We start from the raw sequence: 57,038 nt of genomic DNA, 5'->3' as shown, positions 1-57,038 counted from the left end.
GGCTGGCCGAGGGCGCCGAGAAGTACCCGGCGCAGCTGTCGGGGGGTATGCAGCAACGCGTCGCGCTGGCACGGGCGTTGGCCGCGCGGCCGGAGGTGCTGCTGATGGACGAGCCGTTCGGGGCGCTGGACTCGTTGACGCGGACGCGGATGCAGGTGCTGCTGCGGGAGCTGTGGGAACGCGGCGGGACCACGGTGCTGTTCGTGACGCACGACCTCGACGAGGCGCTTGCCCTGGCCGGGCGGGTGGTGGTGCTGGGCGGCTCCCCGGCCCGCGTCCTGGCCGACCACCCGGTCCCCCGGGGCCCCCGTCCCCCGTCCCTCAGACCCCGACTCGAAGCCCACCTCTCCGCCCCCTGACCCCCGTCCCCGTCCCTGCCCCCCTCCCCGTCCCTGAAAGGACTCCCCCGTGCCCCGACCAAGACCGCGCCCCCGGGCCGCCGCCGGGATCGTGCTGCTCGCGCTGCTCTCGTTGCTCGGTGCCACCGCCTGTGGCGCCCCGGCCAGGGGTGGCGACGGACGTCGGGCGGTGACGCTGGCCGGCAGTGACCAGCTGGCCGCCGCGCCCCTGTCCCTCGCGCAGCAGCGTTCGCTCTGGTCCGAAGAGGGCCTCGACGTCTCCGTGACCACCCTCCCCACCGGGCGCGACGCCCTCAACGCCGTGCTCGGCAGCCAGGCCCGGTTCGGCGTCGTGGGCGACCTGCCCGCCGTCACGGCGGTGCTGGGCGGACGCGACGTACGGATCCTCGCCGACCTCTCCCGCTTCTCGGACTGGCGCCTGCTCACCCGCACCGACCGCGCGATCACCGGCTTCGGCGCGCTCAGGGGCCGCAAGGTCGGGGTCCCGCAGGGCACGAACGCCGAGTACGCGCTCTCCCGGATGCTCGCCTCCGTCCAAGCGGCCCCGGCCGACGTGACGGTGGTCAACCTGGCGCCGAACCAGGTCGCCCCGGCCCTCGCCCGCGGCGACATCGACGCCGGAGTCACCTTCCCGAGCTTCTACGACGCCGCCCGCACCGCCCTCGGCGCCCACTACGCCGAACTCCACTTCACCGGCTACACCGCCCACACCCTGCTCGTCGCGGGCCCCTCGGCGGGAGCCGGCCCGGGCGACGAGGCGGGCGACGAGGCGGCCACCGCCCTCCTGCGTACGGTCGTGCACGCGCAGCGGGCAGCGGCGGCCGATCCCGCCGCCGCGCGGGCGGCCGTCGTGGCCCAGTCCAAGGGCGCCCTCCAGGCCGGGTACGTCGACGCGTTCCACCCCCGCTACGCGTACGGCGCGGCCCTGTCCCCCGAGCTCCTCGACGACCTGGCGCGGGAGGCCGCCTGGGCCAAGGCCGCCCAGTCCCTGCCGGGCCCCGCCGACGCGGCCGCCCTGCGTGCCCGCCTGTACCCGGCCCCGCTCCGCGCGGCCGACCCCACCGCCGTCACCGTCGGCTGACCCCGACCGGCGAACGATCCCCAGGAGGAACCCCATGACCGTCGACCAGAACACCCTGCGCCGCCGCGGCACCGGTCTGCGCGCCCACGACCCCGGGCGGAGCTTCGGCGGCTACACCCTCTACACGCCCATCGCGGGCGGCGGCCGGATCCACCTCGTCGGCATCGACGGCCGGCCCGCCCACACCTGGCACTCCCCGCACCCGCCCGGCCGTCAGGCCCAGCTGCTCCCCGGCGGCACCCTCTTCTACGCGGCCAAGGACACCGGCGGCCCGAGCCTCTTCCCGATCTGGGACGTCTACCACGGCGGCATCTTCCAGGAGCTGGCCCCGGACTCCACCGTCCTGCGCGAGGCCCGCCACCCCTTCCACCACCACGACGCCTCGGTCCTGCGCAACGGCAACCTGCTGATCTGCGCCGTGGAACCGCTGGACCCGGCGGACGCGGCCCGGATCCGCGGCGGCATCCCCGGCTCGGAGGCGGCCGGCGGGGTGATCTACGGGGACGTGGTGTACGAGATGACCTGGGAGGGCGAGGTGGTCTGGCGCTGGGCGGCCATCGAGCACCTGGACCCGGCCGAGGTGCCGCTGAACCCGCACTTCGCGCGCGAGCACTGGCCGATGGCCAATACCGTCAACGAACTCGCGGACGGCGGGATCGTGGTGGGCTTCCGCAGCGCCTCGACGACGGTCGCGGTGGACCGCGCGGACGGCTCCGTGCGCTGGCGGATCGGTCCGGACGTCCTCGCCCAGCAGCACCACCCGCACGAACTGCCGGGTGGCACGATCCTGGTGTTCGACAACGGGACGTACCGCGACACGACGTCCGTGCCGTACTCGCGGGTGCTGGAGCTCGACCCGGTGACGGGCGAGCGCGTGTGGTCATACGAGGACAATCCGCCGCAGAACTTCTACAGCCCCTACATGTCGAGCGCGCAGCGCCTGCCGAACGGGAACACCTTCGTCGCGGAGGGTTCCTTCGGGCGGCTCTTCGAGGTGACGCCCGAGGGCGACGTGGTGTGGGAGTTCGTGGTGCCGGAGTTCGGGGCGTTCGAGCGGGGCACGGGCCTGGAGTCCTCGCGCGGCGCGCAGAACGCGGTGTTCCGCGCCTACCGGTACGGGGCGGACCAGATCCCCTGGCTCTGAGCCGCACGGACCGGGAGCGCGAGCCCGGGGCGGCCCGTGGTCCGGCACGGTCCGCCCCCGCGGCTACCGCGGGGGCGGACCGGCCGGTGATGCGGTACGACGTCAGTTGTTCGAGCCGACGGTGTTGTTGTGACCGGCGTTGAAGACGTCGTCGGCGGCGAACTGCGACCAGTCACCGAAGACGAAGGTGTAGCTCGGGCCTTCCGGGACGGTCACGTTCACGTCGGCGCTCGCGGCGCCGGCACCACCGAGCACGATGGCGGCGGTGGCGAGGGCGGCGAACGCGGAGCGGACAGATCGCATGGATGCACCTTTCGGGAGGGACGGGAACAGTCCCCGAAGGTAGGGCGGCGCGCTCCGGCTGTCCCGGCGGCGTTCCGCGTCGCTCCGAGTCCTATCCGAATGGCCGACACCCCCGTTTCCGGCCGTCACCCGTACGCCGCGTGCGGGGGGTGGCCGGAAGCCGTCGGCGGAAGGTGAACGAGCGGCTACGGGCTGGTAACTTGCGCGAGTTGATCACGGCCGGGGGGGCCCGGCTCGCGGTGCCGCCCGGCCGGAGCCACCCCCATCCAAGGAACCACATTGGCACGCACCGTCCGCACGACGGCCCTCACGTTCGCGCTGTCCCTCGCCCTGCTGCCGGCCGCCCCGGCGTTCGCCGACTCCCCCACCCCGCACCTGGACGCGGTGGAGCAGAGCCTGCGCCAGGTCTCCCCCGGCCTGGAGGGCTCCGTCTGGGAGCGCACCGCCGGCAACCGCCTCGGCGCCTCCGCCCCCGGCGGCGCCGACTGGCTGCTCCAGAGCCCCGGCTGCTGGGGCGACCCCTCCTGCGCCGAGCGCCCCGGCTCGGCCCGGCTGCTCGACACGATGCGCGAGGACATCGGCCGGGCCCGGGAGAGCGTGGACATATCCACCCTGGCCCCCTTCCCCAACGGCGGCTTCCAGGACGCGATCGTGGCGGGCCTGAAGGAGGCGGCGCAGAAGGGCAACCGGCTCCAGGTGCGCATCATGGTCGGCGCCGCGCCGATCTACCACGCCAACGTGATCCCGTCCTCGTACCGCGACGAGATGGTGGCCAAGCTGGGGCCGGCGGCGGCGAACGTCACCCTCAACGTGGCGTCGATGACCACCTCGAAGACCGGCTTCTCCTGGAACCACTCCAAGCTGGTCGTGGTGGACGGCGGTTCGGTGATCACGGGCGGCATCAACAGCTGGAAGGACGACTACCTCGACACCGCGCACCCGGTCAACGACGTCGACCTGGCGCTGTCCGGGCCGGCGGCGGGCTCCGCCGGACGCTACCTGGACACGCTGTGGGACTGGACCTGCCGCAACAAGAGCAGCTGGACCAGCGTCTGGTTCGCCGCCTCGAACGGCGCGGGCTGCCTGCCCACCCTGCCCCGGCCGGCCGCGCCGGCGGGCGGCGGCGGCGACGTCCCGGTGGTGGCGGTGGGCGGGCTCGGCGTCGGCATCCGGCAGAGCGATCCGACGTCCGCGTTCCGGCCCGTCCTGCCGACGGCCTCCGACACCAAGTGCGGCGTCGGCGTGCACGACAACACCAACGCCGACCGGGACTACGACACCGTCAACCCGGAGGAGAGCGCCCTGCGCGCGCTGGTCGCGAGCGCGACCGGGCACATCGAGATCTCCCAGCAGGACCTGAACGCGACCTGCCCGCCGCTGCCCCGCTACGACATCCGGCTCTACGACACCCTCGCCGCCAAGCTGGCGGCCGGGGTCAAGGTCCGCATCGTCGTCAGCGACCCGGCGAACCGGGGCGCGGTCGGCAGCGACGGCTACTCCCAGATCAAGTCGCTCTCCGAGGTCAGCGACGTCCTGCGGGGCCGGCTGACGGCGCTGACCGGCGACGCGGGCAAGGCGAAGGCCGCGATGTGCTCGGGGCTCCAGCTGGCCACGTTCCGCGCCTCCGACCGGGCCACCTGGGCGGACGGCAAGCCGTACGCCCTGCACCACAAGCTGGTCTCGGTGGACGACTCGGCCTTCTACATCGGCTCGAAGAACCTCTACCCGTCCTGGCTCCAGGACTTCGGCTACGTCGTCGAGAGCCCGGCGGCCGCCCGCCAGCTGACGACCGGCCTGCTGGACCGGGAATGGCGCTACTCGCAGGCGACCGCCACGTACGACTACGCGCGCGGCGTCTGCCAGGGCTGACGGCCCTGCGGCGGGACGTCCGGCAGGGCGCCCCGGGTCAGCGCTTGCGCTGGCCCGGGGTGCCGGCCAGGAGCGCCTCGGAGACCAGGCGGACGCCCCTGGCGAGCCGGCCGAGCTGATCGAGCTCGATGGCGTACATCCGGATCGTGTTCTCGATGACCGGCTCGGCGACGCCCAGCATCGGGAGTTCGGCCCGGCTGGTGTGCAGGGCCACCCGCACCGCGCGCATCTCGTGCTGGAGCTGGAGCCCCGCGTGCCGGACGAGCAGGGCGTGGTGACGGGTCAGCGTCAGATAGCCGCCGTAACGGGCCGGGAGCAGGTCCCGCAGCCAGCGGGTCGCGGTGCGTTCCCAGTCGTGCGTGCCGGGGGCCTTCACCTGGAGGGGCCAGTCCGGGCTGCGCGTGAGGGTGGCCGTCTGGGACATTCTCGTCACTTCCGCAGGGTGTCGAAGCTCTGATCGAGAGGTGGCAGGGGGGCGGCCTCGGCCCAGGGGTTGACCGAGGCCGCCGGGGGCGCTCCTGCGGGGATCCGAAAGCCCTGAGCTGTCACCCGGTCCCGCCGTGAGGAGGAGCGGCGTACCAGGTGTCCGTTCAAGAGGACGTGGGGACGTCCTCCCTGGCGTCTGCTGGATCCGGAGCGCCGCCGTCAGTAAACATATATACCGTCCAGTACGCAAGCGTATGGAAACTTTCATACATGGCCGGGCAGTGAATATCCGGTTGCGGAAGCAGCGTGGAGCGGCCCGCCCGCAGGCGCCCGTACTGTGTCCTAGAGGAAGAATCCGTGCTGGTCAGCGGCCTGCTCGTACTGTTCGAGGCGCGCCTGGGTCCGCTCGGGATCGGCGTCGGCCATCGCCTGGAGCAGGGCGGCGGAGAGCATTCCGGGAGCCGCGTACGAGTCGAAGACCAGCCGGGACCCGGTGCCGGCGGTCAGCACCACGTCGGCCTCCGCCACCAGCGGACCCACGGTCGGATCGGTGATCAGCACCACCCGCAGCCCGGTACTGCGGGCCGCGCGCAGGGCGGCCAGGGTCTCGTTGGCGTGCCGGGGCATCGCGAAGGCCAGGACCCAGCCGCCGCCGGCCGCCCGGGACTGGAGCAGGGCGTCGTACGCCACGCTGCCGCCCCGGGTCACCAGGCGGACGTCGGGGTGGATGCGGCGGGCGGCGTAGGCGAAGTACTCGGCGAGGGAGACCGAGATCCGCAGGCCGAGGACGGTCAGCGGGACGGAGCGGGCCAGGTCCCGGCCGATCTCCAGCACCCGGTTGGTGTCGGCGAGGAGCCTGCGGACGTTCTCCAGGTTGTCGATCTCGGCGTCGACGGCGGCCTGGAGCTCGTTGTGGCGGATCTGCTCACGGCTGTCGGGGGTGCCGGCCACCGCGCTCAGCGCGATGGGCTGGAGCACGTCGCGCAGCGCGGGATAGCCGCTGAAGCCGAGGGAGGCCGCGAACCGGGTGACGGAGGGCTGGCTGACGCCGACGCGTTCGGCCAGCTCGGTGATGGAGAGGAAGGCGGCCTCGGTGAGGTGGTCGATCAGGTACTGGGCGATCCGCCGCTGGCCCGGGGAGAGCCGGTGGCCGTCGAAGAGCGCGAGCAGCCGGTCGGCCGGCGGCTTGCCCTGCTCCGGTGCGGCCGTGCCCGGCGTGATCGCGGCCGCCTGTGCGCGTGCCTGCTGCCCGGATGACACCGGCGGCCCTCCTTCTCACGTCACTCGTCTACCAACATAGCCCACGCTCCGTGGTCGGATGATCATTGTGCCGTGCGGGGCCGCCGCTCCCGCCGGAGCGGCGGCCCCGTGCCGCCGTGGGCCGGTCAGGCCTCGGAGCGCGGCCGTCCGGGACGGCCCCGGCCGCGGGTCAGGGTGTATCCGTAGATCCCCGCGAGGGCGCCGAGCACCCCGCCCGCGGCGGTCCACAGCCAGCGGTCGGACCACCAGCCGCCGGACCAGCCGTCCTCGGGGGCGCGGGCCGCGCGCTGTTCCTCCGAGGCTCCCGCGATGCCGGGGACGAGGGGTTCGGCGAGGACCGCGTCGACCGCCTGGGCGCCGCCCGTCTCCTTCACGTCGGCCTCCACCTGTGCCTTTACCGGCAGGCCGAGGTCCTCCTCGGGGGAGCCGGCGAGCGTGAGGCGTACGTAGTAGCTGCCCGGGAGCGGGTCGTTGGACCAGGCCTCGGCGCCGGAGCGGACCGTGCGCAGGACGCAGGCCAGTTCCACGGTGGCGTCCTCCTTGGCGGCCGCCGCGCTCTGGGTGCCGTACGTGCAGGCCTGGCGGCGGCGGAGCCCGTCGTAGACGTCGAGCCGCCAGGTGGAGGCGCCGTGCCGGGCGGCGGACTCCGGGAGGGTCACCGAGGCCCGTACGGTGACCCGTTGGCCCGCGTCGACGGGCAGGACCCAGTACAGGTAGTCGCCGCTGGACGCGGAGGCCGTGGCCTTCTGGCCCGGCCGGAAGGGGGTCGCGGTGCGGAAGCCGGTGCCCGCCTCGGTCGGGCCGGCGGCCTTCCCGCCCGCGCTCGGCGTCGGGCTCGGGGCGGCGGTGGCCGCGCCCGCGGGGACGAGGAGGGCGGCTCCCGCGAGCAGGGCGGCCGTCAGGGTGCGTACGGTGCGCATCAGTTGCTCCTCCAGACGGAGACGCGCCAGCGCGAGATCCAGCCCCAGACCAGTCCCGCGATCAGGCCGGTGAGGACGAGCAGGCCGATCAGCCACCAGCCCCGGCCGAGGCCGAAGGAGGCCACGTCGGAGGGTTCGTCGGGGCCGTCGACCAGGTCGATGGTGAGCTCGACGGGCATGCCGGGCGCGGTCTTGACGGCCGGGCCGGCCGAGAAGGAGTTGCTGACCTGGAGGCAGACCGTCTCGGGCACCTCGGCGGCGTCCCCGTCCAGGGCCGCCTTCGGGTAGCGCAGGCCGGTCGAGACGACGTCGGTACGGCCGTCACCGGCCTCGGAGCCGCGGACGATCTCCCGCCCGTGGACGGTGGAGGCGCGCAGCAGCACCCCGTAGTCGTTGTTCACGGCCCGGTCGGCGCCGATGCTGACCGAGGCGCGCAGCTCCTGGCCGGGGCGGACGTCGACGCGGTACCAGCGGTGCTCGCCGAAGGTCTCGCGGTCGCTGTAGAGCCCGGCCTTCAACTGCGGTGCGCCTTCGCACTGCTTGGCGCCCTCGGTGGCCACCGGGGTGGCCACGGGGTCGGCGGCCCGGTCGACGAGTTGTCTGACGCGGCCGGAGAGTTCGGCCGTGTGCGCCACCGAGGTGTACGTGCCTCCTGTGGCCTCGGCGATGCAGGTCAGCTGGGCGCGGGTCTTGGCGTCGGGGACGAGGCCGAGGGTGTCGACGACGAGGTGGATGCCCTTGGCCGCGATGTCGCGGGCCACTTCGCAGGGGTCGAGCGGGGCACAGGTGTCCTCGCCGTCGGTGATGAGCACGATCCGGCGGGTGGCGTTGCCGCCGTCGAGGTCCTGGGCGGCGGCCTGGAGGGCGGGGCCGATGGGCGTCCAGCCGGTGGGCGCGAGGGTGGCGACGGCGGTCTTCGCCTCGGTGCGGTCGACCGTGCCGACGGGGTAGAGCTGCTTGGTGTCCTTGCAGCCGAGCGCCCGGTCCTCGCCGGGGTAGGTGGCGCCCAGGGTCCTTATGCCGAGCCGGACTTCCCCGGGGACGGCGTCCAGGACCTCGTTGAAGGCCTGCTTCGCGGCGGCCATCCGGGACTGCCCGTCGATGTCGGCCGCGCGCATCGACCCGCTGACGTCGAGCACCAGCTCGACCTTGGGCGGCTCTTTGGCGGGCCCGTCTGCGGCGACGGCGTACGACGGGAGGAGCCCCGCGGTCAAGGCGACGAGCAGGCCGCAGGCCCGGGCCGCCAGCCGTTTTCTTGTGATCATCGCCGGATCGTATTGAGGATCCGACGGCAAACCAAAACGCCTTCCCCCGGCGGCGATCCGGTTCCGGACCGGGTACGGGGCCCGGCCCGGAGCCGCGTACGGGACCCCGCGCATGGGGTCTCGTACCCGGCGCCCGCGCCCCGCCCCGCCCCCGCCTGGCGGGCCGTCAGCCGGCGAGGCCCTCGGGGAGGCGGCCGGTGTGCAGGACGCCGAGGTGCTGCGTGGCGCGGGTGAGCGCCACGTACAGGTCGCTCGGCTGGAACTGCGCGGGTTCGACGACGATCACGGTGTCGAACTCCAGCCCCTTGGCCTGGCGCGGGTCCAGCAGGACGGCGCTCCGGGTGAGGTCCGGCTCCTCCCCGGCCCGCACCCCGGGCAGGGCGGCGGCCAGGGCCGGGTGCAGGGGGCGCGGGGCGATCACGGCGAGGCGTCCCCCGGCGGGGGCGCCGGTGCGGACGGCCTCGGCGAGGGCGCCGGGGAGGTCGGCGCTCTGCCGCACCCAGGGACCTACGCCGGTGGAGCGCACCGAGCCGGGCGGTTCGAAGCCGGGGTGGTGGACCCGCAGCACGGCGGCCGCGACCTCCATGATCTCGGCGGGCGTACGGTAGTTGACGCCGAGCCGCACCCGCTCCCAGCGCTCGCCCACGTACGGCTCCAGGATCCGCCGCCACGAGCCGCAGCCCGCCTCGTCGCCGGTCTGGGCCGGGTCGCCGACCAGGGTCATGGACCGGGTCGGGCAGCGGCGCATCAGCAGGCGCCAGGCCATCTCGGAGAGCTCCTGCGCCTCGTCGACGATGACGTGTCCGAAGCTCCAGGTGCGGTCCGCGGCGGCGCGTTCGGCGGTCGTGCGGTGGTCGGTCTCCTCCTGCCGCTCCGCCATGCGTTCCGCGTCGATGAGGTCGTGGGCGGCGAGGTACTCGTTCTCCATGTCCTCGAACTCGTAGGACTCGGAGCCCTGGGAGAGGTCGAGGACGCCCTGCGCGTAGGCGACGCGTTCCAGCCGGTCGCGTTCGGCGGCGGCCCGTTCGGCGCTGTCGTCGACGCCGAGGAGTTCCGCGGCCTCGTCCAGCAGCGGGACGTCGGCGGGAGTCCACTCGCCGGAGGCGCGGCGGATCAGCGCGGCGTCGGCCTCGGGGAGGTGGGAGGGGTCGGCGAGGAACTCGGCGACGAGCCGCTCGGGGGTGAGGTGCGGCCACAGCGTGTCGATGGCGGCATGCACCTCGGCGCTGGTGGCGATCTCCTTGCCGAGCTGGGCGACGTCGTCGGGGCCGAGCAGGTTGGGGCCGCCGTAGGGGTCGGCGCCGATCCGGTCGGCGAGTTGCCCGGTCAGGGCGTCGATGACGGCGAACGCGAAGTAGGGACGGGCCAGGTTGTGGGGCAGGGCGGTGGCGCGGGCCCGGTCGCGGGCGGCGTGGGCCATGGTCCGGTCGAGCAGGAGCGTCCCGTACTCCTCGTGGTCGATCTCCAGGGCCGCCTCGGGGACCACGTCGCTCTCCTCGCCGCTGCCGGCGGGCACGGTCTCGGGGAGGGTCTGCCGGTCGGCGACGGCGCGGGCGAGGACCCCCGCCATGGCGGCGCGTCCCTTGACGGCCGCGGCGCCGGGGCGGTCGGTGCCGGTGGCGCGGACGCCGGGGAACAGGTCCCCCGGGGAGGCCAGCAGCACCCCGGTCTCGCCGAGGGAGGGCAGCACCTCGCCGATGTAGCCGAGGAAGGCCGGGTTGGGGCCGACGATCAGTACGCCGCGCTTGGCGAGGAGCTCGCGGTGGGCGTAGAGCAGGTAGGCGGCGCGGTGCAGGGCGACGGCCGTCTTGCCGGTGCCGGGGCCGCCCTCCACGACGAGGACGCCGCGGTGGGGCGAGCGGATGACGCGGTCCTGCTCGGCCTGGATGGTCCGCACGATGTCGTGCATGCGGCCGGTGCGGGCGGCGTCGAGGGCGGCGAGCAGGACGGCGTCCGCGTCGGAGCCCTCGAACCCGGTGCGTTCGGTGTCGGCGAGGTCGAGGATCTCGTCGTGCAGGGCGGTGACCTCCCGCCCGCGCGTGGTGATGTGCCGGCGGCGGCGCAGGCCCATCGGGACGTGTCCGGTCGCGAGGTAGAACGGGCGTGCCATTTCGGCGCGCCAGTCGAGGACGAGCGGGGTGCGTTCGGCGTCGTCCCGGCGGATTCCGATGCGGCCGATGTGGTGGTCGCGGCCGTCGGAGAACTCCAGCCGGCCGAAACAGAGACCGTGTTCGGCGGCGTTCAGCGCGGCGAACAGGCCGGACTGCTCGGCGACCATCACCTCCCGCTCCAGCCGCTCCTGGTAGCCGTTCCCCCCTTGGCGCAGCGCGGCCCGCATACCGCGTTCGGCCCGGTCCCGGAGGTCTTCGAGCCGGGCGTAGAGCTCCGTGAGGAATTGCTGCTCACTCTGAAATTCGACGTTTGACAATTCCACTCCCGGCGCGATACGATGCCTCTGTAAATCTTCTTCACGCCTGCAATAAAATAAGGCGTGAACTGTTAAATATACGCGAATGCACGCCCCGGACGCCAATTCGTCCGGGGCGTTTTTGTGTGCCGGGGGCGCGTGGGAGCCGTACGAGCCGTACGGGGAACACCCCTCGCGCCGCACGAGGGGTTTGGGGTGGTTTCTCCTAGCATGGGCGTCCCGCCCCGTGCCCCCGAGGAGACGCATGTCCCGAACCCGCCGCTCCGCCGCCCTCTCGGCGGGCGCCCTCCTCTGCGCGGGCCTGCTCCTCTCCTCCCCCGGCGTCGCCGCGGCCGCGGCCCGGCCCGGGCACGACGGCGACCACGGGGCGGCCGGCGGCGAGGCGGCCCTGATCGGCGCGGAGCACGCGCGGGCCCACGCGCAACGGCGCGCCGCCGCCCGGGACGCCGGGGGCTACGCGCAGGCCACCCGTACCGCCTCGCTCGCCCACCTGGCCGACTCCCAGGCCCGGACCAACGCGGGCTTCACCGCCTCCGCGTCGGGCCGCTTCGCGGAGTTCTTCCCCTCCCCCGACTTCGGGGTGCACCTCGCCCAGCTGCCGACCGGGAAGGTACTGCTGTTCTCCTTCGAGCGGGTGGAGACCGACCCCACCAAGGAGACCGGCCCGACGGACCGGATCGGCGCGACCAACGCCGGGCGCGCCTACCTGTGGGACCCGGCGCGGGGGACGGGGGCGCGGGCCTTCAAGGAGGTCCGGCCGCCGACGGTGCTGATGCCCGACGGGACGCACGTCCCGCGCCCGGCGCCGTTCTTCTGCGCCGGCCACGCCTTCCTGCCGAACGGGATGGTGGCCGTCTTCGGCGGCAACACCGGCGGCAAGGGCGGCAGCGGGGCCCGGCTGTCCTTCGTGTTCGACCCCTGGACGGAGACCTGGTACCGCAACCGGGACATGTCGGTGGGCCGCTGGTACCCGTCGGTGGTCACCGGCGCGGACGGCCGCCAGATCATCGTCTCGGGCCAGTCCGAGCGCGGTACGGGCACCCCCACCCCGGTGGTGGAGCGGTTCCCGGCGAAGCGGCTGCCCGTGCCCTGGCGGCCGTACGACATCCCGCTGGACATCGCCTCCGAACGGTTCGGCTCGGACGCGCCGTTCCGCAACGACTACCCCCACCTGTTCTCACTGCGGGACGGCATGATTTACGGGCTGGGCCGCGACGCCGACCAGCAGTGGCGGTTCGATCCGGCCACCGAGACCCGTACCGACCTGCCCCGGCGCCCCGCCGACTTCCGCGGTTACGGGTCCGCCGTGCCGCTCCCGGCCGGTCTGCGCGGCCCGGACTCCGTCCTGGTGCTCGGCGGCGACCCGCACGACCCGAACACGTACGAACTCTCCGGCGACGCCTGGCACACCCGCGAGCCCCGGGCCTTCGGCCGCACCCAGGACGACACGCTCATCCTGCCGGACGCCACGCTGCTCACCGTCAACGGCGCCCTCGACACCCGGGACTACGGCAACGGCCCCTTCAACCCGAAGGCCGACCTCAAGTACCGGCAGATCGAGCTGCGGGACGCGGCCGGGCACTGGCGGCTGGGCCCGGCCCAGCGGCTGCCGCGCGGCTACCACTCCAACGCCCTGGTGATGCCGGACGGCCGGGTCCTGGTGACCGGCGACGAACTCCAGCAGATCGCCAACGACCCCGACATCGGCGACGCGATGGACGGCAGCATCGAACTGTACGAGCCGGCGTACCTGCACCGGGGCCCGCGGCCCGCCCTCGACCGGGTGCCGGGCGCCGAACTCGCCCACGACACGGGCTTCGAGGTGCGCAGCTCGACGGCGTCCGCCGTGCGGCGGGCGGTCCTGCTGGCCCCGACGACGGTGACCCACGCCGTGAACACCAGCCAGCGCCACCTGGAACTGCGGATCACGGCCACCCGCGGCGACACGCTCACCCTGCGCACCCCGCCGTCGGCGGCCGACGCCCCGCCCGGCTACTACATGCTCTTCCTCCTCGACGCGGACGGCGTCCCGAGCCGGGCCCGCTGGATCAAACTCGGCACCCGCCCGGCCGGCCGGCGGTAGTCCGGACACCGTTCCCGGCCGCTCGCGCCGGGCGGCACGTACGCCGCCGCCAGCCCTCGGAGCGGACGAGCGGCCCGCCCGCGCGGGTCACACGGATGGCTGTGGACGAGGGGTTCCGGCACGACAGGGAGACCGGCGGATCGTAGCGTCGGCAGCGCCGGGCCCGACGGCCCGGCGAGGTGAACTCTCCTGATGAGAGGCCGTGCCGATGCGAAGCGACGCCGCCATATCGAGCCTGCTCCGGGTCCACCGGGGAAGCGCCGCACCCGAGGAACTGGCCGCGATCACCGTGGTCGTCGCCTGCCTCGCGGGCCGGGCCGCGGCGTGTGCCGCCGCCCCGCCCGCGCGGGCCGCGCACCACCGCCCGCGGCCGCGGCCCGCGGGCCACGGCTGCTGGGCGGGGTGCTGGGCCTGCCGCTAGCGCGGGGACCCTCAGGGGCGTCGCAGCAGCCGGCGCATCGCGTCCAGCAGGTCGGCCCCCGGGTCGTCGGCGGCGCCCTCCGAGCGCCAGGCGACGAACCCGTCCGGGCGTACGAGGACCGCTCCGTCGGCCGGCAGCGCGTGCGCCCGCGCCCAGTCGGCGTCGTCCGGCTGGACCAGGTCGGCGCCCGGCCCGGAGCCGATGGCGTACGCCTCCAGGCGCGCACCCGTCTGCCGCGCCACCTCGGCCGCCGCCTGCTTCCAGGGCGTGCCCTCGCCGCTGAGCAGCACGAACGAGCGCTCGTAGAGGTCGATCGTGGAGATCCGCTCGGCCGCCCGGGTCAGCCACAGGTGCGGGGCGCGGGTGCCGACGTCGCCCTTGAGGTCCATCTCCTCGGGGATGACCGGCCGGGACGGGTCGCCGCCGAGGACCGCGCCGCGCCCGTACGCGTAACCCATCGCGGTGGTGAGGACCCCGCTGCCCGGACCGCCGCCCATGGTGGGGGGCGGCACGTACCCGGGGTGGCTGTGTTCGGCCGAACGGGCGGACGCGCGCTCGCTGGTGGCGCGGGCCACCGGGAGCCGCTCCTCCTCGTAGGTCTCCAGCAGTTCCGGGCCGGCCGTGCCGCCGAGGACCGCCGCCACCTTCCAGGCCAGGTTGTGCGCGTCCTGGATGCCGGTGTTGGAGCCGAAGGCACCGGTCGGGCACATCTCGTGGGCGGCGTCGCCGACCACGAAGACCCGGCCGACCCGGTACTGCTCCGCGACCCGTTCGGCGGCGTGCCACGGGGCTTTGCCGCCGATCTCCACGTCCAGGTCCGGCACCCCGATGGCCGCGCGGATCTGCGCCACGCAGCGCTCGTCGGTGAAGTCCTCCAGGGTCTCGCCCGTCTCGGGGTGCCAGGGGGCGTGGAAGACCCACTGGGTGTCGTTGTCCACCGGCAGCAGGGCCCCGTCGGCGCCCGGCTTGAGCAGGTAGCAGACGATGAAGCGCAGGTCGCCCAGGACGCCGGCCAGCCGCTCGGAGCGGAAGACGATGCTCACGTTGTGGAACAGCTCGCCGTTGCCCGTCTGGCGGATGCGCAGCGCCTCGCGGACGGGGCTGCGCGGGCCGTCGGCGGCGATGAGGTAGTCGGCGCGGACGGTGAGGTGCTCGCCGGTCTCGCGGTTCTTCACGACGGCGCTGACGCCGGTGTCGTCCTGGTCGAAACTCATCAGTTCGGTGGAGAAGCGGATGTCGGCGCCCTGCGCGCGGCTCCGCTCGGCCAGCACCGGCTCGATGTTGTTCTGGCTGCACAGGCACCAGCCGGTGGGGCTGAACCGCTTCAGCGCGCCGGTCGGGTCGACGGCCTTGATCAGCCACTTGTGCTCCCCGCCGACGAGCGAGGACTCGCTCTGCAGGATGCCCTGATTGGCCTCCAGGGCGGAGGCTTCCTCGCGGATGGCGGGCTCGACCCCCGCCGTGCGGAACAGTTCCATCGTCCGGGCGTTGATGCCGCGGCCGCGGGGGTGAACGGACGTACCGGCGTGCTTCTCGACCAGCAGGTGCCTGATGCCGTGGCGGCTCAGGAACAGCGAGGTGGACAGGCCCACGAGGGAGCCGCCCACGACGAGGACCGGTACGCGAACATCGGCATGCTCTTCCATCAGCTGCGGGCTCCTGATTCGGCTGGGGGTGCGGTGGACGGTTTATGCCCCCGATCGGGGTTCACGTCCGGGCGAGTCGTGTCTTGTCACCCGCTTGATCCGGAGATGTAGCGATCCGTACCCGGCCGGATGACGATGAGCGACAGCGGCGGACCCTCCGAGCCATGCCGCCCGCCGTACCCGACCGAATGACGCAGGGAGCGCGTACGTGCCGGTCTCCGTGCACTCACGAGGTGCACTCACGAAGGAGTGAGGAAATGACAACCACCCTGTCCGAACGGGTGTCGCAGTCCGCCTTCGACGGCTCCATGCTCCGGGTCGTCCTGCTCATGGATCTGCACGAGGGTGCGCAGCAGCGTTTCTTCGACGCCTACGAGCGGCTCCGCCACGACATCGCGTCGGTGCCCGGGCACCTCGGCGACCAGCTGTGCCAGTCCTTCTCGAACCCCTCGCAGTGGCTGATCACCAGCGAGTGGGAGAGCGCGCCGCAGTACCTCGCCTGGGTCAACAGCGAGGAGCACACCGAGCAGGTCCGGCCGCTGGGCGCCTGCGCCCGTTCGATGCGCCCGCTGACCTTCACCGTGCTGCGGGAGACCGGCAGGCGCTACGACGCGGCGCAGCGGTCGGTGGGGGCCCGGCTCCAGCCGGCGCCCCGGCTCGGCGCCGGCGTCGTCCGGCACGCGCTGACCTTCACGGTCAAGCCGGGCAGCGAGGAGGAGGTCGCGCGGATCCTGTCCTCGTACGACTCCCCGCGGGCCCGCGTCGACGAGCACACCCGGCTGTGCCGCACCTCCCTGTTCATGTACGGCAACCGGGTCGTGCGGGCGGTCGAGGTGGAGGGCGACCTGACGGCGGCGCTGCGGCACGTGTCGGAGCAGCCCGAGGTGCGCGCGGTGGAGCAGGCCATCAATCCGTACCTGGAGCAGGACCGGGACCTGGCCGATCCGGAGTCCGCCCGGATGTTCTTCATGCGGGCGGCGCTGCCGGCCGTCCACCACGTGGCCGCGCAGGGGGCGCCGCCCCGGGAGGTGACGCGGCACGCCCTGTACTACCCGGCGAAGCCGGGCTGCGGTCCGCTGGTGGCCCGCTTCCTCGCCCGGCAGGACGAGACGGCCGCGAAGCTCCCGACCAGTCCCGTGCTGAGCAGCAGCATCTTCCAGCGGGACGACGTCGTGGTCCGGCTCCTGGACGTCCGCGGGCCGGCCGACGGCCGCTTCGCCGGCGGCTTCGGCATCGACGGGCCCCGCAGGGCGGCGGTGCTGCGGCGCCTGCTCGCCGGGGAGCCCGCCGGCGGGGCGGCCGCCCCGCACCCGATGACCCCGGTCACCGACCGGCGGGCGCCGGAGCAGGACTGATCCGGACGCACCGCCCGCCCCCGCAGGGCCCGTACCCACCCCACTCCGCACGGCCCGTACCGCCCCCACCCCGACCCGGCAGCCCATGCGCGCACCGCCAGGCTCCGACCCGCCAGGAGGAAGTCAGCATGACCAGACATCACCCGCGCATCGTCGACCTCAGCGAGACCCAGCCCAACCGCAGGCGCGGAGGCGACCTGCGGGCCGTGCTCACCCCGACCTCGGTGGGCTCGACCAGCGGTTTCATGGGCCTGGCGGTGATGGCGCCGGGCGAGTCGATCGCCGAGCACTACCACCCGTACTCCGAGGAGTTCGTGTACGTGGTGGCCGGCAGCCTGGAGGTCGACCTCGACGGCGAGGCGCACCCGCTGCGCGCCGACCAGGGTCTGCTCGTACCGCTGAACATGCGCCACCGCTTCCGCAACGTCGGCGACACCGAGGCCCGGATGGTCTTCCACCTGGGCCCGCTCGCCCCGCGTCCCGAGCTGGGGCACGTCGACACCGAGGAGGCCCCGCACCCGGAGGCCTCGGGGTGGGCGGAGCGTCCGCCGGAGCGCTCGGAGGTGGTGTCGTGACGCGCCGGCGGGTGGCCGTGACGGGGGTCGGGGTCGTCGCCCCCGGCGGCATAGGCACCTCCGCCTTCTGGGACCTGCTGTCCAACGGCCGTACGGCGACCAGGGGCATCACCCTCTTCGACCCGGCCGGGTTCCGCTCCCGGATAGCCGCCGAGGTCGACTTCGACCCGGCCGCGCACGGCCTGGACGAGGACGCGGCGGCCCGGGCGGACCGGTACATCCAGTTCGCCCTGGTCGCCGCCCGCGAGGCGGTGGCCGACGCCGGCCTGGAGCTGGACGGCGAGGGCGCCTGGCGCACCGGCGTCTCGCTGGGGACGGCGGTCGGCGGCACCACCCGGCTGGAGCACGACTACGTCGCGGTCAGCCAGCGGGGCGACTGGTGGGACGTGGACCACCGGCTGTCCTCCCCGTTCCTGCACCGCGCGTTCACCCCCGCCACCCTCGCCTCGGCGGTGGCGGAGCAGACGGGGGCGCGCGGGCCCGTGCAGACGGTCTCCACGGGCTGCACGTCCGGGCTCGACGCCGTCGGGTACGCCGTGCACGCCATCCAGGAGGGCCGGATGGACGTGTGCGTGGCGGGCGCGTCGGACTCCCCGGTCTCCCCCATCACCGTGGCCTGCTTCGACGCCATCAAGGCCACCTCCGCCAACAACGACGACCCGGCGCACGCGTCGCGGCCCTTCGACGCCGACCGGGACGGCTTCGTCCTCGGCGAGGGCGGCGCCGTGCTGGTGCTGGAGGAGCTGGAGCACGCCCGGGCCCGCGGTGCCACGGTGTACTGCGAGATATCCGGGTACGCCACCTTCGGCAACGCCCACCACATGACGGGGCTGACCACCGAGGGCCTGGAGATGGCGCGCGCCATCGAGACGGCCCTGGCCCAGGCCCGGGTGCGGGCCGGTGACATCGACTACGTCAACGCGCACGGTTCCGGCACCAAGCAGAACGACCGCCACGAGACGGCGGCCGTGAAGCGGGTGCTCGGGGATCACGCGTACAAGACGCCGATGACCTCCATCAAGTCCATGGTGGGGCACTCCCTCGGCGCCATCGGGGCGATCGAGCTCGCGGCCTGCGTCCTGGCGATGACCCATCACGTGGTGCCGCCGACCGCGAACTACGAGACCCCCGACCCCGAATGCGATCTGGACTACGTGCCGCGCACCGCCCGCAGCCACACCCTGCGCAGCGTGCTGTCCGTCGGCAGCGGATTCGGCGGCTTCCAGTCCGCCGTCGTCCTGACCCAGCCCAAGGAGGTACGCGCGTGAACAGCCGTACTGCCGCTACGACGGTGGCCGTCACGGGCATCGGGGTCGTCGCGCCCAACGGGATCGGCGCGGACGCCTTCTGGAAGGCGACCCAGTCCGGTGAGAGCGTCCTCGACCGGGTGACCCGGCAGGGCTGCGAGCACCTTCCGGTGCGGATCGCCGGCGAGGTGCGGGGCTTCGATCCCGCGACGCTGGTCGAGGAGCGGTTCCTCGTACAGACCGACCGGTTCAGCCACTACGCGCTGGCCGCGGCCGATCTGGCGCTGGAGCACGCCCGCCTCGGCCGGGCCGACTACGAGGACGACCCGTACGCGGTGGGCGTCGTCACTGCGGCCGGCTCGGGCGGCGGCGAGTTCGGGCAGCGCGAGCTCCAGCGGCTGTGGGGGCAGGGCCCCCGCTACGTCGGCCCGTACCAGTCGATCGCCTGGTTCTACGCGGCCAGCACCGGCCAGATCTCCATCCGGCGCGGGTTCAAGGGCCCGTGCGGGGTCGTGGCGAGCGACGAGGCGGGCGGGCTCGACGCCTTCGCGCACGCGGCACGCGGGATCCGCCAGGGCAGCCGGGCCATGCTGGTCGGTGCGACGGAGGCCCCGCTCGCCCCGTACTCGGTGGTCTGCCAGCTCGGTTACGAGGGCCTCAGCACCTGGGACGACCCGCAGCGCGCCTACCGGCCCTTCACGGCCAAGGCGTGCGGGTTCGTACCGGCCGAGGGCGGCGCGATGTTCGTCGTCGAGGACGCGGAAGCCGCCCGGCGGCGTGGGGCGACGGTCCGGGCCCTGGTGGCCGGGCACGCCGCCACCTTCACCGGGACGCACCGGCCGGACGAGTCCGGCGAGGGCCTGGCCCACGCCATCCGCGGCGCGCTCGCGGAGGCGGGCTGCGCCCCCGAGGAGGTGGACGTGGTCTTCGCGGACGCCCTGGGCACGCCCGAGGCCGACGCGGCCGAGGCGCGGGCGATCCGCGCCGCGCTCGGCGGCCACGGCGCCAAGGTCGCGGTGACCGCGCCCAAGACCGGGACCGGGCGGGCGTACTGCGCGGCCGGCACCCTCGACACGGCCGCGGCCGTCCTGGCCCTGGAGCACGGGGTGGTGCCGCCGACCCCGAACGTCTTCGACGTCTGCCACGACCTCGACGTGGTCACCGGCAACGCCCGGGTGGCCCCCCTGCGGACCGCGCTCGTCCTGAGCCGGGGCCGGATGGGGTCGAACGCGGCACTCGTCCTGCGCGGCGGGCCCGCATCCCGCGCGTAGGGAGCGGGACCCGGTTGGCCAGGGCCGCGCGGGCTTTCGGCGCGGTCCCCGAAAGAGCGGAACAGAGAGAAGGCACCATGTCCGAACGACTGACCATCGAAGAGCTGGCGAAGCTCATGAAGACCGCCGGCATCACCGTCGACCCCACCGAGCTCGCGAGCCGCCCGGAGTCCCAGTTCGAGGACTACGGCCTCGACTCGCTGGGCCTGCTCGGCATCGTCGGCGAGCTGGAGAACCGGCGGGGCCGCTCGCTGCCCACGGACGCGGACCGCTGCAAGAGCCCCCGCGAGTTCATCGACCTCGTCAACAACAGCCTGATGACCGGAGCCTGACATGCCTGGACACACCGACAACGAGATCACCGTCAACGCGCCCGTCGACGTCGTCTGGGACGTCACGAACGACCTGCCCAACTGGCCGGAGCTGTTCAGCGAGTACGCGTCGATCGAGATCCTGGAGAAGGCCGGGAACACCACCCGGTTCCGCCTCGCCATGCACCCGGACGAGAACGGCGTGGTGTGGAGCTGGGTCTCGGAGCGGACCGTCGACCGCGCCGGCCTCACGGTGAAGGCCCGCCGGGTCGAGACCGGTCCGTTCGCCCACATGAACATCCACTGGGAGTACGGGGAGGCGCCCGGCGGCGGCACCCTGATGCGCTGGGTGCAGGACTTCGCGATGAAGCCCGACGCGCCCATCGACGACGCGGGGATGACCGACCGCATCAACCACAACTCCCGCATCCAGATGGAACTGATCCGGGACAAGATCGAACAGCGGCACCACGGCAAGCGCACCCCGGCGGCGGCCCGCCGCTGAGCCGCGGCGCCGCTCCGCCCGCCGCCCGCCGCCCGCCGCCCGCCGCCGAGCCGCGGCGCCCCGCCCCACCCGAGTCGAAAGGCAAACCCTCCCGATGCACCAAGCCCTCATCGTGGCCCGTATGGCACCCGGTTCGGCGCCCGACATCGCCGGCCTGTTCGCCGCCTCGGACGCGGGTGAGCTGCCCCACCTGGTCGGGGTCAGCCGCCGCAGTCTCTTCCAGTTCGGGGACGTGTACCTGCACCTGATCGAGTCCGAGAAGGACCCCGGCCTGGCCATCGCGCAGGTCACCGACCACCCGGAGTTCCGCGACCTGAGCGACCGGCTGTCGGCGTTCATCAGCCCGCACGACCCGCAGACCTGGCGCGGCCCCAAGGACGCCATGGCGCACCGGTTCTACCGCTGGGAGCGCGGCGCCGTCCGCTAGTCCGTACGGGTGCCCTTGCCGCCGCCGCACCGGCCGGTCGGCCTGGGCACCCACGGCCACCGCTCGTGACGGGGGGAATTCGGCAGGTAGTTTTTACATGAATACCTGACTGAATTGCCGTCAATAAGGTTGCACCTCTTATCTCGATTTGATAACGACATCTCGGAAAAGGCCTGGACCTTTCCGTAGTGACGCGCGTAACTGCCTTGTTTTTACGGGAACTTGACGGATCATCAAATCATGCTCCCAGGTAACGGATAGATTTCCCCGGCCCGGCTCCCCTTTGTCCGAATTCTCCACGGCTTCCGTCTGGCAAGCTTCCGCGCACCCACTCTCCTGACCAGGACTTGAGGTGCGCATGACAGCACGACACACCGGCGGCCGACGACGTAAACCGCGTGAACACCGACGCAGACCACGCCGCCTGATACTCCTCACCGCCGCCCTGGCCTCGGCGGCGGTGATCGCGGGCGGGATCGCCTATTCCGGCCTCGGCGCGAACGCCGAGGCGACGACCCCCGCTCTGGCCTCGGGGCCCGGCGCCCCCGCCGAACCGGCCGCCGCACCGGCCCGGGACGCGGAACCCGCCGCCCTCGCCTCCGCACCGGCGAACGAGAACGCCCGCGGCATGGTCTACGACGGACTCGCGCCCGCCCCCAAGGGCGACCGCTGCGCCGGCGTGTACCGCACGGACGCCGGACTCTGCACGCACGGCCCCGACGCGCCGCCCGGCGGTGTGGACATCAAGCGGGACGTCCAGCCCGTGGTCCGCGCCAAGGCCGCCGCGGCCGACCCCGCGGCCCCCGCCGCCTCCGACCCGGCCGCCACGGAAGGCGGCGGGCGTCCTCAGGACGCGCCCGCCGCCGACGCGCGCACCGCGGGCTCCGCCGCCGCCTCCCCGCCCGCCGCGCCGGCCGCCGGCAGCCAGGGCGTCGCGGCCGGTCCGGCCGGCCAGACCGTCCAGTGCGACGGCGACGGCACCTCCGGCAACCGCGTCCAGGTCGTCTACGCGCACGGCCCGGGCCGCGACCGGTACGCCGAGTACCTGGCCTCCTTCCGCAAGTGGGCGGCCGACGCCGACCTCATCTACGCGGCCAGCGCCAAGGAGACCGGCGGGATCCGCCACATCCGCTACGTCACGGCCGCCGACTGCACCCCGTCCGTGATCGGCATCGAGCTCCCGGACTCCGCGCTCGCGGAGTTCAGCGCCACCAACGCCGCGCTCGCCGCCAAGGGCTTCGACCGCCGCGACCGCAAGTACATGATCTTCGCGGACACCCAGATCTACTGCGGCATCGGCACGTTCAACGGCGACGAGCGGCACGGCCAGGACAACCTGAGCAACTTCGGCCCCTCCTACGGGCGCACCGACTCGGGCTGCTGGGGCGGCCACACCGCCGCGCACGAACTCGGCCACAACCTGGGCGCGGTCAACAACAGCGCCCCCAACACCAGCCGAGGCGCGCACTGCACGGACGAGTTCGACGTCATGTGCTACTCGGACACCCCGTACTACCCGCAGATGCGCAACGTGTGCACGAACCAGGCCTCCGAGAACATCCTGGACTGCAACCACGACGACTACTTCCACACCAGCCCCAAGGCGGGCAGCTACCTCGCGACCCACTGGAACATCGCCGACAACCAGTTCCTGATGCGCACCGACGGCGGCGGCACCGGGCCAACCCCGGACCCGAACCCCAGCCCGACGGCGAAGCCCACGCCCTCACCCACCAAGAAGCCGGACGGGGGACCGGCCGTGACGGCCGGTCAGATCCAGGCCGACTCCGTGGTCCTGAGCTGGCCCCGTACGGAGGGCGCCGCCTGGTACCAGGTCCTGCTGAACGGCAAGCACCTGACCTGGGTCCAGTCCACCTCCCTGCGCGTCTACCACCTCCAGCCCGGCACCGCGTACACGGCCTCCGTCTCGGTCCGGGACACCGCCGGCCGTGACAGCGGCCCCGGCAAGGCCGCGTCCTTCCGTACGACCGCCCCCGGCGGTACGACCACCACCCCGGGCACCCGCTACGTGCTCGGCAACGGCAGCAGCGGCATGTCCGCCGAGCTGTGGGACGGGCGCACCGCCGACGGCACCGTCCTGGTGGCGGGCCGGACCAACGGCTACGCGCAGCAGCAGTGGTACTTCGACGACGCCGGGAGCGGGCTGGTCCGGATCCGCTCCGCCGTCTCCGGCAAGTGCCTGCAGCCCGGCGGCGCCCCGGCCGCCGGCATGTGGGTGGCCCAGCGGCCCTGCTCGGACACGGCCGCCCAGCAGTGGCGGCTGGCCTCCCGCGACGGCGCGGTGACGGTCACCGACCCGGGCGGCGGCTTCGCCCTCACGGTGAGCGGCCGCCCCTACTACGGGAACTGGCTGCTCGACCTCCAGCGCGCGGACGGCCGTCCGGCGCAGGCCTGGACGGTCCGCAAGGCGGGCTGACCCGCCGGCCCGGAGGGCGGTCACCCCCACGGCCGCCCTCCGGGCCCAGCCGGCCCTCGGCCCACCTCGCCCCCTGCCCCCCGCCCTTTCGTCCCCCCTCCCCCGCCTCCCTCCTCCCGCCTGGAGCACCATGACGACGCGACCGCGCCTCCTCCGCCCGTCCTTCGCCGCCCTCGCCTTCACCCTGCTGCTCCTCGCGCAGGCCGTGGCCGTGGCACTGGCCGGTACCGCGCACGCCCACGGCGACACCCTGAAAGTGGTGATCACCGGTCAGCGCGGCGGCCACGTCACCGCCGACGTCACCTGGGAGAACGACGGGGACCCCGTCGAGGAGGCCGTGGCCGCCACCGTGAACGCGGTGAGCGCCGACGGCACCCGTACGGTGGGCCCCTGGCGGCTGGTCCGCGACGGCGGCGGGGCCGCCGCCTGGACGACCGCCGAAACGCTGCCGCCGGGCAGCTGGACAGTGACCGTCGACGCGGGCTTCCCCTCGCTGGGGCACGCCGAAGGGGCGCTCGCCGTCCCGGTGGTGGACCCGGCCCCGTCGGCCACTCCCCCGGCGCCGCCGGCCTCCGCTCCCCCGGCACCGGGCCCCCTGCCCGCCCGGCCCGCGTCCACCGACGGTGACGGCGGTACCGGTTCCACGGACGGCTCCGGCTCAGACGGCTCCGGTTGGTGGACGACCGCCGGGGTGGCCGGGATCGCCCTGGCCGGCGCGGCCGCCGGGGTCCTGCTGCGCCGCAGGCGGCTGCGGCGCCGCTGACGGAGTGTCGCCCGGCGCCCCGGCCCCGCGGCCCTGCATGGTGGTCCCGGCAACGGCCGGATCGTTCCACGGACAGGGCGGGAGAGGCGCATGAAGGGCACCGAGGTGATCGCGGAGGGCTTCGCACGCATCCGGGAGGTGGTCCACGAGGTGGTCGACGGACTCCCGGCGGAGCAGCTCAACGCGCGGATCGACCCGGCGGCGAACTCGATCGCGTGGCTCGTCTGGCACCTGACCCGGGTGCAGGACGACCACATCGCCGACGCCGCCGGGCTCGACCAGGTGTGGGCGGCCGGGGGCTGGGAGGAGCGCTTCGGCCTGCGGCTGCCCGCCGGCGCCACCGGGTACGGACAGAGCGCGGAGCAGGCCGGGGCCGTGCGCGTGGACTCGTACGAACTGCTGCTGGGCTACCACGACGCGGTGCACGAGCAGACCCTGGGCTTCGTGCGCGGGCTCGCGGCGGCCGACCTCGACCGGGTTGTCGACGAACGCTGGGACCCGCCGGTGACCCTCGGCGTCCGCCTCGTCAGCGTCCTGGCCGACGACCTTCAGCACGCGGGCCAGGCCGCCTACGCCCGGGGCGTGATCGAACGGCGGTAGCGGCGGCCGTAGGGTGGTGGGCTGTGACGACACCTGTGAACACCCGGTTCGGCGACGCGTTCCTGTTCGAGGCCGAACGGCACGCCGTCTGGGGCGCGGCGCAGCTGCGGACACTGACGGCCTTCCTGCCGCGGGGCGACTGGAGCGCCGACCTCGACGCCTGCCTCTACCGCCAGGGCGGCCTGGAGCTGCGGGTGTCCGTGCTGGGCACCTACGACACCTCGGCGGGGTCCTGGATGTGGGGCTGGGCCAACCCGGGGCTGCGCGGCACTCAGGTCGTCGCGCTCTCGGGCCGCGTCGGGGAGTACGGGAGCACGTACGGCATCCCGGAGTTCGCCCAGGAGGTGCTGGACCTGTCGGGCTTCGCCGACCCGCGCCGGGCCGCGGAAACGCTCGCCTTCGCTGCGATGGGAGTGGCGGGCGCGCCGGGGTACATCGGCGTGCAGGCCGGTCCGGACACGCAGTTGTACCTGCTGCCCGACGACCCGCGGGTGCCGCACGCCGCCTTCGACCCGGCGGCCCTGCCGTCCTCGCTCAGTTCGGCGGTGGGCCTGATCGGCCACTCCCCGTACGCCATGGCGGCCGGCTACTTCGAGCACTTCGGCCTGCCGCAGCGGCAGGAGCCCGGCCGGATCACCGCCGCGCTGCCGGGTGACGTCACGGCCGTGGTCGACTTCGACGAGCTGGGCCGTCTGGCGAACATCCGGGTGACGCTGAACGGCCACGCCTGAGGCGTTCCGCCGCGCGCCGGCCGGCCCGTGCGTCAGCCGGGCTCCGGCGTCAGTCGGCCGGGGGGTGGTCGGCGGCTCGGGCCTGGCCGGAGCCGGCCGACAGGTCGAGGGTGCGGACGGCCGAGGGGTCGCGCAGGGTCTCCGCCACCTCGCACGCGCCCGCGCCCGCCCGGCTGGTGACGCGGTAGCGGGTGGCCGGGGGAACGGTGAGGTCGAGGCGGCCGGCGCCGGCCCGGCCGGTGACCCTGTCCGGCGGAACCAGGAAGCGTACGTCCGCCCGCCCGGCCCCGGCGCTGACGTCGGCCTGGCGCGAGGCGAGGCCGGTGGCGCGCAGGAGTCCCGAGCCGGCGTGGGCCCGCAGCGGTCCGCGCAGTCCCTCCAGGACCAGGGATCCGGAGCCGGTGCCCGCGTCGACGGGGCCTTCCAGGCCGCTGACGGTGATCCGGCCCGAGGTGCCGGACACCTTCACCGGGATCCCGGTCGGCACGGTGACCGCGAGCCGGACGGAGCAGCCGGGCGCGTCGGCCTCGTCGAGGGTGTCGCCGGGGCAGTGCGGGGTCAGTCTGAGGGTGCCGCCGTCGCCGGGCCGGCTCTGCTCGATCTCCGGCCGTCCGGCCGCCCAGCGGACGTCGGCCCGGTAGCCGACCTCGTCGTCACCGCGCGCCGTGACGCGGACGTCGGCGGCGCCCGCCACGATCTCCACGGCGGCCACCGGCCGGCCGGCGCTGTCGCCGCGCAGCACGGCGCGCTGCCCGCTGCCGTGCGTACGGACCTGCCAGCCGGCCGACAGCAGGACCAGCACGGCGCCGAGGGCCGCGGCGCACTGCCAGGCCCGGCGGTGGGTGCGGCGGCGGACCGCGTCCGGCGCCGGGTGGCCGGCCGGACCGGTCGCCGGGCGGGGTGCCGGACCGGTCGCCGGGCGGGTCACGGGGTGCCGTCCAGGAAGCGGAGGACGGCGAGGACCCGGCGGTGTGCTTCGGCGGCCGGGGGCAGGTCGAGCTTGGTGAAGATGTTGTTGATGTGTTTGGCCACCGCGCTCTCGCCGACGACGAGGCCTTCGGCGATCCCCGCGTTGGAGCGGCCCTCCGCCATCAGCGCGAGCACCTCGCGCTCGCGCGGGGTCAGCCGCTCCAGCGGGTCCGGGCCGCCCCGGCGGAGCAGGAGCTGGGCGACGACCTGGGGGTCGAGGGCCGTCCCTCCGGCGGCCACCCGGCGCAGGGCGTCGATGAACTCCTCCACGTCGGCGACGCGTTGCTTGAGGAGGTAGCCGATGCCGGAGCCGCTCGCGGACGCCAGCAGGTCGGCGGCGTACCGTTCCTCGACGTACTGGGACAGCAACAACACCGCTGTGCCGGGGCTCTGGCTACGGATCATGAGCGCGGCCCGGACGCCCTCGTCGGTGAAGCCGGGCGGCATCCGGACGTCCACGAGCGCGAGGTGGGGGCGGTGTTCCTCCACGGCGGCCAGCAGCCCCTCGGCGTCGCCGGTCTCGGCGCACACCTCGAAGCCGGCCATTTCGAGGACTTTGACAAGGCCTATGCGCAGGAGGACGGAGTCCTCGGCGATCACAGCTCGCACGGCAGCTCCACGGTGACGACGGTCGGGCCCCCGACGGGGCTGTTGATCATTATGGTTCCGTCGACCGAGCCCACGCGTTTGCGCAGGCCCACCAGCCCGGTGCCGCCCGCGGGGTCCGCGCCGCCGACGCCGTCGTCGGTGACGACGAGGCGCAGCAGGGTTCCGCCGGCGGCGGTGACCCGGGTGACGCGTACCGAACAGCGGTCGGCGCGGGCGTGTTTGGCCACGTTGGCGAGGGCCTCGGAGACGACGAAGTAGGCGACGGCTTCGATGGTGGGGCCCGGGCGTTCGGTGAGGTCCACGGTGAGGGCGACGGGCAGCGGGGCGCGGGCGGCGATCCCGGAGAGCGCGGCGTCCAGGCCGCGGTCCTCCAGGACGGCCGGGTGCAGGCCGCGGACCAGGTCGTTGAGCTCCTCGATGGCTTCCTTCGCCTCGCGGTGGGCCTCGTCGATGACGGCCCTGGCCTCGGGCGGCAGGCCGGGGAGGGTGGCGCGGGCGATGCCGAGGTTCATGGCGAGGGAGACCAGCCGCTGCTGGGCACCGTCGTGCAGGTCGCGTTCGATGCGCCGGCGTTCGAGGTCGGCGGCGTCCAGGACGCCGGCCCGGCTCTCGGCGAGGTCCTCGACGCGGCGCTCCAGTTCGCGGGCCCGGCTGGGGCCGAGGAGGGCGGTCGCGGCGGCGGTGTCGAGCCGGGTGAGGGCCGCCGCGGCCCAGGGCGCCGCGCACAGCAACAGGCCACCGGCGACGGTGAGCACGTCGTAGCCGTTGGGCAGGAGGCCGGGCAGGCCGGGCAGGTCCCCCTGGGCGTCCGGGGGCAGCGCCCAGGACCAGGCGTACACGCTCGCGGCGGCCGCGCCGCCCGCCCAGGCGAGGACCAGGACGACCGCGCCGGCCGCGATGAGCGGGCTGACCGCGAGGTGGTAGCCGTACTGGCGCCAAGTGGACTCGGAGCGCAGCCGTTCGGCGAGTCCCCGCGCGCTGCGCCAGGGGTGCGCGTGGCGGACCGGCGGGATGTCCAGGTCGAGCAGCGAGCGGAAGCGGCTGCGCTGGAGCGCCGTCAGCAGCGGGCTGAACACCAGGGCGGCCAGCAGGGGTCGGGGGCTGTGGCCGGGGCCGGTGGCGACGAGCAGGCAGCCGAGGAGCAGGGGCAGCGCGGGCACGATGGCGGCGGCGCCGAAGACGGTGTTGCGCCGGGCCCACGCCGACCAGGGGGTGTGCGCGGCGATCCAGGTGTACGTACGCCTCAATGCGCCGGAAGTTGCCATGCCCGTACGGTAATCGGCCTGGTCAGGACGCTGCCACCACCCTGGTGCCCGGTACGGGGTGTACCTGGCACCACCCCCGGTCCGGACGGTGGCGCTACTGATCTTCGCGGCGCGCGGCACGAGGCTGGTGGGGTGCCCGGCGGACGGACCGGCGGGCCGGAAGGAGACCCGCCGCCATGTCCCCCGTCGCACCGCCCTTCCCGCTCCCGCGGCGCACCGCCCGCCTTTCGGCGGTGCTCACCGGCGCCGGGCTGGCGCTGGTGCCGTGGATGGTGGCGCTGGCGACGACGCTGCCCGCGACGGCGGAGGTGGGGAACTGGCCGGCCGCGTGGATAGGACTGGACGCGATGCTGGCCGCCGGGCTGGCCGGGACGGGGGTGCTGCTGCGCCGGGCGGACCCGCGGGTCTCGCCGGTGGCGGCGGCCACCGCGGCACTGCTCCTGGTGGACGCCTGGTTCGACGTCACCACGTCGGCGGGCACGAGCGGTCAGGGCATGGCGCTCGTGCTGGCGCTCGCGGCGGAGCTGCCGATGGCGGGGCTGTGCGCGGTGGTGGCCGCCCGGCGGCCGGCTACTCGATGACGAGCTCGACCGGGATGTTGCCGCGGGTGGCCTTGGAGTAGGGGCAGACCTCGTGGGCCCGCTTGACCAGCAGGGTGCCGGTCTCGCCCGCGAGGGACTCGGGGAGCTCGATGCGCAGGGTCACGGCGAGGCCGAAGCCGCCGCCCTCCTGGCCGATGGAGGTCTCGGCGGTGACGGAGATGTCGCCGGTCTCGACCTTCATCTGGCGGCCCACCAGACCGAGCGCGCTGGCGAAGCAGGCGGCGTAGCCGGCGGAGAAGAGCTGCTCGGGGTTGGTGCCCTGGCCGTTGCCGCCGAGCGCCGGGGGCATGGCGAGCGGGAGGTCGATCTGGCCGTCGGAGCTGACGGCGCGGCCCTCGCGGCCGTTGGCGGTGGCGACAGCGGTGTACAGCGCGTCCATCGGGAGGTCCTTTCACAGGGGCGGGACGGTCGGTGGCCGTTCCTGGTCACTAATAGACCACACAATTCAGTTGTGCACAACTCAATAGCTCGCGAGCGTGCTCCGGTACACTGGCCCGCATGACCGAGCAGCCCGCGACGACCGAGCAGCCCGCCACCGGGCACCACCCCGTGGCAGCCCTCCGCGACCAGGACTTCCTCCGCCTCGACGGGCAGATCTGCTTCGCGCTCAACGCCGCGAGCAGGGCGTTCGGCGGGCTCTACCGGGTCGTCCTCAAAGACCTCGGGCTGACCTATCCCCAGTACCTGGTGATGCTGGTTCTCTGGGAGCAGGGCACGACGCCGGTCAAGGACCTGGGCCTGCGCCTGCGGCTGGACTCCGGCACGCTCTCACCCCTGCTCAAGCGGCTGGAGGCGGCCGGCCTGATCCGGCGCGAGCGCAGCACGCTCGACGAGCGGTCCGTGCACGCGGTCCTCACCGAGGAGGGCGCCGCCCTGCGCGAGCGCGCGGTGGAGGTGCCGCGCCGGATCGCCGCGGCCACCGGCTTCGACCTGGCCGAGATCCGCGACCTCCAGGTACGCCTGGGCCGGCTCACCGCGGCGCTGGACGCCGCCGCCCCGCAGGGCTGAGACCCGGGGGGTCCGCGCGGCGGACCCTCAGGAGCTGCGCTCCATGGTGGGGCGCAGGCGTTCCAGCAGGGCGTGGAGGGTGGCGCCCTCGGTCTCGTCGAGGGTGTCCAGCGCGCCGTGCGTCGCCTGCATCTCCTCGCGGACCCGGCGGATGGTGTCGCGGCCCTCGTCGGTCGCCACGACGTTCTTGACCCGCCGGTCGGCCGCCGAGGCCTCCCGCCGCACCAGCCCGCGGGCCTCCAGGCGGTCCACGATCCCGGTGACGTTCGAGGCGTCGCAGGCCAGCAGGGTGGCGAGGCCGCGCATCGGCACGGGGCCGTCGAGCTGGGCGAGGACCTTGGCCTGCGTCGACGTGAGCCCGTGGCGGCCGGCCGCGGCGGCGAAGTCCCGCCACTGCGCGGTACCGATCGCGGCGAGCAGTTCGAGCAGCTGGAGCTTGGTGGGGCCGTGGGGGGCGGGGGCGCTCATACCTCCGGAGCGTACTCCAGGATAGTTGACATTATCAACCTTTTACTTGACCACCTTAACTATTCGCGGCTACCTTCGTCCAAGTACTTGATGACATCAAACATCTGCGTTCTGAAGCAGTAAGAAGGTCCTGCCAGCCATGAGCTCCGCCGCATCCGCCCCCACCGACGCGAAGAACAGGAACGAGACGGTCATCGTCTTCGCCCTGAGCCTCGCCGCCATGGTCGTGTCGATGATGCAGACCCTGCCCGTACCGATCCTGGGCCTGATCCGCAACGACCTCGGCACCTCCACCGCCAACGTCAGCTGGGTGACCACCGCCACCCTGCTGTCCGCCGCCGTCTTCACCCCCCTGCTCGGCCGCTTCGGCGACCAGCACGGCAAGAAGCCCACGCTGGTGGCCGTCCTCGGCGTCATGGTCGCGGGATCCGTCGTGGCGGCGCTGGCGACCTCGCTGCCGCTGCTGATCCTGGGCCGGGTGCTCCAGGGCGCGGCCACCGCGATCTTCCCGCTGGCCCTGTCCGTCCTGCGCGAGGAGGTCCGGCCGCAGAAGCTGCCCGGCGCCATGGCCCTCGTCAGCGGCACCCTCGCCTTCGGCAGCGGTCTGGCGCTGGTCGCGACCGGCCTGCTCACCTCCGGCGCCGACGCCGACTACCGCAACGCCTTCTGGATGGCCACCGGTTTCGCCACCCTGGCCCTGCTCGCCGTCGTCTTCCTGGTCCCGGCCACCCGTCACAAGACCGGCGGCCGCACCGACTTCCTCGGCGCGCTGACCCTCGGCATCGCCCTGCTGCTGCTCCTGCTGCCCATCTCCCAGGGCCACGAGTGGGGCTGGGCCTCCGCCCGCACCCTCGGCAGCTTCGCGGGCGCGGCCGTCATGACCGCCGTCTGGGTCCTGGTCGAGCGCAAGGTGCGCGAACCCCTCGTCGACATGAAGATGTTCGTCCACCGCCCGGTGCTCATGGCCAACCTGGCCGGCATCCTCGTCGGCTTCGGCATGTTCGCGAACTTCCTCGGCGTCTCCTACCTCGTGCAGATGCCGCAGAAGCTCACCGGCTACGGCTTCGACGCCTCCATCCTGCGCGCCTCCGTACAGTTCCTGCTGCCCGGCGCGATCGTCTCGCTGCTGGCCTCCCCCGTCGGCGGCCAGCTGGTCCGCCACCGCGGTCCGCGGGTCGCGCTCGCCCTCGCCGCCGGGCTCGGCGCCGTCGGCTTCGGCTGGCTGGCCCTGGACCACGGCCACACCTTCTCGGTGATCGGCGCCGGTCTCATCGTCGGCGCGGCCGTCAGCTTCGGCTACGCGGCCATGCCGGCCGTGATCATGTCCAGCGTCCCGCACCACCAGAGCGGCATCGCCAACGGCATCAACTCGATCTCCCGCTCCACGGGCAGCGCGATCGGCAGCGCCATCGTCACCACGATCCTGGCGTCCAAGACGATCGAGCACCTCCCGCCGGGCGTTCCCGCCCTGCCCGCCGAATCCGGCTTCACCCTCACCTTCGGGATCGGGGCCGCCGCCTTCGCGCTGGTCGCGCTGATCAGCTGGCTCGGCCTGCGCTCCGGCCACGGCCCGCGCGTGGCCGTGCCCGCCGCGGTCACCGTCGCCGTTCCGGCCACGGACGAGGCCGCGCCCAACGCCGCGCGGCAGGACGCGGCGAAGGCCGTGGAGACCGCCGACGCCGTCTGATTCCACTCGCCTTCCGCCGCTGCCCCCGGTCCCTCGGACCGGGGGCAGCGGCATGTCCGGGTCCCCGCAGCCCCGGGAAGGGCCGCCGGACGCCCTGCCCGCCGCGTTGTCAGTGGCGCTCGCTAGTCTCCCGACATACCGCGGCTGACAGGGCTCTGACGCCCTGTTCCATGCTGCGCAAGAGCGTTTTCGGACAGGCGGGAGGGGCACGGGCTGATGGGGTGGCTGGCGGTGGACGAGGGGTACGAGATAGCCCTCGTGGAGGGACGGGTCGCCGTGCGACGGCCCGCGGGGCGGCAGTTGAAGACGGTCCCGAAGGCGTTGCGCGACCACCCCGAGGTGGACCGGCTGCGCCGGCTCGCCGAGTGGCTCGACCGGCACGAGGCCGCCTGCGCCGCCCAGGTGGACACCTGGATGGTGTCCTCCCTGCCGGTCCCGACCGCCCTTCTCGCCCGGGTGTGGCCCGACGAGGCCTGGCAGGCCGCCCTGCGCGACCTGGCCGTCGTCCCCGACTCCGACCCCGACGAGGTCGGCTTCCTGCGCGGCGCCACCGCGGAGGGCGAGCTGAAGGTGGTCGACCTCGACGGTGAGACGGTGCGCCTGCGCCCGCGCACCGTGACCCTGCCGCACCCGGTGCTGCTGCCCGACCTGGACGACGTACGGGAGTTCGCGGCCGAACTGGACCTCGTGCAGCGGGTCGAGCAGATCCACCGGGCGACCTGGGTGAAGCCCGCGGACCTGTCCCCCGGCGCGAGCGAGGTCAAGGAGTACGCGGGCGGGGCCTTCCCCACCCGCTTCAGCCTCGCCGCCCGCGCCACCGGCCTCGGCTACCGGGTCTCCGGCGGCTACGCCACCTGCGCGGTGCGCGACACCGGCCGGGCGGTGGAGGCGGCCGTGTGGATCGGCGAGCCGTACTGGGACGAGGGCACCGAGACCGGGCCGCTGAACTGGCACGACGGGGAGGGGCGGGCCGTACGGCTCGCCGAGGTCGGACCGGTGGCCTGGTCCGAGGGGATGCGGATGGCCGCGGCGCTGTACGCCGGGCGCACGATCGAGGAGGGCGGGAACGCATGAGCACCACCACCGTGCAGACGACCGGCACCACCGGCGGGGAGAACGCCGCACTGCTGGCCGCGGGCGCCGTCCTGCCCGCCGACGCCACCGGCGCGGGGCCGTCCGCCGTCCCGCTGACCGCACGCGCCTACACCCACCCCGCGCTCGGCGACGGGCGGTTCGTCGTGCGGCTCGCCGCCGCCGAACTGGGCGCCGCCGAGGACCTCGCGGCCGGCTTCCTGGGCCTCGTACCGCAGGGCGAACCGCCCGTCGTCGGTCTCGGCCGGCGCCGGGCGCTCGGCTTCCCCGAGTGGGTGCTGGTGCACCATCCGCAGGACGGCCACCACGCCCTCGCGGTCGTTCCCGAGCTCGACCGGCTCACCCGGCACGCCAAGACCAAGCCGAAGGCCGCCCTGGACGCCGTCCACGAACTGGCCGACCGGCTCGCCGCCGCCGTCCCGCACTTCCTGCCCGTCTTCTACGAGCAGACCGCGCGGATCTTCCTCGGCGTCGAGAACACCACCTACGCCGCCCAGCTGTTCGGCCGGGCCCGCGCGAGCGAGGCCCGTTACGGGCTGCGCGTCGACGAGGACCGCCTCGACGCCGTCTTCCTCGAATTCGCCCTGGCCGGCGCCCTCCCGGTGAAGGTCCTCACCGGGTACGGCAGGGAACTCGCCCAGCGGGTCTCCCCCGCCGAGGCCCTCACCCGCTTCCGCCGCCTGTGCGTACGCCGCACCGCGGGCGGCCTCGCGCCGTCCGCGCAGGCCACCACCGAGCTGCGCCGCCTCGCCCGGGCCGCCGCGGTGGCCGCCGGCGAGGCCGAACAGGAGTACCTGGCCGAGCTGCTGCCGCTGCCCGCCACCCAGCGGGCGGCGGCCGGCTGGTGGAAGGCCCACCGCGCCGCCCTCGTCGCGCTGGCCCGCCGCGAACCCGCCGTACGGGGAACCCTGCTCGGGATGACCCCCGCCAGCGGTGGCGAGGCGGGCGCCCTGGCCGCGCTCTGGCTGGAGGTGCTGGAGGAGTCCGGCGCCACCGCCGGACTGGCCGACGCCGGCCTGCCCGCGCGGGAGCGCTGCGCCGACGGCACGGCCGGCTGGCTGGAGCGCTTCCACACCGCCCGGCACTCCGGCTGGGGCACCGCGCCCGAGCTGCCCGCCCTGCTGACCCTCATCACCCGCTGCGCCCGCATGCTGCGCGCCGAACTGGCCCTGCCCGGCCGCGAGGAGGGGCTGCGCCTGACCCTCCAGGACGTGAACCTGATCGACCTGCTGCTCTCCCTCGGCCTGACCGTCACCGAACCCGGCGACGGCCGGCACGGGGTCATGGGCCTGGACCAGTGGGCCCGCTCGGCCGAGCCGCGCGACCTGCGCGCCCTGTGCGCCGACGAGCGGCTGCGGCCCGCGTTCCTGCGCGCCCTGGACCGCCAGAACCAGCACGGCTCGGGCAGCCGTGACACCGTCCGGCGTCTCGCCGCATGCCCCGGCAGCGCCCCGCTCGTCGCCGACTGGGTCCGCGAGGTGGCCGCCGAGTCCACGGCGGCCGCGCTGCCGGACCTGCCCGACGCGATCCGGCGGCTGACCTGGCTGCCCGCCGAGGCCCTCGCGCTCGCCCCGGCGGAGGTGTCCGAGGCCGCCTCCACCGACCTGGGCGAGGTCCTCGCCCGCACCCTGCGCGGCGGCCTGCTGGAGGAACTGGTCTGGCCCGTCTGGGAGGCGGCCGTCGCCGAACTGTCGCCCGCCGGCGACCGCCGCCGCCTGACGGTGATGGACGCCTGGCCGTACGTCATCGTCGCCGGCGACACCCAGGTCCGCGTCCTGGACGCCGACTCCACCGTGCTCACCCACGACCTGCGCGTCCCCCGCACCGGCGGCAACCACCGGCTCGGCTTCCACTACACCGACGGCGACCTGCTGGTGTTCTGGGTCCCCTACGACGGCCCCGCGCAGGGCTACTGGCTCAGCGCCCCGCACGACGTGCTCACCCTGGGCTCCACCGCCACCTACTGGTCGGTGCGTTCCGGGCACGTCACCCTGCCCCTGCCGGGCGGCGGCCGCACCACGGGCGCCGGCGTCCTGCACCCCGGCGACAGCCGGCTCCCCGCCGAACGGCCCGTCATCAGCGACGGCTCCGCGTACTGGACCTGGCTCCCGGGCGCGCACCAGGACGGCCGGCGCGAGGAGGCGGGCTGGACCGAGTACGACCCCGCCACCGGGACCCACGGCCGGCGCTCCCTGCCCGCCTTCCTCGCCGACGCCCTGCGCGACCACCCCGCCGGCAGCGCCCTGTCCGACCACACCGGGCAGACCTGGCTGCGCCCGACCCCCACCGTCGAGGGGTCGGTGCTCGGCGCGCCCGTGGACGGACTGCTCGGCTGGCGCACCGTACACACCCCCGGACAGGACGCGCACGGCTGCGACACCGCCGGACGGACCGTCACCCTCGGCGCGGGCGGCGGCCACCTCCGCCAGGCGGTCACCCTGCCCGGCGACGACCGGCCCCGGGCCGTGTCCTGCGGCTGGCGCACGCTCACCCTGCACGACCCGGAGGGCGTCCCCGTCTCCCGGATGACCGGCGACCACCACAACGAGGCGTACTCCGCCCGCGGCGCGGAGCTCCCCCCGCTGCCCTACTGGTACTGCCTGCGCGCCCGGGACCCCGAGGGCTCGGCGGCGCTGCGCGCGCTGGACACGGACGCCGCCCGGGCCCTGTGGAAGGCCGCCGACGCGGCCGAGAAGAGCGACGAGGTGCCCGCGCTGGTACGGGCCGCCCTGCCCCGGGTCACCGCGCCCGCGCTGCTCGGCGGCGTCGTCGCGGCCGTGCACAGCGCCCGGGTCCACGGCCGGGCCCTGGCCAGGGTCGCCGAAGACCTGACCCGGGAGCCGGTCGGCCCGCGCACCGCCGCGGCCGACCGGGGCCCCGCGGACAACCTCCTCGACGACGCCCTGAACGGTCTGGTGGGCCCCGGCCACTACCGCTACGGCGGGGACAACGACGCCGCGTACCGTTTCCTGCGCACGCTGGCCGGGGCGGCCGCCGACACCGCCGCCGCGGGCGTGCCCGGACGGCTGCACCTGGACGTCCCGAAGCTCGCCTACTCGGCGTTCCCCTGGACCGGGCCGTTCCTGGAGCGGCCCGCCGCGGTCGCGTACCGGATGGCGGTCACCGGCACCGCCGACGAGCACCGGGCGGCCCTCGGCCGCGTGCTCGGCGAAGCCGCCGCGCTGGGCCTGGACTCCGCCGAGGGGTCCGCCGCGCGGTGGCGCCGGGTACGGGTCCGGCTGGACGGGGACCGGCTCACCGGCGGCAACGGGCGCGAGCGCAACCTCCGGCACCGCTCCGTGCTGCCGCTGGGCGGCGGCGCGCTCCTCGGCGTCACCGATCACGGGGAACAGCGGCCCGGGGGCCGCGAGTTCGACGCGCTGCTGCACGACCCGGCCGGGGACTTCGCCACCCCCGCGCCCTACACGGCGGCCGGTCCGGGCGCACCCGTCGGCGACCCGGACCGGGCGGCCGGCTGGCTGGCCGCCTTCCTCGCGGAAGCGGACCGCCGGGGCCCGGCGCCCTGGTTCCCGGAGGCCGCCGAGGAGTTCGGCCGGCTGACCGGGGTGTCGGCCGCCGTGGCCCGCCTCGTGCTCGCGGGCCTGCCGCGCGTGGACTCGTACGAGCAGGGGTTCCTCTCCCCCGAACTGCGCGCCACCCTCGGCGTGAAGGCCACCGAGGCCGGGCACGCCCGGAACGACCTGAAGGAGCTCGGCTTCGACGTACGCCGGGAACTGGTCGCGGCGCTGCTGCCCGCCGACCCGGCGCTGCTGTGGACCGAGGGCCCGGACGCGTCCGCCGCCGCGCGGGTGTGGAACCAGCGCGTGGGCCGCCGTACGCCGGTGCCCGAATGGCTGCTCGCCGACGCCACCCGCGAGGTGCGCACCGGCTGGACCCCGCACCGGGCGCTGCCCGCCCTGCTGGACCCGGCGGCGTCGGCGACGCTGTCCGCCGATGTCGAGTGGACCGTCAAGGGGGACCACGCCGAGCCCGCCGTGCCCGTCGCCCGGCCCTTCGACGCGTCGGTGCTGACCGGGGCGGCGGCCCTCACGGCCTGGCTCGCGCACCGGCTGCCCGCCGGACACCCCGTACGGGCCTGTCTGCCGCCCGCGCTCACCGCGGTCCGCCAGCGCCTCGCCGCGCCCGGACTGCTGCTGGCCGCCGGGCACTACCCGGCGCTCTCCGACGTCCGGCGGGCGGCCGGTACGCCGACGGAGACCGGCCCGGGGTACGAGCGGTACGGCGCCGTGGTCCTGGCCACCGCGGACAACCGGCCCCGGCCCGCACTGCGGACTTCGCTGCTGGACTCCACCGGCTCGGACCCGTACCTGCCGCTGCTGCGAGGCACCGACCAGCGGCCCTCCGCCACGGAGACGGCCCTGCGGCTGGTGCACGACCCGGCCTTCGCGGCGCTGCTCGCCGACCCGGGGGCGCCGGTGGCCGGGGCGGTGGACAAGGACGGCACCTGGTGGGCGCAGGATCCGGCCCGCAGCGCGCCGGAGCTGGTGGCGCGGGCGGGCGCCGCGTACGGGCTGGGCGCCGACGCCGCCGCCCTGTACCTGATGCTGCTCGCCATGCCGGACCCCACCGACCGCAACACGGTGCGCTGGACGGGCTGGAAGCCGGCCCGGATGAAGGCCGCGCGGGCCGAACTGGCCGCTACCGCCCTGGTGGTGTCGGCCAGCCGCAGCCGGGCCGGGCGCGGCCTGTTCCTGCCCGGCGGCTGGGCCGAGCCGGCGGCGCCGGTACTGCCGGTCGAGCGGTGGAAGCTGCCCATGTACGCGGTCGTGGCACCGGGCGGACTCCCGGCGCTGGGGGTCCTCGTACCCACCGAACCGGCCGCCGACCTGTACCGGCGGGCGTGGGCGCGGGTCCGGGAGGGCGACGAGCCGCGCTTCGAACAGCTGAAGGTGAAGCGCACGGCTGCGCGCCGCCGCTGATCCGCGCGGCCGACGGGCGGGGCGCCCTGGCGCGCGCCGCCCGTCGGCCGCGCCCCCTTCGCGGGGGCCCGGACCACCGCGCCTTCCGGGCGCTTTCAGAACTTCCGAGAACGAGGACACGAGGAACCGATGACCGTCACCGAACAGCCCGCTCCCGCCCGGCAGGTCATACCCGCCGAGGAACGGTACGCGGCCGAGCTGGCCTTCCTCGCCGCCCAGGACACCGGACCCCGCCCGCCCGGCTGGGCGCTGACCCCGCGCGCGGCCGTGACCTTCGTCTGCGGCAGCGACGGCGCGGAACTGGCGCTGCCGAAGCGGCGTGCCGGGCTGCCGTCCAAGCTGGTGATCGCACCGAAGTTCGTCGGCGAACGGGCCCTGGTGGAACGGTGCGTGGTGACCCTGGCCGGGGAGCGCGGGCTGCTGCTCACCGGGGAGCCGGGCACCGCCAAGTCGATGCTGTCCGAGCTGCTGGCGGCGGCCGTCTGCGGCACCAGCGCACTGACCGTGCAGGGCACGGCCGGCACCACCGAGGACGCCTTCCGCTACGGCTGGAACTACGCGCTGCTCCTCGCCCAGGGCCCGACCCCGCAGGCACTGGTCGACTCCCCCGTGCTGTCCGCGATGCGGACCGGGCGGGTGGCGCGGGTCGAGGAGATCACCCGCTGCCTGCCCGAGGTGCAGGACGCGCTGGTGTCGATCCTGTCCGACCGGCGGATCAGCGTGCCCGAACTGACCGCCACCGAGGACGCGTCGGTCAGCGCGGCTCCCGGTTTCACGGTCATCGCCACCGCCAACCTGCGCGACCGGGGCGTCTCGGAGATGTCCGCCGCGCTCAAGCGGCGCTTCAACTTCGAGACGGTCGCGCCGATCGCGGACCCCGACGCCGAGGCCGCGCTGGTACGCCGCCAGGCCGTGGCCGCCGTCCGGCGGGCCGGGGCCGCCTTCGGGGTGGACGACTCCGTGCTCGACGCGCTCGTCACCGTGTTCCGGGACCTGCGCTCGGGGCGCAGCGCCGAGGGCTGGGACGTGGAGCGGCCCGGCACGGTCATGTCCACCGCCGAGGCCGTGCAGGTGGCGGCCTCGCTGGGGGTCGCGGCCGCGTACCTGCCGGGCGGGGACGTGCTGGACCTGCTGCCGGGGCACCTGCTGGGCGTCGTACGCAAGGACGACCCGGCCGACCACGGGCGGCTGCTGGGGTACTGGGACGGCCCGGTCCGCCGCCGGGCCGAGGACGGCTCGGCGATGTGGCGCCGGCTCTGGGACCTGCGCGGGAGCCTGCGTTGACGGTCACCGATCCGCGGAAGGCGGTGGCGGCGCTCGCCGCCTCGCGCGAGCCGTACCTGCTGGGCGTACGCCACCACAGTCCCGCCCTGGCGGCGGTGGTGCCGACGCTGCTGGAGGCGTCCGGGGCGGAGGTCGTCTGCGTGGAGCTGCCGGCCGAGTTCCAGCCGTGGCTGGCCCACCTGGCCGACCCGGAGACGGTCGCGCCGGTGGCCCTGGCCGGGCTGGGCCGGGAGGGGCAGCTCGCCTTCTACCCGTTCGCGGACTTCTCGCCCGAACTGGCCGCGGTCCGCTGGGCGCGGGGCCGGGGCGTGGAGGTGGTCTGCTGCGACCTCCCGCTCGGCGACCGGGGCTGGTCGCCGGAGCCGGAGGCCGGGGCCGGGGAGCCCGCCCCGGCGGCGGTCCGGGCGTACGCCGACGGGCTCGCCCGGGCCGGGAACGGGCGCCAGGGTGACGACCTGTGGGACCGGGCCGTCGAGGTGCTGGCGCCCGGGTGCAGCGCCGAGGCGGTGCGGCGGGCCGCGCTGGGCGTCGGCTGGGCGCTGCGCGCCGACGCGGACGCGGTACCCGCGGTGGACCTGGCCCGGGAGGCCCACATGCGCCGCACCATCGCCGCCGCGGGAGCCGGCGGGCGCCGGGTCGCGGCAGTGATCGGCGCCTTCCACGCCCCGGCGCTGCCGCTGGCGGATGGGCCCGGGACCGGGTCGAACCGCCCCGCCGACTCGGCGGGGGGCGGTGCGGCCGTCGCCGGGTCGGGGGACGTCCCAGCGGTCGGGGCAGGGCACGGCCCGGCGGTTGGGATGGGGCACGGCCCGGCCGTCGGGACGGGGCACAAGCCGGCCGTCGGGTCGGGCGACGATACGGCTCCGGACGGCCCGACCGTCGTCACGACGGGGCACGGCGCGGCGGGCGGGGCAGGATACGGCCCCACCGTAGGGACGAGGCACAACCCGGCCGTCGCGGCGGGGCACGGCTCGACCCCGGACGGCCCGGCCGTCGTCGCGGCGGGGCACGGCCCGGTCATCGGGACGGGGGACGGCACGGCTCCGGACGGCCCGGCCGTCGTCGGGTCCGGGCGCGGCCCGGGCGGCGGGACGGGGCGCAGCCCCGGTGCGGAGTCGGGGCGCGGGGCCGCTGGGGGCGATGGGACCGGCGGGGGGACGGAGGGGGTCGTGACCTCGTTTGTGCCGTACTCCTTCGATCTGCTCGACTCCCGTTCCGGATATCCCGCCGGGATCCGGGATCCGCTCTGGCAGCAGGCCGTGCTCGAAGCCGGCGGAGATCCCGGGCGGGTGCGGGAGGCCGCCTCGGTCGCCGTCACCGGCGTGTGCCGCGAGCTGCGCCGCGCCGGGCATACCGCCGGGACCGGGGAGGCCGCCGAGACGCTACGGCTCGCCTGCGACCTGGCGGTGCTGCGCGGGCTGCCCGCGCCCGGCCGGGGCGAACTCCTGGAGGCCGTCCAGACGGTGCTCGGTCACGGTGAGCCCCTCGGCCGGGGCCGGGCGCTGGCCCGCGCCCTGGAGGCGGTGCTGGTGGGGGCGGGCCGGGGCCGGACCACCCCGCACGCCCCGCGTTCCGGGCTCGGTCCCTCCGTGGAGGCGGAGCTGGCCGCGCTGCGGCTGCCGTCCCCCGCGGACCCGGCCCCCCGGGAGGTCCGCCTCGACCCGTTGCGCTCCGAGCTCGACGGGCGCCGCGAAGTGCTGCTCCAGCGGCTGCTGGTGTGCGGGGCCTCCTACGGGGAGCCCGTGAGCGTGGCCGCCACCGGCGACGGCACCGCCCTGGGGAGCAAGTGGCGGCTGTCCTGGACCCCTTCGGTCCCGGCCCGCCTCGACCTGGCGGGGGTCCGCGGCGTCACCGCCGCCCAGGCGGCCGCCGGGACGCTGCGCGAGGGGGCGCGCCGCGCGGCGGCGGAGGGCGGCCCGACGGCGGCGCAGGTGCTGACCGGGCTGGCCGCCGCCGCGCGATGTGACCTGCCCGAGCTGGTCGACGTACGACTGGAGGAGGTGGCGCAGGTGCTGCCGGCCGGTGCCGGGCTGGCGGAACTCCTGTCGGCGGTCGACCTGTTGGAGGGCCTTCGGCGCGGCCACCTGCCCGCCGCGCCCGAGGCGCGCGAGCGGGCCGGCGCGCTCGTCGGCGATCTGCTGGACACCGCCGTACGGGCCCTGCCGGGCCTCGCCGGGAGCGACGACCCCGCCGACGCGGGCGCCCTGGTGGCCCTCGCCGACCGGGCCGCCGCCCGCCGGCTGGGGCTGCGCATGGACGCCGCCCTGGCGCAACTGGCCGTCGAGGGCAGCGCGTTGATGCGCGGCGCCGCCCTCGCCGTGCGGGTGCTCCTCGACCTCGACACGGCCGCCGGGCTCGGCGAGCGCGCCGCCGCCTGGGTCGACGGGGCGGCCGGCGCCGAGGGCCGGCGCGCGCTGGCCCGCCGGCTCACCGGACTGCTCAGCGCCGCCGGGCCGCTGCTGGACGCCTCGCCGGCGGCGCTGACCCCGCTGCTGGACCGGGTGGACGGGCTCACCGACGCCGGGTTCCTGGAGCGGCTGCCCGCGCTGCGCGCCGGGTTCGACGTCCTCGCCCCGGCGGCGCGGGAGCGGCTGCTGGCGACGGTGACCGAGCGGCTGGGCGACCGGGTCGACCTCTCGCTGGACGCGCCGCCCGCGCTGCTCGCGCTGTGGGCCGCCGCCGACGCGGCGGGCGCGGCCGCGCTCACGTCGCTGCCGTTCGCGTGCGAACCGGCCGCAGCCGGGGCGGTCGCCTACGGTCCGCGTACGGAGCCCGAGGAGCCCGAGCGGGACGGGCGGCGGCTCGCCCCCGCCGACCGGTGGCGGCTGCTGCTCGGCCGGCAGCGCGACCGGCTCCCGGCCGGTGCGCGCCGCTACGCGCGGGCGCTGGACGAGCTGTACGGGTACGGGCGCGGGGAGGGCTCCGACGACGTGGGCCGTGACGCCCCGGGCGGCGGGGACGGGCCTTCGTTCCCGACCGCGCGGGAGTGGTCGGCGGAACTGGAGTCGCTGTTCGGGACCGACGTACGGGAGGAGGTGCTGGCGGAGGCGGCCGACGCGGGACGCAGCGACGTACTGGCCCAGCTGGACCCGGATTCCGTACGCCCCTCGGTGGAGCTGCTGAGCGCGGTGCTCTCGCTGGCGGGCGGCATGCCGGAACAGCAACTGGCCCGGCTGCGGCCCCTGGTGCGGCGGCTCGTGGACGAGCTGGCCAAGGAGCTGGCCACCCGGCTGCGGCCCGCCCTCACCGGGGTCGCCACGCCGCGCCCGACCCGGCGCCCGGGCGGCCGGCTGGACCTCGCGCGCACCCTGCGGGCCAATCTCGCGCACACCCGGCGTACGGACGACGGCCGGGTGGTGGTGGTCCCGGAACGGCCGGTGTTCCGCACGCGGGCGTCCCGCGAGGCGGACTGGCGGCTGATCCTGGTGGTCGACGTCTCCGGCTCGATGGAGGCCTCGGTGATCTGGTCGGCGCTGACGGCGGCGGTGCTGGGCGGGGTGGCGACCCTGTCCACGCACTTCCTGGCCTTCTCTACCGAGGTGGCCGACCTCACCGACCACGTCGACGATCCGCTGTCGCTGCTGCTCGGGGTCCGGGTGGGCGGCGGCACCCACATCGCGGCGGGCCTCGCGCACGCGCGGACGCTGATCACGGTGCCGAGCCGCACGCTGGTCGTGGTGGTCAGCGACTTCGAGGAGGGCGCCCCCCTCGGCGGCCTGCTCGGGGAGGTACGGGCGCTGGCCGCCTCGGGGGCCCACCTGCTGGGCTGCGCCGCCCTGGACGACGCGGGCGCGCCCCGGTACTCCGTGCCGGTGGCGCGGCAACTCTTCGCCGCCGGCATGCCGGTGGCGGCCCTCAGCCCCCTCGCCCTCGCCCGCTGGGTGGGCGACCGACTCCGTGGAGAACCCCGATGAGCCGTGTGCTGTTGCCCCCCGTCGCGCCCGAGGTCCTGGCGGAGGCGGTGGAGGGCCTGACCGCCCGGCTGCGGAAGCGGCTCGACGCGGCGATCGCGGAGTGCGCGGCGGAGGCCGAGGTCGGCCCCGACGGGGGCGTCACCCTCCGCTTCGGCGAGGACGCGCTGGTCACGCTCCGCCCGGGCCCGTCGGGCACCCTCACCGACCCCGCCCAGGCGACCTGCACCTGCCTCCTGTCCCCCCGCTGCCTGCACCGCACGGCCGCCCTGGGCGCGGCCCCGCTGGCGGACCCCGGGGCGGGTTCGGAGACGGAGCCTCACGCGGAGGCCGAGCCGGACCCCGCCGTGACGGGCCCGCACGCGCGGCCCGGCGACGGCACCGACGCCGGATCGGCCCCCGGGGCCGGGGACCCGGACCGGGCCGCCTCCCCCGGCGGCGGCGCGTCCGCGCCCGGCCCGGGGACCGGCGCTGACGGCGTCTCCGGCTCCGCCACGGCGGCCGGTCCGGATCCTGGGCCCGGAGGGGCGGCCGCGCCCGGCGGTCGCCGCACCGGCGGGAGCGCCCTTGCCGGGGGCCCGACCGGGAGCGGCGTGGCGGTCGCGCCCGGCGCCGGGTCAGGCGGGCCGTCCGGCGGCGGGCGCGCCGCCGGGTCTGGTCTCCGGTCCGGGGCGGGCGGGGCCCGCGACGGGTCCGGGCGCGGGCCGGCCACCCCGGGAGGCGGTGACGTGGAGGAGGAGGCGGCTGCGCTCACCGGTGCGCAGATCGCGGCCGGGGCCGGGCTCTGGGCGGCCGGGGCCGAGGCGCTGGCCGCCGGGGTCACCGCCGCCGGCGCCGTGACCCAGGCCGAACTGCTGCGGGCCGCGCACACCGCCCGCCTGGCCGGGCTGCCCCTCGCGGAGGCCACCGCGTTGCGCGTCGTACGCGGACTGCGCGGCGCGCGGGAGCGTGCGGCCGGTCAGCGGCTCGGCGACCTCGCCACCGCGTTCCGCGAACTGCTGCGCACCGCCGCCCTGCTGGCGTCCGGGATGGGCGGCCCCGGGCTGACCGGTGGCGGCCGTCGCGCCTACACCGCCGGGGGCGCCCTGCGCGTGTACGGCCTGTGCCGGGAGCCGGTGCTGACCGCGACGGGGTACGGGGGCGTGGTCACCCACCTCCTCGGCGCCGACGGCTCCGCGTACTCCCTGTCGGACGTCCGCCCCGGCGGGCCCGCCCGGGCCCGCGGGGCGGGGGCCGCCTCCGTGGCCCTCGGCGGCGGCGCCCTGGACCACGCCGGGCTGTCCCGAGGGGGCCTGCGCGTCGTCGGCGCCACGGTGTCCGCCGACGGGCGGCTCGGCGCCGGACGCGGCGTACGGGCCACACCCGTACCCGGAACCTCGTGGGAGCAGGAGCCCCTGGCCGCCCTGTTCGCCCGCCCGGCGGCCGAGGCCGTCGCCGGACTGCTCGGGGACGAGGGGACGGAGCCGGGCCTGCTCGGCTGCGACGTCGAGGTCGTCGGCGCGGCGGACGACCACCTCCTGGTACGGGAGACCCGCGCGGGCGCCCCACTGCTGCGGCTGCGCCCGGCTCACCCGCACCCCGAGCTGGCGCACACCGCCAACCTGCGCCGCCTGGCCGGGCATCCGGGGCTGGCGGTGCGCGTGCTGGGCCGTCCGGACCCCGACCGGGCGGCGACGCTGAGCCCGCTCGCGGTGGGAGCGGTGCCCGGGGCGGCGTACACGCTGCGGCTGCCGACCCAGTGGCGGGACCGGGCCGACCTCGGCTACGACCGGCTCCAGGGCAGCCACTTCCCGGCCGCCACCGCCGCCGGGGGGCGACCCGCCGAACCGGGGCCGGACCCGCTGGCCGACGCGCCGCTGTGGCGGGTCGCCCGGCTGCTGGAGACGGGCGTGGCGGGCGGGCGCCGGGCGGTGGCGGAGACGGCGCGCGGACCGCAGCCGCTGACGGCGTACGCCCCGCTGCGCCGGGCCGGCTTCACCGCGGCGGCCGACCTGGCGGCGGTACTCGTGGCGGAGGCGGACCGCCGCCCCCGGGACGTCTTCGGCCGCCTCACCGACCCCACGGCCGACGCCTACGCCCGGGCCTGGCTGGCCACCGCCACCCACCTGGCGGCGGCCCGCCGCTCCCTGGTCGCCGCGTCGTGGGCGTGACCCCGGAGGCGACCCCGTCACTGCGCTGACGGCGTCGCCTCCGGATCGGGGCTGGCGCCCAGCCGTGGTTTCGGAGCATCACCGAGACACGCCTGGCCCGGCGCCCGCCCACTCCCGTCGGGGTCGACCGAACCGGCGTGACGGCGCCCACACCGCTGTTGGCGCCCGCGGTGACGACAGCACCCGTGAGAACGGAGGGCAGGGGGGACGCACGAGGGGGGCAGGGGAAGGCCTCGACGGCTCGGGCCGCTTCGAGACCGGGTTGAAGGCGGCGCAGCGCGCCCGGCTCCGCTGAGGGGGGCGGCTCCGGCGTGGGGCGCGGATGGGCGCGCGCCGGGAGGTTTCGGTCAACTCGGCGGTGGGGGCATGGCGTGCGGGGGCGTTCGCGGGAGCGGCACGGGCCGTACCGGCGGGCCGCGCTCGTGGCCGGATTCCGCCTGTCGGCCGGGCTTCCGTCGCGAATCCTGTCCCTCTCGCTCCCGCCCTGCCCAGACTCTTCCCCGAAGGGCCCCGCACCACGGTCGGCCCCTGGAATGAGGGGGCTCGATGCCACGGGAGGGTCGTCACCGCGTACGGGCCGGGCGACGCCGGGGCCGTCCGCCCCACGTCCGGCCCGGCGGCCCGGGGCAGTTCGCCGCCCTCGCGGTGGTCCTCGTCGCCGGGGCCGTCCTCACCGCCGGGGCGGGCCGGCCCGCGGTGCTGGCCGTGGCCCTCGCGGCGGCGGCCGCCGTGTGCCGGCACGCCCTGCACGTGGCGGCCCGGCGGCAGGTGAGCGCCCCGGCGCGCCCGTCGGCTGTCCGGTCGCGCGCCTAGACACTCCGTACAGCCCGGCGCGGGGGTTGGATGTCCGGTTATGGGTACGCTTCCCAGGTCGGTGGAGTCTGCGCGGGGTGGGGTCATGGGTCGTCAGACAGGTCTACGCGGTGCGGCGCTGGCCGTGGCGCTGCTGCTCGGTGCGGCCGGATGCGGGGGCGGGAAGCTCCCGGGGGCGGACGGCAAGACCGGGAAGACCGCCGGCGCGAGCGCGCCCGCCGCGCCCTCCGGAGCGGCCGGGCAGCCGGCGCCGGGAGACGTACTGCCCGGGATGGTCACGGTCGCGGTGGCCCGGACGCAGCTGGCGGGGCTGAAGGCGGGCAAGCCGGGCACGATGGCCGGGTACAGCCGTGACAAGTTCACGCACTGGATCGAGCAGGGCGACAAGTGCGACACCCGCGAGGTGGTCCTCAAGCGGGACGGCGCCGACGTCACGCGGGACGCCGAGTGCCGCGCCCTGACCGGCCGGTGGAGGAGCCTCTATGACGGGGTGACGGTCACCGAGGCGGCGAAGCTGGACATCGACCACATGGTGCCGCTCGCCGAGGCCTGGCGTTCCGGCGCCGCCGGATGGGACGCGGCCCGGCGCAAGTCCTTCGCCAACGATCTGGCGCGGCCCCAGCTGCTGGCGGTCTCGGCGGCCTCGAACCGCTCCAAGGGCGACCAGAGCCCGGACCTGTGGCAGCCGCCGGACAAGACCAGCTGGTGCCAGTACGGACGCGCCTGGACCACCGTCAAGTCCGCGTACGGGCTGACGGTGACCGAGGCCGAGCGGTCCGAGCTCACCACGATGCTCGACACCTGCGCCTCATGACCGGGCACCGGCAGTGGCAGGACGAGGTGCTGGCCGGTCCGGGCGGGGCCATGACCGACGAGGTCGGCGTCATCACCGGCCCCCTCACCCTGCGGACGACCGCGGGGCCCGACGGCAAGGTCGGCTTCGAGGTGCAGTACACGGACGCGGACGAGTGGTACACCCTCACCGGCAGCCCGGTGGCGCACGGCGATCCGCGGGCGCTCCACCGGGCCGCGCTGGCCGCCATCCGGGCCGGCGGCGGCGCCGAGGCCCCCGCGCCGCCCGCCTGAGGCCGGTCCGGGCCGAACCCGATGGCCTGGGGAGGGCCCGGCTGACAGACTGGGGCGTACGTGATCACTCCAGGAGGCACACATGGCTGATGCAGCAGAGACCCCGAAGGACGCCGACGCGGCGCCGACGGACGTTCCCGAGGACGAGACCCCGGCCGACGCGGCGAAGCGCAAGTTCCGCGAGGCGCTGGCCCGCAACGCCGCGAGCGCCCAGTCGCAGCAGGCCCACCAGAGCCGGGCCAAGGTCCAGGGTTCCAGCAGTGGGGCGGGCGGTAAGAACAAGAAGGTCCGCCGCAAGACCGGCTGACCCGTCGGCGGGGGCCGGGCGGGCGGCATCGTTGGGCCGCATGGGTGATCGGCGATAACCCCTGACTGCCAGAACAGTTGATCAGGACGTCCCGCCGGGGACAGCTCATGCGACAGAAGGATCTTCACGATGCTCAAGAAGTTCATGGCCACCGCCGCGGTCACCGCCACCGTCCTGGGCACGGGCGCCCTCGTGGCCTCCCCGGCGATGGCGATCGGCAACGACAACGGCGTCAACACCGTCAACGGCAACGGCGCCGCGCAGATCTACGGCAACCAGGAGACCACGGGCGACCAGAGCCCCCAGCTCAGCGCCATCCAGGGCTCCCTGAACAAGCTCTGTGTCGGCCTGCCCGCGAAGGTCAACGTCCAGTCGGTCCTCGCCCTGGTCAACGTCGGCGTCCAGGACATCAACGTCCTGGCCAACCCGCAGAACCAGCAGTGCGCCGAGAACTCGACCCAGGCCAAGGGCGACGAGTCGCTGTCCCACCTCGTGGACAACATCCCGGTCCTCTCGGGCAACCTGTCCGCCAACAGCTGATCCCGGCCTCGGCGGTATCCGGAACGGCGTGACGACCCCGGTCGTCACGCCGTTCCGGCGTTTGCGGAGTGCGGTGCCCCGTGTAAATCATCCGGTCTGGAAAACATCTGGTCTAGACCTTGACAGGTCCAGACCAGCTTCGCTTCAGTGGCGGTAGTCGTCGCGCCCCCCACCCCGCGCGGCAATTCCCCCCACCCAAGGAGCAGTTACGTGATACGAAGCCTGCGCCGCCGCGCCCTCTCCTTCGCCGCGGCCGCCGCCGTGACCCTCGGTCTCGCGGTCGCCCTGCCCACCTCCCCCGCCGCCGCGGCCCCCGCCTGCGCCGGGGCCTGGACCTCCACCGGCGTCTACACGGGCGGCGCGAGCGCCTCGTACGGCGGCCACAACTGGCAGGCGAAGTGGTGGACCCAGGGCGAGACGCCCGGCACCACCGGCCAGTGGGGCGTCTGGTCCGACCAGGGTGCCTGCGGCGGCGGGGGCACCGACCCGGGCCCGGGGCCGAACCCGTCCGGATTCGTGGTCAGCGAGGCCCAGTTCAACCAGATGTTCCCGAACCGGAACCCCTTCTACACCTACAACGGCCTGGTCGCGGCGCTGTCCGCGTACCCCGCCTTCGCCACCACCGGCGACGACACCGTCAAGCGGCGCGAGGCGGCGGCCTTCCTCGCGAACGTCTCCCACGAGACGGGCGGGCTGGTGTACATCGTCGAGCAGAACACCGCGAACTACCCACACTACTGTGACGCGAGCCAGCCTTACGGTTGTCCGGCCGGCCAGGCCGCCTACTACGGCCGCGGCCCCATCCAGCTCAGCTGGAACTTCAACTACAAGGCGGCGGGCGACGCCCTCGGCATCAACCTGCTCGCCAACCCGTACCTGGTCGAGCAGGACCCGGCCGTCGCCATGAAGACGGCCCTCTGGTACTGGAACACCCAGAACGGCCCCGGCACGATGACCCCGCACGCCGCCATGGTCAACGGGGCGGGCTTCGGCGAGACGATCCGCTCCATCAACGGGTCACTGGAGTGCAACGGCGGCAACCCGGCCCAGGTACAGAGCCGGATCAACGCCTACCAGAGCTTCACCCAGCTGCTGGGCGTCACCCCGGGCAACAACCTCGGCTGCTGAACGGCGGCCCTCCCGGGCCCGCCCCGGCGGGCGCCGCCGGCGCTCAGCCGCCGCGCAGCGCGGTGGCCAGCTGGGCCCGCGAGCGGACGTCGAGCTTCTGGTAGATCCGGGTGAGGCGCGCCTCCACCGTCTTCACACTGAGGAAGAGCTTCGCCGCGGCCTCCTGGTTGCTGGCTCCGGCGCCGACGAGCAGCGCGAGCCGGGCCTCCGCCTCGGTCAGGGCCGCCGCCCCCGGGCGGGCGGGAGCGCTCTCTCCCGGGGTCTCCCGGGCGAGCTCCAGCCAGGGTTTCGCCCCGGCCCGCCCGAAGACCTCGGCCGCCGCCGCCAGGGCGGCCCGGGCGGGGGCCCGGCGGCGGCGCCGGCGTTCCACCCGGGCCAGCGCCAGCAGCGTACGGCCCTGTTCCAGGGGCAGCCCGAGGGCTTCGAAGCGCTGGGCGGTGCGCGCCAGCAGGGCCACGGCCGGCTCGGGTTCGCCCTGGGCGGAGCGGCACAGGGCCCGGGCCCGGTCCAGGGCGGCGACGACGCCGGTCCGGCCCAGCGAACGGGCCACGGGGGTGACCCGGTCGAGGAGTTCGGCGGCCCGGAGCGGGTCGTCGGCGGCGATCAGGGCCTCGGCGAGTTCCCCGTGCCAGCGCAGCACCGACGGGTCGACCACCTGCTGGGCCTCCTCCAGCGCGGCGACCCGGCTGAGGGTGGCGACCGCCTTGCCGGCCTCGCCGGTGGCCAGTTCGACGCTGCCGAGCGCGTACAGGGCCCGGGAGAGGAAGACCTGGTCCTGTTCCTCCTCGGAGGCCTGGACACCACGGCGGGCGTACCCGGCGGCGCGGGCGAATCCGCCGCCCGCGGCTTCGGCGGTGGCGGCGACGTACCAGGCGGGGCCGGGCGAGAGGCCGGCCTCGATGGTGAGCTCCAGGGCGCGGCGGGCGTGCGCGGCGCCGAGCGCGCAGTGGCCGCGCCGCAGTTCCACCTCGGTGAGGCTGCGCAGCACTTCGAAGACGTCCTCGGCGGAGCCGGTGCGCTGGACGGCGGGCAGCAGGACGAGGAGCTGGCGGCGGGCGTCGGTGAGCCGGTCGTCGAAGAGGGCGTGGCGGACGGCGAGGTACTGGGGGGCGTTGCGCATGCCGAGGGGGACTTCGGGGGCGGGCAGGGCGAGGGCTTCGGCGAGGATGTCCTCCGCGTCGGGGTCGCCGAGGATGCGGCCCATACGGGCCCGGACCGTCAGGGCCATGGCTTCGGCGACCTGGTCCCCGCCGGCCTTGGCGAGGGCTCCGGCCTCGGCGGCGGCGTCGCGGGAGCGCAGGGGGTCGCCGTCGCCGATGTTGTGCTTCCAGGCGATGCGCAGCTGGACGGCGGCCCGCAGGGAGGGGTCCCCGGCGGCGTCGGCGAGGGCGTGGGCGATGGTCTCGTCGAGGTCGGCGAGGGCCTGTCCGGCGGCGTCGATCACGGCGAGCCGGGCGCGTACCCGCTGGGCGGGGGAGGCGTCGCGGGCGAGGACGGCCCGGGTGGCGCGGCGGGCGAGGTCGGCGCGGCCGGCCCAGCCGGCGTCCTCGGCGGCGGCGACGAGCCGTTCCAGTTCCTCGCGGTACAGGAAGGCGGGGGTGCGTTCGGCGGCGAGCAGTCCGAGTTCGGCGGCGAGGGCGCGCTGGCCCCGGCGGCGGCAGGCGGCGGCCGCGTCGGTGATCTCGGCGGCGAGCCGCGCGTCGGGGGTGTCCACGGCGAGCGCGCGGTGGCGGACGGCCTGGACGGGGTCGTCCACGGCGGTGGCGAGCGCGGCGTGCGCCGCGGCGCGTTCGGGCCAGCCGGCGTCGGCGGCCAGGGCCGTCGGCAGGGCTCCGGCGGTGAACGCTACGGCGCCGTCCTCTCCTACGGTGACCAGCGCGGCCCGTTCCGCTTCCGCGAGTTCCGCTTCGGCGTCGGGGCGGCCGGCCCGGCGCAGCAGGGCGGTGGTGGGGCGGGCTGCGAGGGCGGCGAGCAGGAGGGTGCGGCGGGCGCGGTCGGGAGCCGCGGCGAGGAGGCGGCGGGCGACTTCGCGGGCCTGGCCGCAGACGGGCAGGGTGTCGGCGTGGTGGGCGCCGCCGGGGCCGCCGCCGGCCTCGGCGAGGGAGTGGCCGAGCGCGAGGGCGAGGCGGGGGTTGCCACCGCTGGCCTGGTGGATGCGGCCGGCGAGGCGGGCGGGCAGGCCGTGGCGGAGCAGGAGTTCGGCGACCTCGTCGGCGCCGAGCGGGGGGACGCGGACGGCCGGGGTGCCGGGGCCGCAGAGGGGTTCGGCGACGGGGGCGCCGTCCTGGACGCATTCGGCGACGAGGACCCGTACGCGCGGCGGCGTCAGGCGCAGGACGAACCGGAGCAGGTCGGTGCTCTCGGCGTCGAGCCACTGGGCGTTGTCCAGGACGAGGAGGACGGGGCCCGGGGCGGACAGGGTGCGCAGCACCTCGACGACGGCCAGCCGCAGGGCGACGTGGTCGCGGCCGGCGCCGGGGGCGTCGGCTTCGCGGCGGAGCAGGGCGATGGCGGTGCGCTGGGGTCCGGCGAGCCGGTCGAGGGCGGTGCGGGGGACGGACGCGAGCAGGGCGGCGGCCGAGGCCTCGGGTATCCACTGGTCGGCGGCTTCCGGGGCGAGCCGGAGGACGGTCTCGCCCCGGGCCCGGGCGGCGTCCGCGACGGCGCGCGCCACCTCGGTCTTGCCCGCTCCGGCCGGTCCGGTGAGGATGGCCCGGCCGTGCGCGGTCAGCGCACGGTGGACCGCCTCGATGAGTTCACGGTGCCCGACGTTGGTGTGTCCGACGTCGGTGTGCCGGACCTCGGTGTGTCCGACCCCGGTGTGTCCCACGTTGGTGTGGCCGACCCCGGTGTCAGCGTGCCCCGTCACCGCCACGCACAGCCACCAGCCTTTCGCGCCCCAGTTCTGTGCCCTTCCTGTGAGACGCGACAATACGAGGTCGGCCGCCGGACCGTCCCGGATTGTGACGCAGAATTCAGTCCCTGGCCACGAAAGCACGGCGGACCTGCCGGTACGGAAGGTACCGGCAGGTCCGCACGCTGGTGCTGGTCCGTACTATCGGCCCGTCAGACGGGAGTTGGGGGGCTCCGCCGAGGGACCCGGACCGGTCAGAAGCCGAGGCTCCAGGAGTCGATCTTGCCGGTGTCGCCGCCCGCGTTGTCGTTCACGCGCAGCTTCCAGGTGCCGTTCGCGACCTCGGAGGAGGCGTTGACGGTGTACGTCTGGTTGATGTTGTCGGTGCTGCCGCCGGCCCGGTTGTGCAGGGTGTAGACGGTGCCGTCGGGGGCGACGAGGTCGACCTTGAGGTCGCCGATGTAGGTGTGGGCGATGTTCACGCCGACCGCCAGGGCGGCCGGGGCGTTGCCGGTCACACCGGAGACGGTGATCGGGCTCTCCACGGTGGCGTTGTCGGCGATCGCGTAGTCCGTGGCGTTCTCGAACGTCGGGGTGGCCGGCGTCGAGGTGACGGCGGCCACGGTCTTGGCCGCGTCGGCGAGACCGGCGCCGCAGCCGCCGGTGCAGGTGCCGACGAGCGGGCGGGCGTTCGCCTTGATGGCGGACTCGACCTGCGCCGGGGTGAGCGAGGGCTTCGCGGCGACGAGGAGCGCGGCGAGGCCCGCGATGTGCGGGGCGGCCATGCTGGTGCCCTGGTAGGGCTTGTAGATCTCGGCGCCGGGGGTGGTGGTGCCCGCGTTCAGGCTGGAGAGGATGCCGTTCTCGGGGGTGGTGACGGTGCCGGGCGTGTCGGTGGCGCGGCGGGTCTCACCGCCCGGGGCGGCGACGTCGATGATCGAGCCGAAGTTGGAGTAGAAGGAGCGGTCGCCGGTGCGGTTGGTGGCGGCGACGTTGATCACGTTGTTGCAGCTGGCCGGGGTGAAGCCGGCGGCGTCCGCGTTGCTGTTGCCGGCGGCGACCACGACGGTGGTGCCGCGGCCGACGGCCGCGTTGATGGCGTTCTGGTAGCTGGTGGTGCAGGAGCCGGAGCCGCCGAGGCTCATGTTGATGACCTTGGCGGGGGTGGCGTTGGCCGGGACGCCGGGGACGGAGCCGCCGGACGCCCAGGTGATGGCGTCGACGATGTCCGAGGTGGCGCCGCCGCACTTGCCGAGCACGCGGACGGGCTGGATCTTGGCGTTGTACGCGATGCCCGCGATGCCCTTGGCGTTGTTCGCGGCGGCGGCGATGGTGCCGGCGACGTGGGTGCCGTGCCAGGACGAGTCACTGGCCTTGGAACCGACGCCGCACTCCTCGGCCGCGCTCCAGTCGCCCTGGTCGGCGGGGTTGGCGTCGCGGCCGTTGCCGTCGCGGGCGGCGGAGCTGCTGGAGATGAAGTCGTAGCCGGCGACGATGTTCGGGGCGACGTCGGAGTGGGTGACGTACCCGGTGTCGATCACGGCGACGGTGACGCCGGAGCCGGTGGTCTTGTCCCAGGCGGCGGGGACGTTCATGCCCGCGGTGGGCTCGAAGAGGTCCCACTGCTTGGCGTACTCGGTGTCGTCGGGGGTGCTCATCGCGTAGGCGCGGGAGTCGGGCTCGACGTAGGCGACGTCCGGGTCGGCGCGGAACTGGGCCATGACTCCGGCCGCGTCCGAGGGGGCGACGGCTCCGCCGAGGCTGACGAGGGCGGCTCCGGTGCCGAGGCGGCGGTCGAACTTCGCCTTCTTCCCGGCCTTCTTGCCCTTGGCAGCCGCGTCGTCGGCGGCGGCGGTGTTGGAACTGGCCTCGGTGGCGGAGGACTTGTATCCGACGATGAGGTTCTCCACCGGCGCCGCCGCGGGCGAGGCCGGGGCGGCGGCGGCCGGGAGGGCGGCGGCCGGGTCGTTCCCGGCGGTCAGGGCCACGGCGCCGGTGGCGGAGCCCGCGAGGAGGGTGACGGAGATGGCCGCCACGGATATGAGCCGACGTCTTGCTGCGTGCACGAGGTTCCCCTTCGGGGGCCGGTTCCGGGCAGGCCGGAGCGGCCGGTCGGTGCGGTGTGGGAGGTGTACCGGCGGGCGCGGGACCGGGGGGCGGGCTGGTCAGGCCCGCTCCGGCCGCCGCCGCGCGCCTCGTTGCCCGGCCACGACGGCGGGGCGTGGGCAACGGCGGTACCGGGGATCCGCGGGTCCGGGTACGGCTTCACGCCATGTGGGGTTGGCGCGGGGGCCGTTCGGGGCTCGGAAGATCGCCGGTGGGCAGACAGTAGGCAACGCGGGGGTGAACCCGATACGGGGAAAACCCTTGTCCGGACCCTGCGGGGCGCCGCGCTGCCCGGCACCTCCGCCCGGGTGGGCCCCCTACCTGGGGTTGAGCTTGCGGAAGTAGGTCCAGCTGGTCTCGTTCGGCTCGCTCCACTTCTCCGGGGCGTGGGCGAACTCGGGGTGGTGCTCCGCGATGTACGCGCGCGTGCGCTCGGGCACCTCGGCGTACGAGCCGAGCTTCACGCCCCGGCAGTGGAAGGTGAGGCCGCCGGGCCGCCGGCCGCGCTCCATCCAGGGCAGCCACGGCGAGCGGCGCGTCCACGACATGGTGGCGGGCACGCTGGGGGCGTCGCTCGCGAGGGCGGCGGCGGGGACGAAGAACTGGAACACCTCAAGGGCCCGGTAGGTGTCGTCGGCGGAGTTCAGCGGGTAGTCCGCGACGGGCAGCGGGGAGGGGTAGGCGAGCGGGATCTCCAGGCTGAAGCAGACCTGGTCGCCGAGGTCGGTGCGCGGGACGGGGAAGGGGCGCCACTTCTGGTTGGCCGGGTCGTTCCAGACGTGCACCACCGGCTTGTCCTCCCAGGTGTCGAGGATCTCCCGGGTGCCGGGGTCGAGGTAGAAGGCGGCTTCCCGCGAGAGCATCCGGTAGCCGCCGCTCCCGCCGTCCCGCGGCGCCGGCTCCGCCTCGATCCGGGCGACGTTGAGGCCCTCGAAGCCGAAGAGGCGGCGGTAGGGCTCGTCGGGTGCCGAGGACCACACGTCGCCGGACCACCAGAAGGTGACCTCTTCCCCGTCGAGGGAGGCGCGGGTGCGGGCGAAGTCGTGCAGCAGCTCTTCCGGTGTCATACGGAGAACTCTGCGCGGGGCCCGTGGGGCCCGGCAAGGACCGATCGGGCCAGGGTCGCGCCCCGCGGGGCCTGTTCGCCTGGTCACACGGTGTGGGAGGGGGCGGGTGAGAGCGCTCGCGCCCGGCGCGCTGCGGACACGGCCGCGAACCCCGCAGGTACGGACAAACCACCCCGCGCCGGGGGGGACTTCGGCCCCCCGGAAAGGCAGGTCGCACGATACCCGCCACCCCGTCGCCGGGCCGTCGTCCGGATCCCCGGTTGACGGCTGTGGCGGGCAGCGGCAACCGTGACCGCCATGGGCAACGAACACCGACTGCTGGCGCTGCTCGTCTGCCTGGTGCTGGGCACCGGGCTGGCGGCCGCCGTGCTGGGCGCCTCCCGGGCGGCGGGGCACCGTCACGCCGCCGTGGCGGGCTCCTTCGTCGACATACGCCGGGCCGCGCCCGACCCCCCGGCCCCGGTCCCCGCGGGCCCGGAGGCCTCCGCCGGCTCGGTGAGCGTGAACTGCGGGCGCAACGGGGAGGGCCACTGGAACGAGGACAACCTGGTGGTCTCCCCCGGCCTGCGGGCCGGCGCCCACCACACCCACTCCTACGTGGGGAACCTCTCCACCGACGCCCTGTCGACCGACGCCTCCCTGGCCGCGGCCGCCACCAGCTGTACGGGGGGCGACCGTTCCGCCTACTACTGGCCCGTGCTGCGCCGCGTGGACCGCCCCCGCGACGGCGCCCACGAGGGCTCCGCCGGGCACGGCAACACGGGCGAGATCCTGCCGGAGGCCTCGGTGGGCGTGGAGTTCCGGGGCAGCCCGGTGAGCAAGGTGGTGCCGATGCCCCGCTTCCTGCGCGCGATGACCGGTGACGCGACCGCGTACACCGCGGGGGCCGCCGCCGGCGTCCGGGCCCGCTGGGGCTGTTCGGGCGTCCCCGGCCGCTCCACCCCGGACTACCCGCGCTGCCCGGCCGGCTCGCTGGTCACCCGTACGCTCGTCTTCCCCAGCTGCTGGAACGGGCTGGACACCAACGCCCCCGACCACCGGGCGCACCTGCGGTTCCCCTCGCCCCAGGGCGTCTGCCCCCAGGGCACCTTCCCGGTGCCCGAGCTGCGGCTGTCCCTGTCGTACGCGGTGGCGCCGGGGGTGCCGATCGCCCTGGACTCCTTCCCCGAGCAGCGGCACAGCCCGAGGACGGACCACGCGATGTTCGTGGACGTGATGACGGACGGCCAGATGGACGCGATCGTCGCCTGTCTCAACGAGGGACGCACGTGCCGGACGTGAGTGACGCGGGTCACATGAACCGGGCGGCTGCCCCCGGCGTGTTCCGACCGCACCAGGTGACACCGGGCGGACGGAGAAGGTGAGATGGCCGGACCACTGTGGCCCCGCGGTCGGCGGGGCGCGACCGACGAGGCGCTGATCAAGACGGTCTACGAGGAGCACGGCAACGCCCTGCTCGCGTACGCCACCCGGCTGACCGGGGACCGGGCCGCCGCCGAGGACGTCGTCCAGGAGACGCTGATCCGGGCGTGGCGGCACTCCGAGGTCCTGGTCAACGGGAAGGGTTCGGTGCGCGGCTGGCTGCTCACGGTGGCCCGCAACATCATCACGGACCGTTACCGCGCGAAGGCCGCCCGGCCGCCGGAGGTCTCCGGTTCGGCGGCGGCTCCGCAGGTCGAGGGGGACCACGCGGACTCCGTGGTGGACACGATGACGGTGCTCGGG

At 75.2% G+C, this 57,038-nt stretch carries 48 protein-coding genes (2 of these 48 cut by a window edge); 33 read left to right on the top strand and 15 right to left on the bottom strand.

Going from position 1 to position 57,038, the window contains the following annotated elements; translation table 11 throughout:
• The 3 genes in view from ACZ6ZT_RS05580 to ACZ6ZT_RS05570 are tightly spaced (at most 49 nt apart) and all read left to right on the top strand, a layout consistent with a single transcriptional unit that may run on beyond the window.
• A protein-coding gene (locus ACZ6ZT_RS05580; RefSeq protein WP_469715791.1) for an ABC transporter ATP-binding protein crosses the window boundary here: on the top strand, positions 1-359 show its end. The gene continues 361 nt to the left of window position 1, outside the view; only the last 359 of its 720 coding nucleotides appear in the window; its start codon lies beyond the left edge, outside the window; the stop codon is at positions 357-359.
• Positions 360-408: 49 nt separating this feature from the next.
• Positions 409-1,440: an ABC transporter substrate-binding protein gene (locus ACZ6ZT_RS05575; RefSeq protein WP_469715789.1), complete on the top strand. Its 1,032-nt coding sequence runs from the start codon at positions 409-411 to the stop codon at positions 1,438-1,440.
• 34 nt (positions 1,441-1,474) lie between these two features.
• Complete coding sequence (locus ACZ6ZT_RS05570; RefSeq protein ID WP_469715788.1) at positions 1,475-2,584, top strand: aryl-sulfate sulfotransferase; 1,110 nt, start codon at positions 1,475-1,477, stop codon at positions 2,582-2,584.
• A 102-nt stretch (positions 2,585-2,686) separates the two neighbouring features.
• On the opposite strand, the gene ACZ6ZT_RS05565 is transcribed toward ACZ6ZT_RS05570, so the two are convergent.
• Entirely contained in the window at positions 2,687-2,887 is a 201-nt protein-coding gene (locus tag ACZ6ZT_RS05565; RefSeq protein ID WP_469715786.1) for a hypothetical protein, read from the bottom strand.
• Positions 2,888-3,166: 279 nt separating this feature from the next.
• Between ACZ6ZT_RS05565 and ACZ6ZT_RS05560 the strand changes: the two genes are divergently transcribed.
• Positions 3,167-4,756, top strand: a complete 1,590-nt coding sequence (locus ACZ6ZT_RS05560; RefSeq protein ID WP_469715784.1) for a phospholipase D-like domain-containing protein — start codon at positions 3,167-3,169, stop codon at positions 4,754-4,756.
• Positions 4,757-4,793: 37 nt separating this feature from the next.
• Here the strand turns inward: ACZ6ZT_RS05560 and ACZ6ZT_RS05555 are convergent, their stop codons facing one another.
• From ACZ6ZT_RS05555 to ACZ6ZT_RS05535, 5 genes are all read right to left on the bottom strand, one after another.
• Complete coding sequence (locus ACZ6ZT_RS05555) at positions 4,794-5,180, bottom strand: hypothetical protein (RefSeq protein WP_469715846.1); 387 nt, start codon at positions 5,178-5,180, stop codon at positions 4,794-4,796.
• Between the two features lie 344 nt (positions 5,181-5,524).
• A complete protein-coding gene (locus ACZ6ZT_RS05550) occupies positions 5,525-6,442 on the bottom strand; it encodes a MurR/RpiR family transcriptional regulator (protein WP_469715782.1) in 918 nt (305 codons plus the stop codon).
• Between the two features lie 125 nt (positions 6,443-6,567).
• Complete coding sequence (locus ACZ6ZT_RS05545; RefSeq protein ID WP_469715781.1) at positions 6,568-7,362, bottom strand: hypothetical protein; 795 nt, start codon at positions 7,360-7,362, stop codon at positions 6,568-6,570.
• Entirely contained in the window at positions 7,362-8,627 is a 1,266-nt protein-coding gene (locus ACZ6ZT_RS05540) for a VWA domain-containing protein (protein WP_469715779.1), read from the bottom strand. The genes ACZ6ZT_RS05545 and ACZ6ZT_RS05540 overlap by 1 nt, the downstream gene beginning before the upstream one ends.
• A 166-nt stretch (positions 8,628-8,793) precedes the next feature.
• Entirely contained in the window at positions 8,794-11,061 is a 2,268-nt protein-coding gene (locus tag ACZ6ZT_RS05535; protein ID WP_469715777.1) for a HelD family protein, read from the bottom strand.
• A 238-nt stretch (positions 11,062-11,299) separates the two neighbouring features.
• Here ACZ6ZT_RS05535 and ACZ6ZT_RS05530 point away from each other — a divergent pair, with 238 nt between their 5' ends.
• Together ACZ6ZT_RS05530 and ACZ6ZT_RS05525 are read left to right on the top strand one after the other, a co-directional pair.
• Complete coding sequence (locus ACZ6ZT_RS05530) at positions 11,300-13,138, top strand: galactose oxidase-like domain-containing protein (RefSeq protein WP_469715775.1); 1,839 nt, start codon at positions 11,300-11,302, stop codon at positions 13,136-13,138.
• Positions 13,139-13,346: 208 nt separating this feature from the next.
• On the top strand, positions 13,347-13,559 hold the full coding sequence (locus ACZ6ZT_RS05525; protein WP_469715844.1) for an acyl-CoA carboxylase epsilon subunit: 213 nt from the start codon (positions 13,347-13,349) through the stop codon (positions 13,557-13,559).
• 11 nt (positions 13,560-13,570) lie between these two features.
• On the opposite strand, the gene ACZ6ZT_RS05520 is transcribed toward ACZ6ZT_RS05525, so the two are convergent.
• On the bottom strand, positions 13,571-15,205 hold the full coding sequence (locus ACZ6ZT_RS05520) for an FAD-dependent oxidoreductase (protein WP_469715773.1): 1,635 nt from the start codon (positions 15,203-15,205) through the stop codon (positions 13,571-13,573).
• Positions 15,206-15,462: 257 nt separating this feature from the next.
• Between ACZ6ZT_RS05520 and ACZ6ZT_RS05515 the strand changes: the two genes are divergently transcribed.
• The 11 genes from ACZ6ZT_RS05515 to ACZ6ZT_RS05465 all read left to right on the top strand — a co-directional run bounded on the left by ACZ6ZT_RS05515 (position 15,463) and on the right by ACZ6ZT_RS05465 (position 25,427).
• Positions 15,463-16,560: a TcmI family type II polyketide cyclase gene (locus tag ACZ6ZT_RS05515; protein ID WP_469715771.1), complete on the top strand. Its 1,098-nt coding sequence runs from the start codon at positions 15,463-15,465 to the stop codon at positions 16,558-16,560.
• 128 nt (positions 16,561-16,688) lie between these two features.
• Positions 16,689-17,135 carry a cupin domain-containing protein gene (locus tag ACZ6ZT_RS05510; protein ID WP_469715770.1) on the top strand — a complete coding sequence of 149 codons (447 nt, stop codon included), beginning with the start codon at positions 16,689-16,691 and terminating at the stop codon, positions 17,133-17,135.
• The gene (locus tag ACZ6ZT_RS05505; protein ID WP_469715769.1) at positions 17,132-18,403 is read left to right on the top strand and encodes a beta-ketoacyl-[acyl-carrier-protein] synthase family protein; all 1,272 of its coding nucleotides are present in this window, start codon (positions 17,132-17,134) and stop codon (positions 18,401-18,403) included. Before ACZ6ZT_RS05510 ends, ACZ6ZT_RS05505 begins: the two co-directional genes overlap by 4 nt.
• Positions 18,400-19,653 (top strand): beta-ketoacyl synthase N-terminal-like domain-containing protein, encoded by a 1,254-nt coding sequence (locus tag ACZ6ZT_RS05500; RefSeq protein ID WP_469715768.1) that lies wholly within the window; start codon positions 18,400-18,402, stop codon positions 19,651-19,653. Before ACZ6ZT_RS05505 ends, ACZ6ZT_RS05500 begins: the two co-directional genes overlap by 4 nt.
• Positions 19,654-19,730: 77 nt before the next feature.
• Positions 19,731-19,985: an acyl carrier protein gene (locus ACZ6ZT_RS05495; protein ID WP_469715767.1), complete on the top strand. Its 255-nt coding sequence runs from the start codon at positions 19,731-19,733 to the stop codon at positions 19,983-19,985.
• A 1-nt stretch (position 19,986) separates the two neighbouring features.
• Positions 19,987-20,469, top strand: a complete 483-nt coding sequence (locus tag ACZ6ZT_RS05490; RefSeq protein WP_469715765.1) for an SRPBCC family protein — start codon at positions 19,987-19,989, stop codon at positions 20,467-20,469.
• 94 nt (positions 20,470-20,563) lie between these two features.
• Positions 20,564-20,896: a TcmI family type II polyketide cyclase gene (locus ACZ6ZT_RS05485; protein WP_469715764.1), complete on the top strand. Its 333-nt coding sequence runs from the start codon at positions 20,564-20,566 to the stop codon at positions 20,894-20,896.
• A 358-nt stretch (positions 20,897-21,254) separates the two neighbouring features.
• Complete coding sequence (locus ACZ6ZT_RS05480) at positions 21,255-23,333, top strand: RICIN domain-containing protein (protein WP_469715762.1); 2,079 nt, start codon at positions 21,255-21,257, stop codon at positions 23,331-23,333.
• 130 nt (positions 23,334-23,463) lie between these two features.
• On the top strand, positions 23,464-24,096 hold the full coding sequence (locus tag ACZ6ZT_RS05475) for a hypothetical protein (protein WP_469715760.1): 633 nt from the start codon (positions 23,464-23,466) through the stop codon (positions 24,094-24,096).
• A 90-nt stretch (positions 24,097-24,186) separates the two neighbouring features.
• A complete protein-coding gene (locus ACZ6ZT_RS05470) occupies positions 24,187-24,696 on the top strand; it encodes a mycothiol transferase (RefSeq protein ID WP_469715758.1) in 510 nt (169 codons plus the stop codon).
• Positions 24,697-24,719: 23 nt separating this feature from the next.
• On the top strand, positions 24,720-25,427 hold the full coding sequence (locus ACZ6ZT_RS05465) for a DUF6882 domain-containing protein (protein WP_469715756.1): 708 nt from the start codon (positions 24,720-24,722) through the stop codon (positions 25,425-25,427).
• Positions 25,428-25,476: 49 nt separating this feature from the next.
• Here the strand turns inward: ACZ6ZT_RS05465 and ACZ6ZT_RS05460 are convergent, their stop codons facing one another.
• Genes ACZ6ZT_RS05460 through ACZ6ZT_RS05450 form a run of 3 tightly spaced genes read right to left on the bottom strand, consistent with a single transcriptional unit; the run spans position 25,477 to position 28,270 of the window.
• A complete protein-coding gene (locus ACZ6ZT_RS05460) occupies positions 25,477-26,355 on the bottom strand; it encodes a DUF4097 family beta strand repeat-containing protein (protein ID WP_469715755.1) in 879 nt (292 codons plus the stop codon).
• Positions 26,352-27,005 carry a response regulator transcription factor gene (locus tag ACZ6ZT_RS05455; protein WP_469715753.1) on the bottom strand — a complete coding sequence of 218 codons (654 nt, stop codon included), beginning with the start codon at positions 27,003-27,005 and terminating at the stop codon, positions 26,352-26,354. The genes ACZ6ZT_RS05460 and ACZ6ZT_RS05455 overlap by 4 nt, the downstream gene beginning before the upstream one ends.
• On the bottom strand, positions 26,993-28,270 hold the full coding sequence (locus tag ACZ6ZT_RS05450; RefSeq protein WP_469715752.1) for a sensor histidine kinase: 1,278 nt from the start codon (positions 28,268-28,270) through the stop codon (positions 26,993-26,995). The genes ACZ6ZT_RS05455 and ACZ6ZT_RS05450 overlap by 13 nt, the downstream gene beginning before the upstream one ends.
• A 176-nt stretch (positions 28,271-28,446) precedes the next feature.
• Between ACZ6ZT_RS05450 and ACZ6ZT_RS05445 the strand changes: the two genes are divergently transcribed.
• A complete protein-coding gene (locus tag ACZ6ZT_RS05445) occupies positions 28,447-28,851 on the top strand; it encodes an LPXTG cell wall anchor domain-containing protein (protein WP_469715750.1) in 405 nt (134 codons plus the stop codon).
• Here the strand turns inward: ACZ6ZT_RS05445 and ACZ6ZT_RS05440 are convergent.
• On the bottom strand, positions 28,841-29,251 hold the full coding sequence (locus ACZ6ZT_RS05440; protein WP_469715749.1) for an organic hydroperoxide resistance protein: 411 nt from the start codon (positions 29,249-29,251) through the stop codon (positions 28,841-28,843). The two genes, ACZ6ZT_RS05445 and ACZ6ZT_RS05440, sit on opposite strands and share 11 nt — an antisense overlap.
• A gap of 119 nt (positions 29,252-29,370) precedes the next feature.
• Here ACZ6ZT_RS05440 and ACZ6ZT_RS05435 point away from each other — a divergent pair, with 119 nt between their 5' ends.
• Positions 29,371-29,880 carry a MarR family winged helix-turn-helix transcriptional regulator gene (locus ACZ6ZT_RS05435; protein ID WP_469715747.1) on the top strand — a complete coding sequence of 170 codons (510 nt, stop codon included), beginning with the start codon at positions 29,371-29,373 and terminating at the stop codon, positions 29,878-29,880.
• 27 nt (positions 29,881-29,907) lie between these two features.
• On the opposite strand, the gene ACZ6ZT_RS05430 is transcribed toward ACZ6ZT_RS05435, so the two are convergent.
• Entirely contained in the window at positions 29,908-30,348 is a 441-nt protein-coding gene (locus ACZ6ZT_RS05430; RefSeq protein ID WP_469715745.1) for a MarR family winged helix-turn-helix transcriptional regulator, read from the bottom strand.
• Between the two features lie 139 nt (positions 30,349-30,487).
• Between ACZ6ZT_RS05430 and ACZ6ZT_RS05425 the strand changes: the two genes are divergently transcribed.
• The 12 genes from ACZ6ZT_RS05425 to ACZ6ZT_RS05370 all read left to right on the top strand — a co-directional run bounded on the left by ACZ6ZT_RS05425 (position 30,488) and on the right by ACZ6ZT_RS05370 (position 49,286).
• Positions 30,488-32,035 carry an MFS transporter gene (locus ACZ6ZT_RS05425; protein WP_469715744.1) on the top strand — a complete coding sequence of 516 codons (1,548 nt, stop codon included), beginning with the start codon at positions 30,488-30,490 and terminating at the stop codon, positions 32,033-32,035.
• Between the two features lie 216 nt (positions 32,036-32,251).
• Positions 32,252-33,109 carry a DUF4132 domain-containing protein gene (locus ACZ6ZT_RS05420; RefSeq protein WP_469715743.1) on the top strand — a complete coding sequence of 286 codons (858 nt, stop codon included), beginning with the start codon at positions 32,252-32,254 and terminating at the stop codon, positions 33,107-33,109.
• A complete protein-coding gene (locus tag ACZ6ZT_RS05415; RefSeq protein ID WP_469715742.1) occupies positions 33,106-38,067 on the top strand; it encodes a DNA-binding protein in 4,962 nt (1,653 codons plus the stop codon). Before ACZ6ZT_RS05420 ends, ACZ6ZT_RS05415 begins: the two co-directional genes overlap by 4 nt.
• Positions 38,068-38,196: 129 nt before the next feature.
• Positions 38,197-39,351 carry an ATP-binding protein gene (locus ACZ6ZT_RS05410; protein ID WP_469715740.1) on the top strand — a complete coding sequence of 385 codons (1,155 nt, stop codon included), beginning with the start codon at positions 38,197-38,199 and terminating at the stop codon, positions 39,349-39,351.
• Positions 39,348-43,265: a DUF5682 family protein gene (locus ACZ6ZT_RS05405; protein ID WP_469715738.1), complete on the top strand. Its 3,918-nt coding sequence runs from the start codon at positions 39,348-39,350 to the stop codon at positions 43,263-43,265. Before ACZ6ZT_RS05410 ends, ACZ6ZT_RS05405 begins: the two co-directional genes overlap by 4 nt.
• A complete protein-coding gene (locus tag ACZ6ZT_RS05400) occupies positions 43,262-45,412 on the top strand; it encodes a hypothetical protein (RefSeq protein ID WP_469715736.1) in 2,151 nt (716 codons plus the stop codon). The genes ACZ6ZT_RS05405 and ACZ6ZT_RS05400 overlap by 4 nt, the downstream gene beginning before the upstream one ends.
• 546 nt (positions 45,413-45,958) lie before the next feature.
• Complete coding sequence (locus tag ACZ6ZT_RS05395) at positions 45,959-46,225, top strand: hypothetical protein (protein ID WP_469715735.1); 267 nt, start codon at positions 45,959-45,961, stop codon at positions 46,223-46,225.
• Between the two features lie 85 nt (positions 46,226-46,310).
• Positions 46,311-47,039 carry an HNH endonuclease family protein gene (locus ACZ6ZT_RS05390; protein WP_469715733.1) on the top strand — a complete coding sequence of 243 codons (729 nt, stop codon included), beginning with the start codon at positions 46,311-46,313 and terminating at the stop codon, positions 47,037-47,039.
• A complete protein-coding gene (locus tag ACZ6ZT_RS05385; protein ID WP_469715731.1) occupies positions 47,036-47,311 on the top strand; it encodes a hypothetical protein in 276 nt (91 codons plus the stop codon). Before ACZ6ZT_RS05390 ends, ACZ6ZT_RS05385 begins: the two co-directional genes overlap by 4 nt.
• An 82-nt stretch (positions 47,312-47,393) precedes the next feature.
• Positions 47,394-47,618, top strand: coding sequence for a DUF5302 domain-containing protein (locus tag ACZ6ZT_RS05380; protein ID WP_469715729.1), 225 nt, complete (start codon positions 47,394-47,396; stop codon positions 47,616-47,618).
• A gap of 129 nt (positions 47,619-47,747) precedes the next feature.
• Positions 47,748-48,158: a rodlin gene (locus ACZ6ZT_RS05375; protein WP_469715727.1), complete on the top strand. Its 411-nt coding sequence runs from the start codon at positions 47,748-47,750 to the stop codon at positions 48,156-48,158.
• 222 nt (positions 48,159-48,380) lie between these two features.
• Positions 48,381-49,286, top strand: coding sequence for a glycoside hydrolase family 19 protein (locus ACZ6ZT_RS05370; RefSeq protein ID WP_469715842.1), 906 nt, complete (start codon positions 48,381-48,383; stop codon positions 49,284-49,286).
• 43 nt (positions 49,287-49,329) lie between these two features.
• On the opposite strand, the gene ACZ6ZT_RS05365 is transcribed toward ACZ6ZT_RS05370, so the two are convergent.
• The 3 genes from ACZ6ZT_RS05365 to ACZ6ZT_RS05355 form a co-directional block, all read right to left on the bottom strand.
• A complete protein-coding gene (locus ACZ6ZT_RS05365) occupies positions 49,330-52,155 on the bottom strand; it encodes a helix-turn-helix transcriptional regulator (protein WP_469715725.1) in 2,826 nt (941 codons plus the stop codon).
• Between the two features lie 239 nt (positions 52,156-52,394).
• A complete protein-coding gene (locus tag ACZ6ZT_RS05360) occupies positions 52,395-54,206 on the bottom strand; it encodes a S8 family peptidase (RefSeq protein ID WP_469715723.1) in 1,812 nt (603 codons plus the stop codon).
• Positions 54,207-54,563: 357 nt separating this feature from the next.
• On the bottom strand, positions 54,564-55,313 hold the full coding sequence (locus tag ACZ6ZT_RS05355) for a DUF1838 family protein (protein WP_469715721.1): 750 nt from the start codon (positions 55,311-55,313) through the stop codon (positions 54,564-54,566).
• Positions 55,314-55,610: 297 nt separating this feature from the next.
• On the opposite strand from ACZ6ZT_RS05355, the gene ACZ6ZT_RS05350 reads away from it, so the two are divergent.
• Together ACZ6ZT_RS05350 and ACZ6ZT_RS05345 are read left to right on the top strand one after the other, a co-directional pair.
• Positions 55,611-56,594: a DUF1996 domain-containing protein gene (locus ACZ6ZT_RS05350; protein ID WP_469715719.1), complete on the top strand. Its 984-nt coding sequence runs from the start codon at positions 55,611-55,613 to the stop codon at positions 56,592-56,594.
• Between the two features lie 84 nt (positions 56,595-56,678).
• Positions 56,679-57,038 carry the 5' portion of a sigma-70 family RNA polymerase sigma factor gene (locus ACZ6ZT_RS05345; protein ID WP_469715717.1) on the top strand. Its footprint extends 243 nt past the window's final position, so only the first 360 of its 603 coding nucleotides appear in the window; the start codon lies at positions 56,679-56,681; its stop codon lies beyond the right edge, outside the window.

The sequence above is a fragment of the Streptomyces sp. NPDC102258 genome (assembly GCF_055584685.1).
This window is presented reverse-complemented; position numbering and strand designations above follow the sequence as displayed.

Coding starts and splice junctions, on each gene's coding strand:
- ACZ6ZT_RS05570 (WP_469715788.1), top strand. CDS start 1,475: ATGACCGTCGACCAGAACACCCTGCGCCGCCGCGGCACCGGTCTGCGC.
- ACZ6ZT_RS05565 (WP_469715786.1), bottom strand. CDS start 2,887: ATGCGATCTGTCCGCTCCGCGTTCGCCGCCCTCGCCACCGCCGCCATC.
- ACZ6ZT_RS05555 (WP_469715846.1), bottom strand. CDS start 5,180: ATGTCCCAGACGGCCACCCTCACGCGCAGCCCGGACTGGCCCCTCCAG.
- ACZ6ZT_RS05545 (WP_469715781.1), bottom strand. CDS start 7,362: ATGCGCACCGTACGCACCCTGACGGCCGCCCTGCTCGCGGGAGCCGCC.
- ACZ6ZT_RS05540 (WP_469715779.1), bottom strand. CDS start 8,627: ATGATCACAAGAAAACGGCTGGCGGCCCGGGCCTGCGGCCTGCTCGTC.
- ACZ6ZT_RS05530 (WP_469715775.1), top strand. CDS start 11,300: ATGTCCCGAACCCGCCGCTCCGCCGCCCTCTCGGCGGGCGCCCTCCTC.
- ACZ6ZT_RS05525 (WP_469715844.1), top strand. CDS start 13,347: ATGCGAAGCGACGCCGCCATATCGAGCCTGCTCCGGGTCCACCGGGGA.
- ACZ6ZT_RS05520 (WP_469715773.1), bottom strand. CDS start 15,205: ATGGAAGAGCATGCCGATGTTCGCGTACCGGTCCTCGTCGTGGGCGGC.
- ACZ6ZT_RS05515 (WP_469715771.1), top strand. CDS start 15,463: ATGACAACCACCCTGTCCGAACGGGTGTCGCAGTCCGCCTTCGACGGC.
- ACZ6ZT_RS05510 (WP_469715770.1), top strand. CDS start 16,689: ATGACCAGACATCACCCGCGCATCGTCGACCTCAGCGAGACCCAGCCC.
- ACZ6ZT_RS05495 (WP_469715767.1), top strand. CDS start 19,731: ATGTCCGAACGACTGACCATCGAAGAGCTGGCGAAGCTCATGAAGACC.
- ACZ6ZT_RS05490 (WP_469715765.1), top strand. CDS start 19,987: ATGCCTGGACACACCGACAACGAGATCACCGTCAACGCGCCCGTCGAC.
- ACZ6ZT_RS05485 (WP_469715764.1), top strand. CDS start 20,564: ATGCACCAAGCCCTCATCGTGGCCCGTATGGCACCCGGTTCGGCGCCC.
- ACZ6ZT_RS05480 (WP_469715762.1), top strand. CDS start 21,255: ATGACAGCACGACACACCGGCGGCCGACGACGTAAACCGCGTGAACAC.
- ACZ6ZT_RS05475 (WP_469715760.1), top strand. CDS start 23,464: ATGACGACGCGACCGCGCCTCCTCCGCCCGTCCTTCGCCGCCCTCGCC.
- ACZ6ZT_RS05470 (WP_469715758.1), top strand. CDS start 24,187: ATGAAGGGCACCGAGGTGATCGCGGAGGGCTTCGCACGCATCCGGGAG.
- ACZ6ZT_RS05450 (WP_469715752.1), bottom strand. CDS start 28,270: ATGGCAACTTCCGGCGCATTGAGGCGTACGTACACCTGGATCGCCGCG.
- ACZ6ZT_RS05445 (WP_469715750.1), top strand. CDS start 28,447: ATGTCCCCCGTCGCACCGCCCTTCCCGCTCCCGCGGCGCACCGCCCGC.
- ACZ6ZT_RS05440 (WP_469715749.1), bottom strand. CDS start 29,251: ATGGACGCGCTGTACACCGCTGTCGCCACCGCCAACGGCCGCGAGGGC.
- ACZ6ZT_RS05435 (WP_469715747.1), top strand. CDS start 29,371: ATGACCGAGCAGCCCGCGACGACCGAGCAGCCCGCCACCGGGCACCAC.
- ACZ6ZT_RS05430 (WP_469715745.1), bottom strand. CDS start 30,348: ATGAGCGCCCCCGCCCCCCACGGCCCCACCAAGCTCCAGCTGCTCGAA.
- ACZ6ZT_RS05425 (WP_469715744.1), top strand. CDS start 30,488: ATGAGCTCCGCCGCATCCGCCCCCACCGACGCGAAGAACAGGAACGAG.
- ACZ6ZT_RS05420 (WP_469715743.1), top strand. CDS start 32,252: ATGGGGTGGCTGGCGGTGGACGAGGGGTACGAGATAGCCCTCGTGGAG.
- ACZ6ZT_RS05415 (WP_469715742.1), top strand. CDS start 33,106: ATGAGCACCACCACCGTGCAGACGACCGGCACCACCGGCGGGGAGAAC.
- ACZ6ZT_RS05410 (WP_469715740.1), top strand. CDS start 38,197: ATGACCGTCACCGAACAGCCCGCTCCCGCCCGGCAGGTCATACCCGCC.
- ACZ6ZT_RS05400 (WP_469715736.1), top strand. CDS start 43,262: ATGAGCCGTGTGCTGTTGCCCCCCGTCGCGCCCGAGGTCCTGGCGGAG.
- ACZ6ZT_RS05395 (WP_469715735.1), top strand. CDS start 45,959: ATGCCACGGGAGGGTCGTCACCGCGTACGGGCCGGGCGACGCCGGGGC.
- ACZ6ZT_RS05390 (WP_469715733.1), top strand. CDS start 46,311: ATGGGTCGTCAGACAGGTCTACGCGGTGCGGCGCTGGCCGTGGCGCTG.
- ACZ6ZT_RS05385 (WP_469715731.1), top strand. CDS start 47,036: ATGACCGGGCACCGGCAGTGGCAGGACGAGGTGCTGGCCGGTCCGGGC.
- ACZ6ZT_RS05380 (WP_469715729.1), top strand. CDS start 47,394: ATGGCTGATGCAGCAGAGACCCCGAAGGACGCCGACGCGGCGCCGACG.
- ACZ6ZT_RS05375 (WP_469715727.1), top strand. CDS start 47,748: ATGCTCAAGAAGTTCATGGCCACCGCCGCGGTCACCGCCACCGTCCTG.
- ACZ6ZT_RS05355 (WP_469715721.1), bottom strand. CDS start 55,313: ATGACACCGGAAGAGCTGCTGCACGACTTCGCCCGCACCCGCGCCTCC.
- ACZ6ZT_RS05350 (WP_469715719.1), top strand. CDS start 55,611: ATGGGCAACGAACACCGACTGCTGGCGCTGCTCGTCTGCCTGGTGCTG.